Here is a 56,035-nt window from a genome sequence, read left to right as displayed (position 1 = left end):
CACCTTCCTCGGTTCGATGTCCGCTTCCGCGTTGTTGCCCGACTATGCGGAGCTGCATTGCCTGAGCAACTTTTCGTTTCTGCGCGGCGCATCGCATCCGCAGGAACTGGCTGCCGCCGCGCTCGAACATGGCTACACCGCGCTCGCGATCACCGACGAATGCTCGCTCGCGGGCGTCGTGCGCGCGCATGCGGCGATCAAGGACATCGAAACGCAAGCGGAGGCGGCCGCGAAAGCCGCCAGCGAGGCCGGCGAGCCGCCGCCGAAAAGGCAGCACCTGAAGCTGATCATCGGCAGTGAACTGCATCTGACGGATGCCGATGGCAGTCCTTTCTGCACCCTGATTGCACTGGCGACGAATCGGGCCGGTTACGGCAACCTGTCCGAACTGATAGCGCTGGCGCGCTCGCGATCGCCGAAGGGGCGCTATCAACTCGGCCCGGAGGATTTCACGAATCCGGCGGCATCGTCGAGTGCGCTCGACGCCACCGACTTGCGCGGCGACATCGCCCATCTGAAGCATCTGCACGACTGCCTGCTGATCCTGGTGCCGCAGCGTTCGGCGACGCTCGCCGAAACGCTCGATCGCGCGCACTGGCTGGCCGGTTTCGCCGCCGGGCGCGCGTGGCTTGCCCTGGAGCTCTGGCAGGACGGCAGCGATGACGAACGTCTCGCCGCGTCGCGCGTGATTGCCGAAGCGAGCGGCTTGCCGCTCGTCGCGGCCAGCGGCGCGCTGATGCACGCGCGCTCGCGCAAGCCCTTGCAGGACACGCTGACCGCCATCCGCCTCGGCCGTCCGCTCGCGCAATGCGGCTATGCGCTCGAAGCGAACGCGGAACGGCACCTGCGCACGCGGCTGCGCATCGGGGCGCTGTATCCGGCGGCGGCGATCCGGGAAACGCTCAGGCTGGCCGCGCGCTGTACTTTCAGTCTCGACGAACTGCAATACGAATATCCCGAAGAACTCGTGCCGCGCGACGAAACGCCCGCCAGCTATCTGCGCAAGCGCGTGATGGAAGGCGCGCGCGTGCGCTGGCCAGACGGACTGGATGCCGACACCATCGGTCTGATCGACAAGGAACTCGCGCTTGTCGCGGCGCTGAAGTACGAAAAGTATTTCCTGACGGTCTATGACATCGTCTCGTTCGCGCGCAGCCAGAAGATCCTGTGCCAGGGACGCGGCTCGGCGGCGAATTCGATCATCTGTTTTTGCCTGTTCATCACCGAGCTCGATCCGGTCCGCATGGGGCTGCTGATCGAACGCTTCATTTCGCAGGCGCGCAACGAGCCGCCGGACATCGACGTCGATTTCGAGCATCAGCGCCGCGAGGAAGTGATCCAGTACATCTACCGGAAGTACGGGCGGCATCGCGCGTCGCTGGCAGCGTCGGTCATCACGTATCACACGCGCAGCGCGCTCAAGGACGTCGGCCGGGCGCTCGGGCTGGATGCGTCGCTGATCGAGCGGATCGGCAAGTCGCAGCAGTGGTGGGACGGACCGTCGGCGGTGGCGGGCTATCTGCGCGAGGCCGGCTTCAGCGACGACTCCCATGTGACCAAGCATCTGATCCGGCTCACGCGCGAGTTGCGCGGCTTTCCGCGGCATTTGTCGCAGCACGTCGGCGGCTTCGTGATTGCGCGGGAACGCTTGTCGCGGCTCGTGCCGATCGAAAACGCCGCGATGAAGGACCGTTGCGTGATCCAGTGGGACAAGGACGACATCGACCAGCTGAAACTCCTGAAAGTCGACGTGCTCGCGCTCGGCATGCTGTCGGCGATCCGTCGCGCGCTGGAATTCGTCGCATTGCGCCGGGGCATTCCGGATTTTGGCGTCCACCACATTCGCCGCGAGGACAAGGCGGTCTACGAGATGTGCTGCCGGGCGGATACCGTCGGCGTGTTCCAGATCGAATCGCGCGCCCAGCAGAGCATGTTGCCGCGCCTGCGGCCGAACAAATACTACGACCTCGTGATCGAGGTGGCGATCGTGCGGCCCGGACCCATCCAGGGCGGCATGGTGCATCCGTATCTGCGTCGCAAGCAGGGACTCGAAGAAGAGGAATATCCGAAAGAGGAGTTGCGGCCGGTTCTTGGACGCACGCTCGGCGTGCCGATTTTCCAGGAGCAGGTGATGAAGCTCGCGATGGTCGCTGCCGGCTACACCGCCGAACAAGCCGATCAGTTGCGGCGCGCCATGGCAGCCTGGCGGCGCGGCAGTCATCTCGAGAAATATCAGGCTGATCTGATGACGAAGATGCTGGCGCGCGGCTATGAGCACGATTTCGCTGCGCGCGTGTGCAAGCAGATCGAGGGCTTTGGCGAATATGGCTTTCCGGAAAGCCATTCGGCGAGTTTCGCGCTGCTCGTCTACCTGAGCGCATGGATCAAGCGTTACGAGCCCGCGGCGTTCCTGGCGGGTTTGCTGAACAGTCAGCCGCTTGGTTTCTATTCGCCGTCGCAGCTCGTGCAGGATGCGCAGCGTCACGGCGTGAACGTGTTCCCGCCCGATGTCTCGCTGAGTGACTGGGAGTCGGTGCTGGAGGCGCGTTCGGGCAACGGCGAGCGTCTCGTCTTCGATGCCGGCAAGGAGCAGCGCCGCCAGCAGTTCTATGGAGCGGCATCGTCGGATCAGATCTTTCGCAAGACGATGCGGCGCGGAGCGCGCCGGCTGGCCGCGCGCGTCAAGCTGCCGTCACGGCAGTACGGCGCGACGGGGCCGGGCGTGCGGATCGGCTTGCAGCAGATCAAGGGCATGTCGCAGGCGGCGGCCGAACGGATCATGGCCGCGCGGGCGCAGGCGCCGTTCGCCGATGTCGACGACCTCACGCGCCGCGCGGCGCTCTCCCGCCGCGAGCTCGAAGCGCTGGCGGCCGGCAATGCGCTGGCGAGCATCGCGGGGCATCGGCGTCAGGCGTGGTGGGCGGTCACCGCGCAGCAGCGCGCGCCGGAACTGCTGCGCGACGCGCCGATGAGCGAAATGCCGCTCGCGTTGCCGGAAGCGTCGGAGGGGCGCGAGATCGTCGACGATTACGCGAGTCTCGGGCTGACGCTCAATCGTCATCCGCTGGCGCTGCTGCGCGACAGGCTCGCGCGCATGCGCTTCAAGAGCGCAGCCGAGCTGGAGAAGACCGCCAACGGGCGCTTCGTGCGGGCGTGCGGCATCGTGACCGTGCGGCAACGGCCGGGCACGGCGAACGGCACGATCTTCGTGTCGATCGAGGATGAAAGCGGCTCGATCAACGTGATCGTGTGGCCGGGGCTCGTCGAGAAGCAGCGCAAGGTGCTGCTGGGCGCGTCCTTGCTTGGCGTGCACGGCGTCTGGCAAAAGGACGGCGACGTGCGGCACCTGGTGGCGCAGCGGCTCGAAGACCATAGCGCGCTGCTCGGCCGCCTTGCCGCGCCGAGCCGCGATTTTCACTGATCTGGAAGGTCCGGATAGTTGGCAAGCAGGCCGGCGATCGCATGATTGAACGGCGTGCGCCTGCCGATACCCAACTCTTCCAGCCGGGCGGAATCGAGATGGCAGTCGCGCGGACGCGGCGTCGCGTCGGTCGGGGCGTGCTGCGCGATGAGCCGCGCGTCCAGCTTCAAGGTCCGCGCAATGTGTCCGGCGATGTCGAACTTCGTCATGGGCTCGTCGCCGGACCAGTGCGTGATGCCGGAAATCGTCCCGCCGCGCGCATGATGTTCGAGCATGCCGCGGATCACCACGGCGACGTCGGGCGTGAAGGTCGGATAGCGCGTCGCCCAGGCGTCCATCGGCGCGCCGGGGTGCGCGGCATCGGCCGATGCGACGATAGCGGGCGTCAGGCTCGTCACCGCGGATTCGTTCCAGTCGGTGCAGGGCCCGTAAAGCAGCGGCAGGCGCAGCACGCAGGACGCCGGATCGCATTCGAGCAGCGCGCGCTCGCCATCCAGCTTGCTGTGCCCGTAGGCGTTGAGTGGCGCGGGAGCGTCGTCGGGACGATAGGGCGGCGAGGTGCCGTCGAACACGTAATCGGTCGAGATCGACAGTACCCATGCGCCGGTCGCGCGCGCCTCGCGGGCGATCTCGCGCAATGCGTCCACGTTCAGGGCGCGGGCCAGCGCGGGATCGTTTTCGCACACGTCGGGCCGCCGCTCGGCTGCCGCGACGACGATCGCATCCGGCTTCAGGTCTTTCAGGAAAGCGCGGACGGCGTCGTGGTCGAGCAGATCGAGCCGGACATCATGCACACCGGCGCGGCTGCGCGCAGTGGGGACGACGCGCCATGTTCTGGCACTGTCCGCGCGCGCCAGTTCGGCGGCGACCGCTCGTCCGAGCAAGCCTGACGCGCCGATCAGCGCGACGGTGAAAGCCTGGTCGCCGCTCATGCCGAAGCGACGCTGACCACCGTATAGCCGGCCTCATCGATGGCGTCTTTCAGCGCATCGGCCGATTGCTCCGATTCGACCGCGACGCGGCCACGTTCCAGATCCACGCGCACTTGTGCTTGCGGATCGATTTCCTTGATGGAGCGCGTCACAGCGCCCACGCAGTGCTGGCAGCTCATGCCTTGAACTTCGAATTCGGTCATTGCGGTTTTCCTCGTCAAAGAGCTCGATGAAGTACATCGTATACCTTGCCATCGTGGGAAGGTGTAGAGTCAAAGTGACTTTTTTCCAGGAGCACTCGATGAACATCGGCGAAGCGGCCCGCGCCTCAGGCGTGACAGCCAAGATGATCCGCTACTACGAGAGCGTCGGATTGCTCAATCCGGTGGGGCGGACGTCGTCGGGGTATCGCGTCTACGGCGCGCAGGAAGTGCATGCGTTGCGCTTCGTGCGGCAGGCGCGCCGGCTGGGATTTCTGGTCGAGGACATTCGCAGGCTGCTGGCCTTGTGGCACGACCGGACGCGCGCGAGCGCGGAAGTGAAATCGATTGCGATGGAGCATGTCGCGGAACTCGACCGGCGCATTGCCGAGCTGACCGAGATGCGCGAAACGCTGGCTCACCTTGCCAACCACTGTCACGGCGATGAACGGCCGGATTGCCCGATTTTGGACAAGCTGGCGCAGTAATGCACCATAATTGTGCCTTCGTAACGGCCGGTGGATGGCTGAAAGCTGGAATCTTCATAAAAAACAGCAGTTTGAAGGCCATCCAACTCCGCACCATTCCGAAACAGAATGCACAGTATTCAAGCATTTCCTAACACAGCGCCACAAAACTTCCTTATAATCCGGGTATTCCCTAACGGGTAATCCCTGACCCAGCCGCCAGGGATCGTCTAGATACCTTGGAGCACATCATGGTTGCGTACATCATCGAAAAATTGAGCATCTGGTTTGAAGCCGCTGAGCAGCGTCGTCGCGAAGCGTATCTGTCGGAATCGACGGATATCGTCCAGCTCGAACAGCGTATCCGCTCGCTGGAATCCAACGGCTACAACGCGTAAGCGTCAGTCGTGAAAGCAAAAAGCCCCGCATTGCGGGGCTTTTGTTTTTGGCCGGCGCGGACGCAAGTCGCCGGGTGACGCAAGTCCAGGCCGTACACGCGTTACTGCTTGCGCGGATGCTGCTCCAGCCATTGCTTCATGAACGCAATCTCCTTGTCCTGCGCGGCAATGATGTCCTTCGCCAGCTTGCGCAGCTTCGCGTCCTTGCCGTATTTCAGCTCCACCTTCGCCATCTCCACCGCGCCCAAGTGATGCGGAATCATGTGCGCGACGAAATCGCGGTCCGGATCGCCCGTGTACTCGATGCCCGACATCCCCGACATCATCTTCTGGTCCGCGGCCTGATAGGCGGCGGTGGACGAGACGTCGGTCGGTTTCGGCGTGTGCTGCCCCATGTTCATGCCGGGCATGGCGTCGCTCGCGGCCGGCGCATCCTGAGCCATTGCGCCTGCGCTCAGGCAGGCGCTGAGAACGGCAAGCGCGATTTTTGTTGATTTCATCGTTTCTCCTGGAGAAGGGCCATTCGGGTGCTGTTTCGGGCAACGGCGCCTAGCCTAAAGCTTGCCACCGCGGTAATGTAAAGCGATTTCGTCTACATAAAGAGCGAGCGATGCGCCATTCCATGACGACCCCGCGTCCGGCATTCCTTCTGATGCGCACGGTGCGCGCTTGTGTCGCACTGGCCGCCCCCGCCGCGTTCGCTGCGGGCTTGTGCTGGTTCAGCCCGGTGCAAGCAAAGGCCGGAGGCGAACCGCTAGTGCTCGATACGCAAACCGGGATTCACAGCGGCGCGAGCGGCACGGTGCTGCAAAGCGGGGCGCTCGGCGGTCCCGGCATGGTGCCGATGCAGACCTTGCAGGGGCCGCCGCAGGAGGCCCAGCCGCCGATCGTCGTTTCGCCTTATGTCGAGTATCCGGGCGCCGGCCAGAGCAGCGTGCCCACTCAACCAGGACGCGGAGGACGCAGCCGCGCGCCAGTTGCGCCTCATCCATAAGGACTTGCACGCAGACGGCGTCAATCGCCGCGATGTTCAAGCTTGAACGAAGCGCCACTGTCTTCGCCAAGCAGCTCGACCAGGCGAGGCAATGCTTCCTTCAGGTCGCGTGCGAGCGTGTACGGCGGGTTCAACACGAACATGCCGCTGCCGAACAGGCCCAGCCCGTCCGCAGGCGGCTTTCTGACGGTGAGGCTGGCGTGCAGCCAGCCATTCGGCCGAATGGCCTTCAGCTGGTCCGCGAACCGTTGTGATTCCACGCGCGTCACGAGCGGATACCAGACTGCATAGGTTCCCGTTGCGAACCGTTTCAGACCTTCCTGAAGACATTCCAGCGTACGTGCGTAGTCGCGCTTGTCCTCGTACGACGGATCGATCAGCACGAGTGCACGCCGCGGCGGTGGCGGAAGGAGCGCCTTGATGCCGTCGAAGCCGTCGCCGGCATAGATCATTGCGCGCCGGCCTGCGTCGCGGAAATTGTGGCGCAGCACGTCGATCTCCGTGCTGTGCAGCTCGAACAGACGCATGCGGTCCTGCTCGCGCATGGTGCGCCAGGCGAGATAGGGCGAGCCGGGATAGAAACGCATCGCGCCGTCGGGATTCAGCGCCTTGACCTCCGCGACATAGTCGGCCAGCAACGGCGGCAGATCATCCCGCTCCCACAGCTTGCCGATACCCGTCTCGAACTCGGCGTTCTTCGCGGCGAAGCCCTCGGTGAGGGCGTAGACGCCGGCGCCTGCATGCGTGTCGATGTACCAGTACGATTTGTCCTTCTGCCCAAGGTACTGAAGCATCTGGATGACGATGGCGTGTTTCAGGACATCGGCGTGATTGCCCGCGTGGAAGGCGTGACGGTAACTGAGCATGACGAAAGGCCCGCGAAGGCATGAAAGGCAACAATGAAACGGAGCCCGAAAAAGGGCGTTCATTCTAGCCGAGACCACCGGCCGCGCCGGAGCCCGGGTTGCGTCAGTGCGTCACGGCCTTCATGCACAATAACCCGGCGTGCCGCGTCGTGACAGTCGGCCGAAAGGCCAGGGTCACGAACCTGCACGAATAGTCCTAGGCCGATCGGCCAGCTTGATGGCGGCGCCGATGAATGGTGTCATTGCTTCGATGTCGTTCACTCACGCGCGCCGTACAACCAGCGTGCGTCATGACGGTTCCACAACGAGGAGGCGTACGCGGAATGTCGGAAATCGAAAATCAGAATGCAGTGTCACGGGGAAATGTCAGGCAGCAGGCTGCGGAAAGCGCGGCGCCGGCCATCGCCTTGCCGCCCTACGAGACGGTCGCGCTGATGCTGCAGGGCGGAGGCGCGCTCGGCGCCTATCAGGCCGGCGTCTACCAGGGCCTGCACGAAACAGGGATTCATCCGAACTGGATCGCCGGCATTTCAATCGGTGCGCTGAACACGGCGATCATCGCCGGAAACGCGCCGGAACAGCGCGTGACTCGGCTGCTCGAGTTCTGGGAAACCATCTGCCAGCCGGCGTTCGGCTTCCCGCTGCCGGGTCTCGTCGAAAGGGCGCTGTTCGACTCCGCCGACGAAATCCGCAAGGCGTTTACCGCCTGGCAGGCGTTCGGCGCGCTCGTCGAAGGGCAGAAGGGCTTCTTCATTCCACGCTTTCCGCCGCCGTCGCCCATTGCCTCCGGTTCGCCGCAAACCGCCAGCTATTACGACACCACACCGCTCAAGGCCACCCTGGAGCGCCTGTGCGACTTCGACCGCATCAATTCAGGCGAGACGCGCGTGTCGGTCGGCGCGGTGAACGTCGCGACCGGCAACTTCGCCTATTTCGACAACACGCAGATCCGCCTGCGCGCCGAGCATTTCATCGCGTCCGGGGCCTTGCCGCCGGGCTTCGCTGCCGTCGAGATCGACGGGCAGTTTTACTGGGACGGCGGACTCATGTCGAACACGCCGCTCTACGAAGTGGCCATGGCCACGCCGCGCCGTGACACGCTCGCTTTCCAGGTCGATCTATGGAGCGCGCGCGGTCCGGTGCCGGACAGTATCGTCGACGTGATGGGGCGCGTGAAGGACGTGCAGTATTCCAGCCGCACGCGCCTCGTGACCGACCAGATGCAGCGCTCCCAGCGCGCCCGCAACGTGTTGCAGCACGTGCTCGACCTGGTGCCAGAGGAGATTCGCAAGAACGACGAATGGTGCCGGCGCGCGGAGGAACTCGCGTGCTCGAAGCGCTACAACATCATCCACCTCATCTACCGCCAGAAGGAGTACGAGGGCCACTTCAAGGACTATCAGTTCGGCCTGTCGACCATGCGCGAACATTGGGAAAGCGGCCTGTCCGACATCCGCCGCACGCTCGCCCACCGCGACTGGCTCAAGATGCCGAACGGAGAAGCGCGTTTCGCCACTCACGATATCCATCGCGACGAGCCTTGAACGGGTCACGCGCAGCCCGGGAGGCCGTCCTGAGCGGAAAATTCTCCCTCTTTGTATAATCCGGAGCGCTTCGGGCGGCGTCCTGCTGACACCACCGCCATCACGTTTCCTCGACTCCGAATGACTCCGATCTCGGTCTGCTTCGTCTGTCTCGGCAATATCTGCCGCTCGCCCAGTGCGGAAGGGGTGATGCGGCATCTCGTCGAGCGCGCGAACCTGGCCGGCCATATCGTGATCGATTCGGCCGGCACCGGTGACTGGCAGATCGGCGACGCCCCGGATTCGCGCGCCCAGAAGGCCGCGAAGAAGCGCGGCTACGACCTCTCGATGCTGCGCGGGCGGCAGATTGGCGCCGCGGATTTCGCGCGCTTCGACCTGCTCGTCGCCATGGACGACGCCAACGTCGCCGCACTCATGGCCATCTGTCCGCCCGAGCATCGCGACAAGATTCGCCTGCTGATGGACTTCGCCACGCGCAAGGACAGTCGCGTCGTGGTCGATCCTTATTTCGGCGGCGAGGCGGGTTTCGAGACCGTGCTCGATCAATGCGAGGACGCCTGCGAGGGCTTGCTGAGAGCACTGCAGGCCCAACTTTCCGCGTAACTTTCGGCAGCAATCCATCAACCGGAACGGGAATTAAAAAACTACTTATCTCGCCCGGGATACTTGACTAAAACTGTGGGATATTTATACTTGACGAAAATCATCGAGTATTAGCGTTAGCTCCCCATTATGAGACTCACCACGAAAGGCCGTTTCGCCGTTACGGCGATGATCGACCTGGCGTTGCGCCAGGAGCAGGGCCCGGTGACGCTGGCAGGCATCAGTCAGCGCCAGCGCATCTCGCTTTCCTATCTCGAGCAGCTCTTCGGCAAGCTGCGGCGCCATGAGATCGTCGAATCGGTCCGCGGGCCGGGCGGCGGCTACAACCTTGCGCGCCGCGCGGAAAACGTCACGGTGGCGGACATCATCATCGCCGTCGACGAGCCCATCGACGCCACTCAATGCGGCGGCAAGGGCGCGTGCGAAGGCACCAAGCAGCACGATGGCCATTGCATGACGCACGAGCTGTGGGCCACGCTGAATCAGAAGATGGTCGAGTATCTGGATTCCGTTTCGTTGAAGGATCTGGTCGACCAGCAGCGTGCGCGTGAGGGTTCGGCGTCGGTGCTGCGCGATCGCCGCACGGATTCGTCCGGTGTCGAGGCCACGCGGGTGGTGCCCAAGGGTCCGAATTCCATTTTCAATCTGGCCGGATGACCTGCGCCGCCGCGCGGCACGAGCCGTGCGCGTGATGATGCAAGGCGCGTCCCAGCCGGAGCTTTGACCGATTTTCCCGGAGCGACTGATGAACAACGATATTCCCCACCTGCCCATCTACATGGATTACAGCGCGACGACCCCCGTCGACCCGCGCGTGGTGGACAAGATGATCCCGTATCTTCGCGAGCAGTTCGGCAATCCGGCCTCGCGCAGCCACCAGTACGGCTGGGATGCGGAGCGTGCAGTCGAGGAAGCGCGCGAGAATGTCGCGGCGCTCGTCAACTGCGATCCGCGCGAGATCATCTGGACCTCGGGTGCGACGGAATCGGACAACCTCGCCATCAAGGGCGCGGCGCATTTCTACAAGAGCAAGGGCAAGCACCTCATCACCGTGAAGACCGAGCACAAGGCCGTGCTGGACACCACGCGTGAGCTGGAGCGCGAAGGCTACGAAGTCACGTACCTGGACGTGAAGGACGACGGTCTCATCGATCTCGAAAAGTTCAAGGCGGCCATTCGCCCGGACACGATCCTGGTCTCCGTGATGAACGTGAACAACGAGATCGGCGTGATCCAGGATATCGCGGCGATCGGCGAGATCACGCGCGAGAAGGGCATCATTTTTCACGTCGACGCGGCGCAGGCCACCGGCAAGATCGAAATCGACCTGCAGAAGCTGAAGGTCGACCTGATGTCGTTCTCGGCGCACAAGACCTATGGTCCGAAGGGCATCGGCGCCCTGTATGTGCGTCGCAAGCCGCGCGTGCGCATCGAAGCGCAGATGCACGGCGGCGGTCACGAGCGCGGCATGCGCTCGGGCACGCTCGCGACGCATCAGATCGTCGGCATGGGCGAGGCGTTCCGCATCGCGCGTGAAGAGATGGCCACGGAAAACGAGCGCATCCGCATGCTGCGCGACCGTCTGCTGAAGGGCCTGCAGGACATGGAAGAAGTGTATGTGAACGGCGACATGAAACAGCGTGTGCCGCACAACCTCAACATCAGCTTCAACTTCGTCGAAGGCGAGTCGCTGATCATGGCAGTGAAGGACGTCGCGGTGTCGTCGGGTTCAGCGTGCACGTCGGCGTCGCTGGAGCCTTCGTATGTGCTGCGCGCGCTCGGCCGCAACGACGAACTCGCACACAGCTCCATCCGTTTCACGGTGGGCCGTTTCACCACCGAGCAGGACGTCGACTACGTCATCAACCTGCTGAAGAACAAGATTGCCAAACTGCGCGACCTGTCGCCGCTCTGGGAAATGCACAAGGACGGCATCGACATCTCGAGCATCCAGTGGGCCGCTCATTGAGCATGCACTGAGCGCACGCGACACCGAATACAGGAGAGATTGAAAATGGCTTATAGCGACAAGGTCCTTGACCACTACGAAAATCCGCGCAACGTCGGTTCGTTCTCGAAGGACGACGACACGGTCGGCACCGGCATGGTCGGCGCGCCGGCCTGCGGCGACGTGATGAAGCTGCAGATCCGCGTCGGCGCGGACGGCGTGATCGAGGACGCGAAGTTCAAGACCTACGGCTGCGGCTCGGCGATTGCATCGAGCTCGCTCGTCACCGAATGGGTGAAGGGCAAGACGCTCGACGAAGCGATGAGCATCAAGAACACGCAGATCGCCGAAGAATTGGCGCTGCCGCCGGTGAAGATCCACTGCTCGATCCTCGCGGAAGACGCGATCAAGGCGGCCGTGGCGGATTACAAGCAGCGTCACGGCAGCGCGGCTCCGGCAGCGGAAGCTGGCGAGGCGAAGCAGCACGCGGCGTAAGGTTCGATGCGGGCGCCATGCATGAGCATGACGTCCGTTTGAACGACGAAGGTCGGTTAAAGCGACGAGAAGCGAAAGATCATGGCAATCACGTTGACGGACAAGGCGGTACAACACGTGCAGAAGTACCTGACGCGGCGCGGCAAGGGCGTCGGCCTGCGTCTGGGCGTGCGCACCACGGGCTGTTCCGGTCTGGCGTACAAGCTCGAATACGTCGATGAACTCGCGCCGGAAGACACCGTGTTCGAAACGGCGGGCGTCAAGATCGTGATCGACCCGAAGAGCCTGCCGTATCTCGACGGCACCGAACTGGACTTTGCGCGCGAAGGGCTGAACGAAGGCTTCCGCTTCAACAACCCGAACGCGAAGGACGAGTGCGGCTGCGGCGAATCGTTCCGCGTGTGACACGCAGGGCGCCGGCAGCAACGGCAAAAGAGGCGGCGCGGGCCGCCTTTTTCATTCGCGCAATCTGAAACCTCATCATCGTCATGGCTTCGCTCAACGACACCCACTTCGCGCTTTTCGACCTGCCGCAGACCTTCGCCATCGAGCAGCAGACCCTCGACGACGCCTATCGCACCGTCCAGGCGCAGGTGCATCCCGACCGCTTCGCCGCGGCCGGCGACGCCCAGCGACGCCTCGCGATGCAATGGGCCACGCGCGCGAACGAGGCGTACCAGACGCTGCGCGATCCGCTGAAGCGCGCGCGCTACATGCTGTCGCTGCGCGGCATCGACGTCGGCGCGGAGAACAACACGGCCATGGAGCCCGCGTTCCTGATGCAGCAGATGGAATGGCGCGAAAATATCGAGGATGCGGCCGGCGCGAAGAACGTCGGCGCGCTCGAAGCGCTGCTCGACGAACTGCGCGACGAGGAACGCGTGCGCTTCACGAAGCTCGCCGCGCTGCTCGACAGCCAGTCCGACCAGGCCGCGAGCGAGGCTGTGCGGCAACTGATGTTCATCGAGCGCGTGGCGCAGGAAATCGGCACGCAAATCGAACGGCTGGAGCACGCGTAAGAACGCGCTCGCCGTCACCACCCCATAAGACCAACGATGGCTTTACTGCAAATCTCAGAACCCGGCATGGCGCCGGCGCCGCATCAGCGGCGCGTGGCGGTCGGCATCGATCTCGGCACGACGAATTCGCTCGTCGCGGCCGTGCGCAACAGTGTCCCCGAAGCGCTTCCCGACGAGGACGGCCATGTGCTGCTGCCGTCGGTCGTGCGTTATCTGGAGAAGGGCGGACGGCGCATCGGCCGTATCGCGAAGGAAGAAGCCGTTCTCGATCCGCGCAACACGATCGTCTCGGTCAAGCGCTTCATGGGGCGCGGCAAGAGCGAGGTGGAAGGCGCGGAGAACGCGCCGTACGACTTCATCGACGCGCCGGGCATGGTGCAGATCCGCACCATCGACGGCGTGAAGAGCCCGGTGGAAGTGTCGGCGGAAATTCTCGCCACGCTGCGTTACCGCGCGGAAGATTCGCTCGGCGAGGATCTCGTCGGCGCGGTCATCACGGTGCCCGCCTATTTCGACGAAGCGCAGCGCCAGGCCACCAAGGACGCCGCGAAGCTCGCGGGCCTGAACGTGCTGCGGCTGCTCAACGAACCGACGGCGGCGGCGATCGCCTACGGTCTCGACAACGGCGCCGAAGGGCTTTACGCGGTCTATGACCTGGGCGGCGGCACCTTCGATCTGTCCATCCTGAAGCTGACGAAGGGCGTCTTCGAAGTGCTCGCGGCAGGCGGCGATTCCGCGCTCGGCGGCGACGACTTCGATCACGTGCTGTATCGCCACGTGCTGGCGCAGGCGGGCGTGTCGCTGGACGCGCCTGAAGACGTGCGCTTGCTGCTCGACCGCGTGCGCGCGGCGAAGGAAGCGCTGTCGGATGTGGCCGAGACGCGTGTGCAGGCCACGCTTTCGACTGGCGGCAAAATCGATGTCGCCGTGAGCGAGGCGCAGTTCGCCGAGCTGACGCAGGCGCTCGTTGCGCGCACGCTCACGCCGACGAAGAAAGCGCTGCGCGACGCCAAGGTGACGGCGCAGGACATCAAGGGCGTGGTGCTGGTTGGCGGCGCGACGCGCATGCCAGTGATCCGGCGCGCGGTCGAGACCTTCTTCGGCCAGCCGCCGCTCATCAATCTCGATCCAGATCAGGTCGTCGCGCTCGGCGCCGCGATCCAGGCCGATCTGCTCGCCGGCAATCGGCGCGGCGAAGGCGACGACTGGCTGCTGCTCGACGTGATCCCGCTCTCGCTCGGCGTCGAGACGATGGGCGGCCTCACCGAGAAGATCATCCCGCGCAATTCCACCATCCCGACCGCGCGCGCGCAGGACTTCACGACCTTCAAGGACGGCCAGACCGCGATGGCGATTCACATCGTGCAGGGCGAGCGCGAACTGGTGTCCGACTGCCGCTCGCTCGCGCGTTTCGAGCTGCGCGGCATCCCGCCGATGGCCGCCGGCGCGGCGCGCATCCGCGTGACCTATCAGGTCGACGCCGACGGTCTCCTGTCCGTGTTCGCGCGTGAGCAGACCTCGGGCGTGGAGGCATCGGTGATCGTGAAGCCTTCGTATGGCCTCGCCGACGACGACGTCGCGCGCATGCTCGAGGAAAGCTTCAAGACCGCCGACATCGACATGCGCGCGCGTGCGCTGCGCGAGGCGCAGGTGGAAGCGCAGCGCATGATCGAAGCGACGCACGCGGCGCTCGCATCCGACGGCGAACTGCTCGATGAGCAGGAGCGCGCGGAGATCGACACACTTACCGCGGCGCTGGAACAGGTTGCGCAGGGCGAGTCGCCGGAAGTGATCGAGGAGGCGACGAAGACGCTCGCCACGGCCACCGACGAATTCGCCGCGCGCCGCATGAACAAGAGCATTCGTCGCGCGCTCGCGGGCCGCAAGCTTGACGACGTCTGATCATCCCCATTCGAGAACTTACGAAAAATGCCTCAAATCGTTGTACTGCCTCACGTGGAGCTGTGTCCGGACGGCGCGGTGATCGACGCCGATACGGCCAAGAGCATCTGCGACAACCTGCTGGATCACGGCATCGAGATCGAGCATGCGTGCGAGAAGTCGTGCGCGTGCACGACCTGTCACGTCATCATCCGGGAAGGCTTCAACGCGCTCGAACCGTCCGAGGAACTCGAGGACGATCTGCTCGATAAAGCGTGGGGGCTGGAACCTACATCGCGGTTATCATGTCAGGCAATGGTGCCGGCCGACGAGGATCTGGTGGTCGAGATCCCGCGCTACACCATCAATCACGCCAAGGAAAATCACTGACAGGAGGCTCGCCCATGAAGTGGACAGATACTCAGGAGATCGCGATGGCTCTCACCGACGCGCATCAGGATATCGATCCTCAATATGTGCGTTTCACTGACCTGCACCGCTGGATCACCGAGCTCGATGGCTTCGACGACGATCCCGACAAGTCCAACGAGAAGATCCTGGAATCGATCCAGGCAGCGTGGATCGAGGACGCGGATTACTGATCCCTCACGCTGATCCGGCTTGAAATAAAAACGGCGGCTTCGCACAGGAAGCCGCCGTTTTTTTGCGCCCGTTGCGTTTAGATGTTCCGATGTTCAGACGCGCACGCCCTTATCCTGCAACTGGCGTTGCAGCGTCGGCCACATCTTCGCCACCGCTTCTTCACCCGCGAGAATCGACGCGTTGCGCTGGCTGAAGTCGCTGCTGCTCATCGCGTTGAGATTCGGGCGGATCACCGCGTTGGCGTACTTGTCGAGCTCGTAGGCCTTGATGGTCTGGCCCATGATCGTGAAAGTCTGCATGAGCACGTCGAACGAACTCGTCGTGAGACCGCTTTCGGGCCGCGCCGAGATATCGACGGCGATCACGAAGTCCGCGCCCATCTTGTGCGCGAACGCGGCCGGCACCGGGCTCACGAGGCCGCCGTCCACATACTCGCGATCGCCGATCTTCACCGGCTCGAAGATCGACGGCACGCTGCACGACGCACGCACCGCAATGCCCGTGTTGCCGCGCTGGAAGAGGATCGGCTGGCCGTTCCTGAGATCCGTGGCGACGATGCCGAGCGGCCGCGCCATCTTCTCGATCGGCCGGTTGTCGAGGGTCTTGTTGAGGTAGTTCTGCAGCGCGACGCCCTGCAGGATGCCGCGCGTGCGGAAGGGCATGGCCCAGTCGCTGATCGAGGCTTCGTCCATGGTCAGCGCGAGCTTGTTGATGGCGATGCCGTTCATGCCCGATGCATACAGCGCCGCGATCACCGAACCCGCGCTCGTGCCGGCGACGAGATCCACGTGCAGGTTGCGCGCTTCGAGCGCCTTGATCACGCCGATATGCGCGAAGCCGCGCGCCGCGCCGCCGCCCAGCGCCAGGCCGATGCGCACCGGCCGCTGCGGTTCCTGCCGGGGTGGCGGCGCGGATGCGGTCTCGCCCGACACGCCGCTGCTGGTCGTGGTGCAGGCGGCAAGAACGGACGAGGCGGCCGCGAGCGAGAACGCGCGGCGTGAAAGACGGGGTGACGATGAACTCAAGGCGTGCTCCGGATGCAGCGGGTCCCGGACGAATGGCGCGAGGCGTCGGGGAGGTTTCGTGGACAGGTGACGATCAGGCGCGCACATCATAAAGCAAAGGCTCGCGGGCCGACACGATGCGGCCGGCGAGTATAATTTCGGCTCATTTTGGGCGGGCTTCGCGTGCGGGTGTTTCGTGCGCCACGCCGTGCGCTGGCCGTCTCCGACGGCCGTCGCGCACGCGGCCCGCCAGATCGCATTCCGGCCTCGGCCGTGCGCCGCCCGCTCCGGGTTGGCCGCGCGGCGGCGGCGCCCTCATCGAGTACACAGCAATGACCACCCCAGTCCGCACACGCTTCGCTCCGAGCCCGACCGGCTTCATCCATCTCGGCAACATCCGTTCCGCGCTGTATCCGTGGGCGTTCGCGCGCAAGATGAAGGGCACCTTCGTGCTGCGCATCGAGGACACCGATCTCGAGCGTTCCACCGACGCCTCGGTCGACGCAATTCTCGAAGGCATGGACTGGCTCGGACTCGATTTCGACGAAGGCCCGTTCTATCAGATGCAGCGCATGGACCGTTATCGCGAGGTCGTCGCGCAGATGCTCGAGAAGGGGCTGGCGTACCACTGCTACATGTCTACGGAAGAGCTCGACGCCCTGCGCGAGCGCCAGCGCGCCGCCGGCGAAAAGCCGCGTTATGACGGCACCTGGCGTCCCGAGCCGGGCAAGGTGCTGCCGCCGGTGCCCGAAGGCGTGGAGCCGGTGGTGCGCTTCCGCAATCCGCTGACGGGCGCCGTCGCGTGGGACGACGCGGTGAAAGGCCACATCGAGATCTCGAACGAGGAACTCGACGACCTCGTGATCGCGCGTCCCGACGGCACGCCGACCTATAACTTCTGCGTGGTCGTCGACGATCTCGACATGAAGATCACGCACGTCATCCGCGGCGACGATCACGTCAACAACACGCCGCGCCAGATCAACATCCTGCGCGCGCTCGGCGGCGACACGCCGGTGTACGCGCATCTGCCGACCGTGCTGAACGAGCAGGGCGAGAAGATGAGCAAGCGTCACGGCGCGATGAGCGTGACGGGCTATCGCGACAACGGCTATCTGCCGGAAGCGGTGGTGAACTATCTCGCGCGCCTCGGCTGGTCGCATGGCGACGCGGAGATTTTCTCGCGCGAGCAGTTCGTCGAGTGGTTCGATCTCGAGCATCTCGGCAAGTCGCCCGCGCAGTACGACCACGACAAGCTCAACTGGCTCAATGCTCATTACATCAAGGAAGCCGACAACGCGCGCCTGGCGGAGTTGACCCGGCCGTTCCTGCTCGCCGGCGGCATCGATGCCGCCGCGCTCGCTGCCGGCGCGCCGCTCGATCAGGTGATCGGGCTGCTGAAGGACCGTGCATCGACGGTGAAGGAGATCGCCGATAACGCCGCGATGTTCTATCGCGAGCCGGTGATCGAACCGGACGCGTATGCGCAGCACGTGACGGATGCGGTGCGTCCGGCCATTGCCGATCTGCGCACGGCGCTCGCGGAAGTGGAATGGACCAAGGAAGCGATTGCGGCTGCGCTCAAGGCCACGCTCGGCGTACACAAGCTCAAGATGCCGCAGCTCGCAATGCCGGTGCGACTGCTGGTGGCAGGCACGACGCACACGCCGTCCATCGATGCCGTGCTGATGCTGTTCGGTCGCGATGTTGTCGTGAATCGCTTGGGAAAGGCGGCGAGTTGATGTTTCGGCGGGCCCGGCGTGCGTGGGAAAGCGTCGGGCTCCATCGATTGCGTGCAACTGCACGAGATGAGCCAAATAATTTGCGATTTGTTCGTCAGAGGGTATTTACAACTACGAAAACGCCCTATACAATCTCGTTTCTGTTCTGCAAGGGGGTATAGCTCAGCTGGGAGAGCGCTTGCATGGCATGCAAGAGGTCAGCGGTTCGATCCCGCTTACCTCCACCAAGAACAGTCAAGCAAGGTGAAGTAGGGCGAAGTTGTTCTCCAGAAACTTGGAAGTCGCAAAAAATACTTCACAAACAGCACGAAGTTGTATAGAATTTCGGTCTTCGCTGACCGGCAGAAAGTAAGTTGGCGAGACAGTAGTAAGACAGAGTCAACAAGTTTCTGTCCCCTTCGTCTAGAGGCCTAGGACATCACCCTTTCACGGTGAGTACAGGGGTTCGAATCCCCTAGGGGACGCCAGATTATCGGCGGCTGCTAGAGAGCGCTGCAGCGTTCGTCGGTGACACGGCGGATCGATAGCAAGAAAGTGGAGCGGTAGTTCAGTTGGTTAGAATACCGGCCTGTCACGCCGGGGGTCGCGGGTTCGAGCCCCGTCCGCTCCGCCAACACCTGGTTTGAATACTGCGAGCAAAAACACTCCGGCTATTGAGAGCCGGTTTTTTTTCGCCGCAGTTTGCAAGAAGTTGAAGTCCCCTTCGTCTAGAGGCCTAGGACATCACCCTTTCACGGTGAGTACAGGGGTTCGAATCCCCTAGGGGACGCCAGATTGATCGGCGGCTGCCAGAAGCGCTGCAAGGTTCGTCGATGACACGGCGGATCGGTGCGCCGATTACAAGAAAGTGGAGCGGTAGTTCAGTTGGTTAGAATACCGGCCTGTCACGCCGGGGGTCGCGGGTTCGAGTCCCGTCCGCTCCGCCAGCAGTAAAGAGAAATCCAGCCTCCGGGCTGGATTTTTTTTGCCTGCTGGATTCTGTTCATGGCCGCCTTCCGTTTCGTACTCGGCCGAATGGACGATCGCCCGTAGTAATGGCCATTGCCAGCCTGCCCGCGCTGACTTAGTGTTGAGGCACTTGTTCTCGTGCCCGCACCCGCGATGCTGGATCCCACCGAAGACCTCTCGCTGTATCAATTACGCCAGGCGACCATGGCAGACTTCGCATTCGCCGAAGCGCTCATGCACGACAACATGGCCGGCTACTATCGACGCCACAATCTCGTCTGGCGTGGCGATCTCTTTCTTTCCAGCTGGCGCGAATCCGAAAATTTCATCCTGCAGGCAGATGGCACGCCCATCGGCGTCATGCGCGTGACCGAAGAAGGTGACTCGCTGCATATTCGTGACGTGCAGATCGCACAAGGGTATCGCGGGCGCGGCGCGGGTACGTTCCTGCTCAACACGGCGCATCGCTGGGCGCGGGCGCGTGGGCTGGCCGAATGCCAGTTGCGCGTGTTCGTCGACAACCCCGCGGCTCGTCTATACCTGCGCATGGGCTATCGGCTGGCGGGGCCGCGTCTCGCGCAACTCGGCGCGATCCGTCATATGGTGCGACGCGTCTGACCAGACTTCACGCGCCGTCCGGATCGCGCGTGCTGCGATCTTCAGGGCTGTCACCGTTGTCGCGCGCGAAGAACGCACGCGGACTTTCGCCGAATGCGCGACGGAACATCGCCGAGAAGGCACTCTGGCTCTGATAGCCGAGTTCGCGCGCCACCTGCGCGAGCGGACGCCCCTGGCTCAGCAACGGAATGGCGCGTGCAAGCACGGCCTGCTGGCGCCACTGCGAAAAGCTGACGCCGAGCTCCCGCCTGAACAGCCGCGCGATGGTGCGCGGACTTGCGCCCGCCTCGGACGACCAGCGCTCCAGATCGGAATGAGACGGTTCGGCGAGCACGGCGTTGCACAGCGCGCGCAGGCGCTTTTCGTTGGGCATCGGCACCGAGAGGGGCAGGGGTTCCGAGCGGATGATCTCGTCCAGCGCGAGCGTGCCGAGCAGCCGTTCTCGCTCCGGGGAGATGGAAGCGTCATCGAGGGCGGCGATCACCTCGCGAAGCAGCGCCGACACCTCTACCACGCGGCACGCACCGAGGCCTGCCGGCACCACGCTCGCATCGACATACAGGGTGCGCAGATAGGCATCCTCGACGATCACCACTTCGTGCGTGACATTCGGCGGCACCCAGATGGCGCGGGAAGGCGGCACCATCCAGGTCGAATCGACGGTCGCGACGCGCAACACGCCACGCGACGTGTAGGCGACCTGCGCCCACGGATGCGTGTGCAGGGCGATACGTACGCCATAGGGCACGGGTCTGGAGCGTACGCGAATCGGATGGGCGAGCGTGGGCGCATGCTCGGGCGGGATGTCGAGATGCTCGACTTCCTCGTCCGACGATGCCGCTTCGACCAGGTTGATCATGTGTGCCCGATGAATGGAGATACAGGTTGGCCGCGCGCCGACACGCAGCCATCAGCCGACGATGTTAGCCGAAAGCAGCCTTGTTTGGCCCGGCTCGCAGGCGCACGTGGCGGGCGCATAATTCGCCATCGATGAATTCAACGACAGGAGCGGCATTCCCGATGCAATACGTTTTCGTGTACGGCACGCTGCGCGCGGGCGAGGCGAACGATATCAACCAGGCGGCCGAACGGCACGGCATTGCGGCTCCCCAATGTCTGGGCCGGGCGCACGTTCATGGGGAGCTTTTCGATTTTGGCGCCTACCCGGGCCTCGTGATCGATGACGAGGGACAACCGGTTCACGGCGATGTGTATCGCATCGAAGATGCGCTCGTGCCGGTGCTGGATGAGATCGAGGAAGTCTATCCGGGCGTGGAAGGACTGTTCCGGGCGCACCGGCTGAATGTAGAGGTGGAACTGGATGGTCGTCGAGACCGGCTCGACTGCATGATCTATCCCGTCACGGCGCAGGCGGTAGCGGGTCTGTCGCGCATCGAGAGCGGCGACTGGGTCACCCATCGCGCCAGCCGGGTCAAGTAAGCGCTATGCCAAATGCAGGAAGCGCTGCTGCATGAGTCCGCGCCGCCTTTGACGCGACATCGCATCAAAGGCGGCGTGAATGGCCCCGAAGCGAAAAGGGCGGTTCGATCGTTACTGGCTCGAGCCGCTCATCGGCTTGCTGTGTGACTTCTTGTGATGCATCGACTTGTGTGACGACGATTGCGAATGCATGTTTTGCATGTTGTCCTGCTGCGACTGCAGGTTTTGCGCACGCGTTTCGATGTCGGAAATCTTGGCGGGATCGGTGCTCATGGTCACGCCTTGATCGCTCTGCGCATAAGCGCCTGTCGCGATTGCACTGAGGGACAACAGAACAGCCAGGGACACTTTCTTCATTGTTACCTCCTAGTAGGTGTTGAACCCGGGAATCGCCTGTCCGATCCGGTGGAAAAACGCTTTGGGTGTGAGCAATAAACGCTCCCGCGCCGGCAACCGACCTTCTTGAAGCCGAGTGTCCGCGATCCGGACCTTCCTATGATAGGCGCGGAACAGGACAGACGTGTCGGGCAATGTCCGGCGCCAATCCAGCGCCTTGCCAGTTTTGACCGTTGAAAATCATATCGGCGGATTGTTTCAGTTGCTAGTACTGATCAATCGATACGGCCGATCATCCGCGCTTTTCAGACGATTCGTCCGATTTCGCGACGTCGGTTCAATACAGGTGCAGCCACCGATACACCCCGAAGCGCGCCAGCCCGACGAGTTCGTGCAGCGCGATCTCGCTCGTCTCGAAGCTTCCGAGACGCGGCAGGAGCGTGACGTGGCCGTGCCGGGCACTGGACACGTAGGGCTGGGGATCGAAGCCGAATGCCTGAAACGCGCGGAGCGAACGCCGCATGTGATAGGCGGAGGTTACGATGATCAAACGATTGTCATGTGCGCGGCCCACAATGGCAGCGACATTGCGGGCGTTCTGCCAGGTATTGAGACTTTGGTTCTCACGCACCAGATCATCGGGCTGGACGCCTTGGGCGAGCACATAGGGCGCGTAGTTGTCGGCTTCGGCCTGGCCGTGATGTTCGGGATCCCCGCCGCTCACAATCACCTTGCACGATCGCGCCGCTTCCCGGCATTCACGGTACAGCGCGGCTGTCGCCGCAATGCGCTGCATCGAGTCGGGCTTGGGCACGAGCCCCGTGTCGCTGCGATCGGTTCCGCCGCCCATCAGCACGATGATCGTGTCCGGAGCGAAGTCAGGCGCGGCCGTGCGGGTGTAGCCGCGCTGCGCCACCGCGAGCAGCGGCGCGGCGAACCAGCCCGCTCCGATGCCCCATGCCAGCGCCGCCGTGACGATTACGATCTGCACGCGACGGCGTCGCCATAGCGCGAATGATGCAAAAAAAAGCAGGAATAAAGTGAATAGAACCAATTTGATTGGGGTAACGTATTGGTTTTAAGACAAATCGTTTCGTCATCGCGCACAACCGGGCGCATCGGCGGGTTGGCAGCAAAGCGTGTGATCAGCGCGCTCTCATCGGGGGCTTGTAATAGAAAGCAGCACCTAACGCAAGCGGCGGCCAAACATTCGGCTGCGAGTCGACTTGCTCGCAAACGAGATTCGGCGCGCCGCGTTTAGTCGACGTCGCGGACCGTCTTGCGACCGTCACGAGCGTCGTCATGGCTGCATAGGAAGAAAGAACGAGATGACCACGTATTCCAACGAAGCCGTACTCGAAGCACTTCGCCGAGCGCAGTATCGTCAGGTTCCCTGGGCGAAACGCCCCAATGTCTTCGATCTCCTGCGCGCGCTCGGCCTGCTGGAATTGACCCGTCAGCGCACCGTCGCGCCCGCGCCAGGCTTTCATGCCCCGGTCGACATCGCTGTCGTGACCGAGCGGGGAAAAAACGAATTCTCGAGACTTTCGCGCAATGAGCGCTCCACCGACTGGGACCTGCGCCGCACGGAACGCTACACGTTCGGCGGGCAGGAAACGCTGGCGGAGGCGAAGGTCTAGTCAGCAGGACAGCGCTTTCGTCGTCCTGCTTCGGGCGGCAAGCGATCGGCGAAGGCCGAGGGAGAGGCTTCGCCTGTTCACCTGTACGGGCCGGATGAACCCGCTGGAGTGCGGCGCTTCCGCCGGAGCCGCAGCCAAAAAAAACCCGTATCACGAGGATACGGGCATTCCGGATCTCACTGTTGCCACGCTACGTGCACGGCAAAACCTGTGACTGTCGCTGACGAGCGGGATTTCTTCTCGTCGTCTCTCCGCGCGAACGCAGCCGCGTCGCGCTCGCACCTGATGAAATCTGGAGCTCAGTGATGCTGCGGCCGTCCGTCGCGCTCGGCATCGGGGCGTGCGCGCACGTTGCTGGCGATATCGCCGCGCAGGTCGCCACGGGGCGCCGGAGGCGTTACGCCGCGTGTGCGCGGACCGCCCTGCGGTGCTTCCATGGCTGCCTTGGTGCTGACATGAAAATCGGACGCGGCAGGCGGCGGCTGAGCCTGGCTCATCGCCGTCGTGCTCATCAGCGCAACCAGCGCGCCGTGGACGAGCAGAGTCGATGCTTTCATGGCGAAATCCCTCCAAGCCCGCGTGGGGCTGGTTCGATCATTCACCAAGTTAAGCGTCGGACCGCTTCCGCGCTGTAAGGAATAGTAAAGAGTTGTTTCGCTCCACGTGCGCGCCGACGACGTCTGCTAGCGTACAGAGCCGCACGGGTAAACCGATGGAGAGAACAGACAGGGCGCAAGGCAAGCTTGCGCAGCAGGACGATGATGCATCGAGGCCGTCTGACGACGGCCTCGGCAAGGCACGATGGTCAGGCCATCTTTGCCGGCGCGCGCCACGATTCCGGGTTGGTCCAAAACGCGCCGCGCAGGCGGTCGCGGCTCGGCGGCGTAGGCGGCTTGGCGGCGCTCGAACCGATGCGGCCACGCAGCGACACTTCGCGGCCATTGCCCGCAAGGCGCTTGACGATCTCGGCCAGCGTGCCGTCTGCTTGCCACTCGTCGAAGCGTCGACGGCAGGTCGGCGGGGAAGGGTACCGGCCGGGCAGTTTCGACCAGCCTTCGCCTGTCGAAAGCACCCACAACACGGCATTGACCACCGCACGCGCTTCGACGCGCGGACGGCCGCGCCGCTCGCTACGCGCCGGTTCGGCACAGAACAACGCCTCAACCAGCGCCCACTCGTTATCTCTCAAATCGTCGAACAGCACCATATCTCACCTCAGCGAAGCTAACCCCGGTGCGCTGCCCCGCGCCGCGCACTCTGGTCGGAATCCGATGAACGAATACCCAGGAAAGGCCGGAGCGGATGACGGTGAACAATCATTTCGTGCTTCCGTGTAACGACTCCGACCTCTGTGCGCAATGAAATGCGAGAACCGTGCCATGCGTGTCGCGAAATCCGGGAAACCCGCATGGCAGTTGGCTGACGCGATGTCAGCATGGCCCGTATCAGACCCGAAATGAACCAATTAAGAAATCGGGACAATCACCAATCCAGTGCAATAGGCCCATCCGGCGTGCGTTTCCAGAATATGCTGCACCGCAGCGAAACGTACGTTCGCGCAAGCATTCAGCCTGCTCAGACCTATAATTCCGACTTAAACGACAATATTGATGAGCGAACGGAATGAACGCGCCCTTGAACGTGACGCTGCGGCAGCTGCGTGTCTTCATCGAGGTCTCGCGGCTGCGCAGCTTCAGTCGCGCGGGCGATGAAATCGGCCTCACGCAGTCGGCCGTCAGCCGCTGTGTGCGGGAACTGGAAGGCGAGATCGGTTTCAAGCTGATCGACCGCACGACGCGCGAAGTGCAGTTGACCGATGTCGGCCTGAACCTCGTCGGTACAGTGTCGCGGCTGCTCGCGGATCTGGACGAGGCGCTGCGCGAAGTCCGCGACCTGGGGCAACAGCGCCGCGGGCGGGTGATCGTCGCGGCGAGTCCGACGATCGCGTGCCGGCTGATGCCGCGCGTCGTCGCCTCGTGCCTGACGCAGTTCCCGCTGATCTCGCTCGGCCTGCGCGACGACGTCCAGTCCGACGTCCTGCGCAAGGTCAAATCGGGCGAGGTGGATTTCGGCGTCGTGATCGGCCCGTTTGCGTCGGATGACCTGTACGGCGAACCCGTCATGACCGATTCGTTCTGTCTTGTGGCGCGGCGCGATCATCCGCTCGGCCGCCAGGACGCCGTGCCATGGGAAAAGCTCGCCGGCGAGCGCCTCGTGATGCTCGATTACGCCTCCGGCAGCCGGCCGCTCATCGATGCCGTCATGCGCGAGCACGGCGTCGACGCGCAGGTCGTGCAGGAGCTGGGGCATTCGGCGACGGTGTTCGGGCTCGTCGAGGCGGGCGTCGGCGTGAGCGTGCTGCCGTGGCTCGCGCTGCCGTTGCCGGCGGAGTCGTCGCTGGTGGCGTTGCCGCTCGAACCGCGCGCGGAGCGCACAGTGGAACTGGTGCGCAGGCGCGATCGTTCGCTGTCGCCGGCGGCTGAATCGGTCTGGTCGCTGATCGCTTCGCTGCCGCGGCGCGCGGAAGATCTGATTTGAACGGGCTTGAACCGGTGCGCGCCGCTAAACCGGCAGGCGCGCGTTAGACTTGATTTCCTGAATTGACAACGCAACGGGGCGGGTAATGAGTGAATCGGAAGGAGCAGTGATCAGCGAACTGAGTCAACTCGGCGGCGCGCACGGGTTCGGTGCGCCGAATGCCCGAGATGCCGTGCGGGCGCTGCGCCCGTCGCAGATCCGTGAAGTGGCGAACGCGGGATTCGGCGTCGCGAACGTGCTGCCGTTCTGGTTTGGCGAATCCGACCGCGTGACGCCGCCCTTCATTCGCGACGCCGCCAGCCGCGCGCTCGCCGACGGCGACACCTTCTATACGCACAATCTCGGCATCGCGCCGCTGCGCGAGGCGCTCGCTGCTTACGTGAGCGGACTGCACGGCGCAACCTCGGCGGATCACGTCGCCGTGACGAGCGCCGGCGTGAACGCGCTGATGCTCGCGGCCCAGCTGGTGGTCGGCGCGGGCGATCGCGTGGTTGCGGTGACGCCGCTGTGGCCGAATCTCGTCGAGATTCCGAAAATTCTGGGCGCGAGCGTCGAAACGGTGTCGCTGAGCTACGGCGCACATGGCTGGACGCTCGATCTCGACCGCTTGCTGGCTGCGCTCACGCCGGACACGCGCATGCTGATGATCAACTCGCCCAACAACCCCACCGGCTGGACCATGAGCCGCGACGACCAGCGCGCCGTCCTGGCACATTGCCGGCGCCATGGCATCTGGATCGTCGCGGACGAGGTCTACGAGCGTCTCTATTACGGCGATGACGGCGGCGCCGCGCCTTCCTTCCTCGATCTCGCTGCGCGCGACGAGCGCGTGATCGCGGTGAATTCCTTTTCGAAGGCGTGGCTCATGACCGGCTGGCGCCTGGGCTGGCTCGTCGCGCCCACCCAGCTGATGGACGATCTCGGCAAGCTGGTGGAATACAACACGTCGTGCGCGCCGTCGTTCGTGCAGAGAGCGGGCGTGGTCGCCGTCGCGGAGGGCGAGCGCTTCACGCAGTCGCTCGTCGCCGATCTGCGCGCGAGCCGTGATCACCTTGTGAGCGCGTTGCAGGGCATCGAAGGCGTCGACGTGCGCGCGCCCGACGGTGCGATGTACCTGTTCTTCTCGCTCCCGGGCGCGGCGCACAGCCTCGACCTGTGCAAGTCGCTGGTGCGCGACGCCGGACTCGGTCTCGCGCCGGGCAGTGCGTTCGGCGCAGAGGGCGAAGGTTTCGTGCGCTGGTGCTACGCCTGCGATCCGGCGCGCCTCGATGCGGGCGTCGAGCGTCTGCGGCGCTTCCTGGCGGCGCGCGGCGCGGCGTAGGCGCCGTCGAGTGAGTTTCGGCCGCGATGCTGCTTCACCTTTACGCCCCGGTTCTTTTTGCGTAATATGGCGCTCAGTCACGCGCTTTCGTCTTGGAAAGCGCCACCTCGACCGGCTGGACTGGCCCGGCGCTCGCTCACCGAACGCCCAATGCTGCCTCTCCCCGGTGCGTGCTCCCAATCAATATGACCGGTTCCGATCGGGCGAGAAATCGGGCGAGCGCGTCTTGAAATTCCGCGTACAGCTTTATCGTTCGCACCGCTCCGGTGGCGTTCGAATCTGCTCAAGCTCGCTTTGAATCGAATCATTGACCATACAGGGTTGACCCAAGCTGCATGAATACCCAAGAGGCGAAGATCGTCCTCGAGACTGCCCTGATTTGCGCGCAGGAACCGCTGAGGCTGCATGATTTGCGCAAGCTGTTCGCCGACGACATCTCGGCGGACACCGTGCGCACCTTGCTCGAAGCGCTTCAGGCCGACTGGTCGGGCCGTGGCGTGGAACTCGTGGCGCTTGCTTCGGGCTGGCGTTTTCAGAGCAAGCCGGCGATGCGGAGTTATCTCGACCGCCTGCATCCTGAAAAGCCGCCCAAGTATTCCCGCGCGGTTCTCGAAACGCTCGCGATCATTGCCTATCGGCAGCCGGTGACGCGGGGCGATATCGAAGAGATTCGGGGCGTGACGGTGAACACGCAGGTCGTAAAGCAACTGGAAGATCGCAGCTGGATCGAAGTCATTGGTCATCGGGATGTGCCGGGACGTCCGGCGCTGTATGCCACGACCAAGCAGTTTCTCGACGACCTCGGCCTGAGCGCGCTCGACGAACTGCCGGCACTGGATAATCCATCGGCGCAATTCGAAGCGTCGCTGCTCGCGCAGCATTCGATCGAATTCCCCGAAAGCGTGGCCGTGGATGCGCCCGCTGCCGGGGAACATCAACCTGAGGCGCCGGTCAACGCCGATAAGCCGCTCGACGCGGCAAGCGGGTCCGCCGCGCCGGAAGAGGAATCGCAGGGGCCCGGCGCGGTCGTCGATGGACGACAGGGCGAGCAAGACGAAGGACACGCGGCACACGACGAACCCGTCGGGCAGGGTACGGAACCTGCGTCGGCCGCAGCGGAGGACATCGACCCCATTCGGGCGGTCCCCGCCGAGCTTCACCCGCAGCAATTGAATACCGCGCAGGACGCGCACACCGCGCCGGCTCTGACTCCGGCGCCGCGCGACGACGCGCAAGACACGGGTCCAGTGTTCGAAGACGAACTGGACGACGACTCCGAAGAACCGAAGGCGCGCCGCGCCTGACGCAAAGACGCATGGCCCCTGTTCCGGAACCCGGCTCTCCATAAAGAACATTTCGAGACGACCAGCCGGACCGATCAGCGGATTTTTTGTCGCGCCCGCGATGGGCGCGCAATTCGACATTTGAGGTTGTTTTGACACACTCCCACGACAGCGATTCGCCTGAATCCGCACGCCGCGTGCATGACGCGGATGCACCCGAGTCGGCCGATGCCGGCGAACGCACGCGCAGCGACGAGAATGGCGAGGGCGACGATCGTCCGCGCCGCGGTCTGCGCCGCGGGCCGCGCAGCCTGATCGCGCGGCGTCGCGCTGTCGCCAAGACGAAGGGCGGCGAAGCGTCGCCGGACGCGCCGGCCGCCGTGACCGAGACGCCGCCGGACGGCGTCGTGGCAGCCCAGGTGCGTACGCCGCGCAAGGATCCGAACGCCAAGGGCCCGCGCAAGGAAGGCGCAAAGCCGCGCGGTCGCAAGAACCCGCGTGCAGAAGCGGGCGAGGCCAGCGGCGAAGCGCCGGTCGAGGCCGCGAACACCACCGGCCAGGCCGCCGCGCCGGCCCAGCCCGCCCGCGAAGGCGCGCGCCGCAAGCAGGCCCAGCCGCAGCAGAAGCGCGGCAAGCGCAATGACGGCGGCCCCGCGACGGTGGAAAGCGCCGCGGCCGCAGCGGTCGACGATGTCTTCGCCTACGTGACCTCGCCGGCCTTCGACGCCGACAACACCGGCGGCGTCCGCGCACCGATGCTGCGTCGCGGCCGCGCGGTCCAGCAGCAGAAGCGCGTGCTGGAGCCGGACGACGACGCGCCGAAGCTGCACAAGGTGCTCGCCGACGCGGGCATGGGTTCGCGTCGCGACATGGAAGAGCTGATCATCGCGGGGCGCGTGTCGGTGAACGGCGAGCCGGCGCACATCGGCCAGCGCATCATGCCGACCGATCAGGTGCGCATCAACGGCAAGCCGGTCCGCCGCAAGCTCGCCAGCAAGCCGCCGCGCATCCTGCTGTACCACAAGCCGACCGGCGAGATCGTCAGCCATGCGGACCCGGAAGGCCGTCCGTCCGTCTTCGACAAGCTGCCGTCGATGAAGACGGCCAAGTGGCTCGCTGTCGGCCGTCTCGACTTTAATACCGAGGGCCTGCTGCTGCTCACAACCTCCGGCGATCTGGCGAACCGCTTCATGCATCCGCGCTATAGCGTCGAACGCGAATACGCGGTGCGGGTGGTCGGGCAGCTGTCGGAAGGGATGAAGCAGAAGCTCCTCAAGGGCGTCGAACTCGACGATGGCCCCGCCAACTTCCTGCGCATCCAGGACGGCGGCGGCGAGGGCACGAATCACTGGTACCACGTTGCGCTGGCGGAAGGTCGCAATCGCGAAGTGCGCCGCATGTTCGAGGCCGCAGGCCTGATGGTCAGCCGCCTGATCCGTACGCGTCACGGCCCGATCGCACTGCCGCGCGGTCTCAAGCGCGGCCGCTGGGAAGAGCTCGAGGACAATCAGGTGCGCACCCTGATGGCGTCGGTCGGACTGAAGCTGCCGACGGAGGACAAGGGCGGACGCCAGTCCGCGCCGCGCGTGCAGCCCGACCCGATGCAGACGTCGATGGGCTTCATCACGCGCGAACCGGTGCTGAGCTCGCATTCGCGGATGACGCAGCAGACCACGCCGGGTCGTGGCGGCCGCCGCGGACAGCCGGGCGGCATGGCCAGCAGCTTCGGCCTCGGCGGCATGGGCGGACTCGGCGGCAATACGGGCAACGCGGGCAACATGGGCAACGGCGGCGGCGCAGGCCGTCGTGGCGGCCGGGAGCCGAACGGCAATCGCATCGGCCAGGAGCCGAACGGCAATCGCACCAATGGCGGCGGCCGGCCGGGGCAGCGCGGCGCGCGTCCGCAAGGCAATACGCAGGGTGTGGCCGGCGCCGGCAAGCGTCCGGGCAACAACGCACCGCGCGGCAATCGCTCGGGTGGCGGTGGTCAGCCGGCCGGCGGGCAGGGCAAGCCAGGTGGCGCGAATCGCGGTGCGCGCAATCGCTCGCGCGGGCGTTAAGACGCGGAGCGAGGGCGGGAGCGAGCAAGCGCCAGCCCGCCTTCGTTCTCGCGCGCAGCGACGGCAAACGGCCTTGCAGCACCGGGGTCAGACGCGTTGAAAGCGGCATCAACAGGGCTTCAACGGGCCTGAAAGCGTGCTGTACGTTTGCGTTCGTCGCGAAAAACGGCTAAAATTACGAAGTCGCTGGGCACGTAGTTTTTCTGCTGCCCGGGTGCGACCTGGTTGAAAAAGATGGGCATTGGCCCATTTTTTTTTGGCTTTTCGGTTCGGCATCTCGGGAGCAGGGGTGCGCGCCCGCATGTAGGCGCTGCCCGCGGGTGTTTCGGCGTGGAGCGCGCGAACACCTTGGAGTTACTGTGCAACTGACGGAATTGATAGAAACCACGGTCTCGGGCCTCGGCTACGAGCTTGTCGATCTCGAGCGGTCGGGAGGCGGGTTGCTGTGTGTGTATATCGACCAGCCGGCCGGTATCGCCATCGAAGACTGTGAGAAGGTCACGCGCCAGCTCCAATATTTGTTCGAAGTCGAGAACATCGACTACGGCCGGCTCGAAGTCTCGTCGCCGGGCCTCGATCGGCCGCTCAAGAAGCTGGCCGATTTCGAGCGCTTCGCGGGAAGCGAAGTCGCCATCACGTTGAAAAAACCGCTGGACGGGCGCAAGTCGTTCCGTGGCATCTTGCACGCCCCCGAAGGCGAAACGATCGGATTGGAATTTGAAGGGAAGGACGGCGCCGCGATGCTGGATTTCACGCTCGCGGACCTCGATCGCGCACGTCTCGTCCCCAAGGTTGACTTTAGGAGCCGCAAACAATGAGTCGCGAAGTATTGATGCTGGCGGATGCGCTGGCACGCGAAAAGAACGTCAACAAGGACGTCGTGTACGCAGCGCTGGAAGCTGCGCTTGCTTCTGCTACGAAAAAGCTCTTCGAAGAAGACGTGGACATCCGCGTCGCGATCGACCGCGAAAGCGGCGAGCACGAAACCTTCCGCCGCTGGCGCGTGGTGCCGGACGAAGCCGGTCTGCAGGAGCCGGATCAGGAAATCCTGCTGTTCGAAGCGAAGGAACAGCAGGCCGACGCGGAAGTCGACGACTTCATCGAAGAGCCGATTCCCTCCATCGAATTCGGCCGCATCGGCGCGCAGGCCGCCAAGCAGGTCATCCTGCAGAAGGTGCGCGACGCCGAACGCGAGCAGATCCTGAACGACTTCCTCGAGCGCGGCGAAAAGATCATGACCGGCTCGGTGAAGCGCCTGGACAAGGGCAACTTCATCGTCGAATCGGGCCGTGTCGAGGCGCTGCTGCGCCGCGACCAGCTCATCCCGAAGGAAAACCTGCGCGTGGGCGACCGCGTGCGCGCCTATATCGCGAAGGTCGACCGCACCGCGCGCGGCCCGCAGATCGAACTCTCGCGCACCGCGCCCGAGTTCCTGATGAAGCTGTTCGAACTCGAAGTGCCGGAAATCGAACAAGGCCTGCTGGAAATCAAGGCGGCTGCGCGCGATCCCGGCGTGCGTGCGAAAATCGGCGTGATCGCCTACGACAAGCGCATCGATCCCATCGGTACCTGCGTCGGCATCCGCGGTTCGCGCGTGCAGGCCGTGCGCAATGAGCTCGGTGGCGAGAACGTCGACATCGTGCTATGGTCGGAAGATCCCGCGCAGTTCGTGATCGGCGCTCTCGCGCCGGCAGCCGTCCAGTCCATCGTCGTCGATGAAGAAAAGCACTCTATGGACGTCGTCGTGGACGAGAACGAGCTCGCCGTCGCCATCGGCCGCGCAGGCCAGAACGTGAGACTCGCAAGCGAACTCACCGGCTGGCAGATCAACATCATGACGCCGGACGAATCGGCGTTGAAGCAGAACGAAGAGCGTGGCAAGTTGCGCGACCTGTTCATGGCGCGTCTGGATGTGGACGAGGAAGTCGCCGACATCCTGATCGACGAAGGCTTCACGAGCCTTGAAGAAATTGCGTACGTGCCGCTCAACGAAATGCTCGAAATCGAAGCCTTCGACGAAGACACCGTGCACGAGCTGCGCAACCGCTCGCGCGATGCGCTGCTGACCATGGCCATCGCCAATGAAGAGAAGGTGGAAGGCGTCGCGCTCGACCTGAAGAGTCTCGAAGGCATGGACAACGAGCTGCTCGCGAAACTCGCCGAGCATCAGGTTCAGACCCGCGACGACCTCGCGGAACTGGCAGTCGACGAACTGGTTGAAATGACCGGTATGGAAGAGGATGCCGCTAAGGCGTTGATCATGAAAGCACGTGAACACTGGTTCCAGTGAGAAATGACCATGGCGCACTGATATTTGGCGGCCTGTCTGGCCGCGTGACCCCGATCTAACCGCAAGGATCTGTCCTTGCATCAAGAGGAATGAATGGCGAGTAACAACGTAGCCCAATTTGCCGCGGAACTAAAAATGCCTGCAGGCGTACTGCTGGAACAACTGCAGGCGGCTGGCGTACAGAAAGCGAGCGCGAACGACGATCTCTCCGAGACGGACAAGGCGCGCCTGCTCGATCATTTGCGCAAGTCGCACGGTTCCGCCGATGCCGACAAACGCAAGATCACTCTGACCCGCCGGCATACGTCGGAGATCAAGCAATCCGACGCAACGGGTAAGGCTCGCACCATTCAGGTCGAGGTGCGCAAGAAGCGTGTGTTCGTGAAGCGCGATGAGCCCGGCATGGAGCAGGGCGAAGCGGCGTCGAATCACGTCGAGGAACCCGAGGTCGACGAAGCCGAACTGCAGCGGCGCGAGGAAGAAGCGCGCCACGCCGCCGAGCAGCTCGAGCGCGAAGAGCGCGAGCTGAAGGAGCGTCAGGCGAAGCTCGAGCAGGAAGAGTCCGAGCGCCGTGCCCGCGAGGAAGCGGCGGAAGCCGAACGTCGCAAGCAGGAAGAGGAAGCGGCGCGCCGTGCGGCGGCTGCGGCCCAGGCGGCGGAAATCTCCCGTGCAGCGCAGACCGCGCGTCAGGAAGCCCGCGAGGAAGCGCGTGAAGAAGCGCGCGCCCAGGCAACGGCCGAGGCCAAGCAGAACGAAGACGCGCAGCGTGAAGCCGCGGAAAAGGCTGCCGAAGAAAAGGCCGCCAGCGAACGCGCCGCGCAACGCGAAGCCGCCAAGAAGGCGGAAGAAGACGCACGTGCTGCGTCGGAAAAGGCGCGCCTCGAGCAGGAAGCCATCGCGAAGCGTCGTGCGGCGGCCGAAGCCGAAGCGCGCGCCATCCGCGAAATGATGAACACGCCGCGCAAGGCGCAGGTGAAGGCGCCGGAACCGGCGCCCGCCGCGAAGCCGGCCGAAGCGGCGAAGGCCGCCGAGGCCAAGGGCACGCTGCACAAGCCGGCCAAGCCGGAAGGTGCGCAAGCGGCCCGTCCGGCAGTGGCCAAGCGCCCGGCGCCCGGCGCCACGGCGGCGCCCGCATCCACGGCGCCCGCAGGCGCCGGCGACAAGAAGAAGGCCGGAGGCAAGGGCGGCTGGCAGGACGACGCATCGAAGCGCCGCGGCATCAAGACGCGCGGCGACAGCAGCGGCGGTGTCGATCGCGGCTGGCGCGGCGGTCCGAAGGGTCGCGGCAAGCATCAGGACCAGAACACGTCGTTCCAGGCGCCGACCGAGCCCATCGTGCGTGAAGTGCACGTGCCGGAAACCATCTCGGTGGCGGATCTCGCCCACAAGATGTCGGTGAAGGCTTCGGAAGTCATCAAGGTGATGATGAAGCTCGGCCAGATGGTCACGATCAACCAGGTGCTGGACCAGGAAACGGCGATGATCGTCGTCGAGGAACTGGGCCATCGCGCGGTCGCGGCGAAGCTGGACGACCCGGAAGCGCTGCTGATCGAAGGCGAAGCCACGGAAGACACGGCCGAGAAGCTGCCGCGTCCGCCGGTCGTCACGGTCATGGGTCACGTCGATCACGGCAAGACCTCGCTGCTGGACTACATTCGTCGCGCGAAAGTGGCGGCGGGCGAAGCGGGCGGCATCACGCAGCATATCGGCGCCTATCACGTCGACACGCCGCGTGGCGTCATCACCTTCCTCGACACGCCGGGTCACGAGGCCTTCACGGCCATGCGTGCGCGCGGTGCGAAGGCAACCGACATCGTCATCCTGGTGGTTGCCGCCGATGACGGCGTGATGCCGCAGACGAAGGAAGCCATCGCTCACGCGAAGGCGGGCGGCGTGCCGATCGTCGTCGCAATCAACAAGATCGACAAGCCGGATGCCAACCCGGACCGCGTGAAGCAGGAACTCGTCGCGGAAGGCGTGGTGCCGGAAGAGTACGGTGGCGATTCGCCGTTCCTCGAAGTGTCGGCGAAGACCGGCAAGGGCATCGACGATCTGCTGGAAAACGTCTCGCTGCAAGCCGAAGTGATGGAACTCACCGCGCCGGTGGAAGCCGCCGCCAAGGGTCTCGTCATCGAAGCGAAGCTGGACAAGGGCAAGGGCGCGGTCGCGACCATCCTCGTGCAGTCGGGCACGCTGAACCGCGGCGACGTGGTGCTGGCCGGCAGTGCATACGGCCGCGTGCGCGCCATGCTGGACGAAACCGGCAAGCCCACGAAGTCGGCGGGTCCGTCGATCCCGGTGGAAATCCAGGGTCTGTCGGAAGTGCCGGCGGCGGGCGAGGAAGTCATCGTGTTGCCGGACGAGCGCAAGGCGCGCGAAATCGCGCTGTTCCGTCAAGGCAAGTTCCGCGACGTCAAGCTGGCCAAGCAGCAGGCCGCCAAGCTCGAGAACATGCTCGAGCAAATGGGCGAAGGCGAAGTGCAGAACCTGCCGCTCATCGTCAAGGCGGACGTGCAGGGCTCGCAGGAAGCGCTGGTGCAGTCGCTGCTCAAGCTCTCGACCAGCGAAGTGCGCGTGCAGATCGTGCACAGCGCCGTCGGCGCGATCAGCGAGTCGGACGTCAACCTGGCCACGGCTTCGAAGGCGGTCATCATCGGCTTCAACACGCGTGCAGATGCTCAGGCGCGCAAGGTGGCCGAGGCGAACGGCATCGACATCCGCTACTACAACATCATCTATGACGCAGTGGATGAGGTGAAGGCGGCAATGTCCGGCATGCTCGCGCCGGAGAAGCGCGAGACGGTGACGGGCATGGTCGAGGTGCGCCAGGTGATCCGCGTGCCGAAGGTCGGCCTGATCGCGGGTTGTATGGTCACGGACGGCGTGGTCAAGCGTTCCTCGTCGGTGCGCGTGATCCGCAACAACGTCGTGATCCATACCGGCGAGCTGGATTCGCTCAAGCGCTTCAAGGACGACGTCAAGGAAGTGCGTCAGGGCTTCGAGTGCGGTATGTCGATCAAGAACTTCAGCGATATCGTCGAAGGCGATCAGTTCGAAGTCTTCGAAGTGACCGAAGTGGCACGTACGCTGTAATGCGCTGAGCCGCTGGATAGAGGGCGGGGTGGGCCTGAAGGCTCGCTCCGCCTTTTTCATTTGCAGCGGCGCGAAAGAGATACGGAAACAACATCATGGCTAAACGAAAGACCTCCGCGAACCGCAATGTGCAGATTGCGGACCAGATTCAACGCGACCTGTCGGAGCTGATGCGCGAAGTGAAGGATCCGCGCATCGGGCTCGTGACGATCCAGAGCGTCGAGCTCACGCCCGACTACGCGCATGCGAAAGTCTATTTCACGACGCTCACCGGCGATCCGCAACAGACCCAGGAAGGGCTGAATCACGCGGCCGGGCATCTGCATAACCTGCTGTTCAAGCGCCTGCACATCCACACGGTGCCGACGCTGCATTTCCATTACGACAAGACGATCGAGAAGGCGGTGGAGATGTCGCGCCTGATCGACGAAGCGAACGCGACGCGCGCGAAAGACGCCGACGACGGTCAGGAAGGCGCGTAAGCCATGAGCGGTTCGGAGAAACAGTCGCGGCCGAAGCTTCCGCGCCGCGCGCTGGATGGCGTGCTGCTGCTGGACAAGCCGCTCGGGCTCTCGAGCAACGACGCGCTGATCAAGGCGAAGCGCATCTACCTCGCGAAGAAGGCCGGCCATACGGGCACGCTTGATCCGCTCGCAACGGGTTTGCTGCCCTTGTGTTTCGGCGAGGCGACGAAGTTTTCGCAGGATCTGCTGGAAGCCGACAAGACCTACGAGGCGACCATGCGTCTGGGCGTGCGCACGACCACCGGCGACGCCGAAGGCGAGGCGGTGCAGACGCGCGACGTGACTTGCGACGCAGCGGCCGTGGTCGACGCGATGCAACGGTTTCTCGGCGACATCGTGCAGGTTCCGCCGATGTACTCGGCACTGAAGCGCGACGGCAAGCCGCTCTATGAATACGCGCGCGCGGGTCAGACCGTGGAGCGCGAGGGACGTCCGGTGACGATCCACGCGTTGCAGATGCTGGCGTGCGCGTTGCCGCTCGTGACGTTTCGCGTGACGTGCAGCAAGGGAACGTACGTGCGCACGCTTGCCGAGGACATCGGCGAGACGCTGGAGTGCGGCGCGCATCTGACGGCGTTGCGGCGCACGGGCGTCGGCGCGCTGACGCTCGAACATGCGGTCACGCTCGATGCGCTCGCCAGCCTGAGCGAAGCGCAACGCGACGAACGGCTGCAGCCGGTGGACGCGCTGCTGTCCACGTTCCCCGAGATTCGCCTCGACAGCGACGCGGCGAAGCGCTTCCTGCACGGCCAGCGTTTGCGGCTTGCGGACCTTGTCTCCATGCCGTTCGATGACGGACGCGTGCGGGTCTACACGCAGGAAGACGGCCGGCTATTGGGCGTGGCGCGCGCGGGCGAGGGCGTGCTGGCGCCGGAACGGTTGATCGTCACGGCCCAATAAAGACAAAAGCCTGGATTTTCATCCAGGCTTTTTTCATTGCAGCACCCAAAGCATCCGCAACGCGCTCAATGCGCAGCCGATGCCGCCGCCGCCGAATCCCCGCCGCCCGAGCGTTCGGGCCGCGTGATCCAGATCAGCACGATCAGCGCGATGAAGATCCCCGCCGAGATGTAGAACATGTCGTTCACCCCGAGCTGCGCGGCCTGCTGGGTCGCCATGCTGTTGAACAGGCCGTAGGTCTGTTCCTGCGAGAGCCCCATGCCGTGCAGCTGCTGCATGGAATTCGCGAAGTTCGGATTGTAGGCGTTGGCCTGTTCCGTCAGTTGCACGTGATGGACGATGGTCCGGTGCTCCCACGCCGTCGAGAAAATCGACGTGCCGATGCCGCCGCACATGATTCGCACGAAGTTCGACAGACCCGACGCCGCCGGAATGCGATGCCCCGGCAGCCCCGACAATGTGATGGACACGAGCGGAATGAAGAAGCCCGCCATCGCGATGCCCTGGATCAGCGTGGGCAAGGTCAGCGACCAGGTATCGACGCCCGTGGTGTAGCGCGAACGCATCCAGAAACACAGCGCGAACACGATGAACGCGGCCGTCGCGATGCGCCGCGGATCGGTGCGCGGCAGGAACTTGCCGGTGATCGGCGAGAGCAGCACCGCGAACACTCCGACCGGCGCCATCACGAGCCCCGCGTCGGTCGCGGTGTAGCCGATGACCGTCTGCAACCAGAGCGGCAGGAGCACCAGATTGCCGAAGTACAGCCCGTAGCCCACCGACAGCGCGATTGTCCCGCCCGAGAAGTTGCGCAGCGCGAACAGCGACAGGTCGACCACCGGATGCTCGGCCGTCAGCTCCCACACGATGAAGAACGCAAACGCGATCACCGCGACCAGCGCGAGCACGACGATCGTCGTGGAGTTGAACCAGTCGAGGTCCTTGCCCTTGTCGAGCATGACCTGCAGCGAGCCCACCCAGATCACGAGCAGCGCCAGGCCGACCGAATCGATCGGCGCCTTGCGGATCGCCGAGTCGCGGTCGCGGAAGATCGCGAAGGTCGCGCCCGCCGCGATGATCCCCACCGGGATGTTCACGTAGAAGATCCACGGCCAGGAGATGTTGTCGGAGATCCAGCCGCCGAGAATCGGCCCGGCGACCGGCGCGATGAGCGTGGTCATCGACCACATCGACAGCGCGACCGGCGCTTTCTCGCGTGGATAGCTCGCGAGCAGGAGCGTCTGCGACAGCGGGATCATCGGTCCGGCCACGGCGCCCTGCAGCACGCGTGCGGCGAGCAGGAAGGGCAGCGTCGGCGCGAGGCCGCACAGCCAGGACGCGATCACGAACAGGATGATCGAGCCGAGGAACAGCCGCACCTGGCCGATGCGCTGCGTGAGCCAGCCGGTGAGCGGCACCGAGATCGCGTTGGCGACGGCGAACGACGTGATGACCCACGTGCCCTGGTCCGACGACACGCCGAGGTCGCCCGAGATCGACGGAATCGAGACGTTCGCGATCGACGTGTCGAGCACGTTCATGAAGACCGCGAGCGACACGGCGATCGTGCCGATGACGAGCTTCGCGCCCGACAGCGGCGGATGGACGACGTTTTGCGTAGACATGACGCGCGTCCGCTTACATCAGCTTGGTGGCCGAGGCGGACTGGGTCGCCTTGCCGCGCGGCTTGCTCGACGAGGTCGACGCTGCCGCCCCTTGCGAACCCGTGCCGGTGCCCGCGTTCTGCTGGATGATGCGCGCGATTTCCTGGTCCGCTTCCGCGCCGTACTTGTCGAACACGTTGGTCTGATAGACCGTGTTCTGCGCATTGCCGAGCTGGCCGCCCTGGTCGTTCTTGATGGTCACGTCAACGTCCATCGACAGGCCGATGCGCAGCGGATGCTGCTCCAGTTCCTTCGGATCGAGTTCGATCCGCACCGGCAGGCGCTGCACGACCTTGATCCAGTTACCCGTCGCGTTCTGCGCGGGCAGCAGCGAGAACGCCGAACCCGTGCCGGCCGAGAAGCCGACCACCTTGCCATGGAACACGACGCCCGAGCCGTACAGGTCGGCCGTGAGCTCGACCGGCTGGCCGATGCGCATGTGCTTCAACTGCACTTCCTTGAAGTTCGCATCGACCCACACGGCGTTCAGCGGCACGATGGCCATCAGCGGATTGCCCGGCGAGACGCGCTGGCCGACCTGCACCGAACGCTTCGCCACATAGCCCGTCACCGGCGCCGGCAGCGTGTTGCGCGCGAAGTTGATGTACGCGTCGCGCACCTTGGCGGCGGACGCCAGCACGTTCGGATGATCGGCGATGGTCGTGTTCGCGGTCAGCGAGCGGTTCGACGCCAGTTCCTGCTGGGCCGCATCGAGCGATGCCTGCGCGCCGCGCACGGCGTCGCGCGCATGGGAGATCTCTTCCTGCGACACGGCGCCGGTCTGCGCGACCATCATGCGGCGCTTCAGGTCGTCCTGTGCGCGCTGGAGGTCCGAGCGGCGCAGCGCGATCTGCGCTTCGTACTGGTTGTTGTTGACGAAGAAGGTGCGGACCTGGCGCACGGTCTGCGCGAGGTTCGCTTCGGCCTGATCGAGCGCGACCTTCGAATCCGCCGGATCGAGCGTGACCAGCGGATCGCCGACCTTCACGGTCTGCGTGTCGTCGGCGTTCACGGAGATGACCGTGCCCACGACCTGCGGCGTGATCTGCACGACGTTGCCGTTCACGTAGGCGTCGTCGGTGCTCTCGTGGAAGCGCGCGACGAGGAAGTAGTACAGCCCGTACGCGACGGCCGCAAGGATGATGACGAGCACGATCAGCGTCATCAGCCGGCGGCGTTTGCCGTTGCCCGCTTTCTGCGCGGGCGCGGCCGCGGCGTTTTGTTGAGGGTCGCTCATGAAATGACTCCGAGTATTCCTGTTATGTCCTGATGCGTATTCTGTTTGTGCGCGTTATTGCGCCGGCGCCGTGGCCTGATTCGCTGCCTGCTGCTGCCCGCTGCCGTCGATCGCGAGATTGCTGCTGGTGGCGTCGAAGCCGCCGCCGAGCGCCTTGATCAGCGCGATCTGCAAGTCGGTGCGCTTCAGGCGCAGGTTGGTCAACGTCTGCTCGTTGGCGAGCCGGTTCGAATCAGCGTTCAGCACCTGCAACTGCGGCGAGAGTCCCGCCTTGTAGCGGATCACGGCGAGCTGATAGGCGCTCTCCGCGGCTGCGAGCGCGCGCTGGGCATCGGCGGTCTGCTTGTTGAGCGAGCGGATGGCCGAGATGTTGGTGGCGACATCGTTCATCGCGTTGATCAGCGTCTGGTTGTAGTTCGCGACATCGCCTTCGAAGTCGGCGTACCGGCCCTTCAATTGGGCGCGCAGGGCGCCGGCGTCGAAGATCGGCAGATGCACCGCCGGCCCCGCCTGGATCTGGCGGCTGCTCGATTGCAGGAAGCGGCCCCAGCCGAACGCATCGAAGCCGAAGCCGGCCGCAAGATTGATGTCCGGGAAGAACTCGGCTTTCGCTTCCTTGATGTTGTGCGTCGCGGCTTCCACCTGCCAGCGCGCGGCGACGATATCCGGGCGGCGCGCGACGAGATCGGCGGGCACGTTGTCGGGCAGGGTCACGTCCACTTTCTGATCGAGCGCGGGTTTCGCGATCTGCAGGCCGCGGTCCGGACCCTTGCCGAGCAGCGCGGCGATCTGATAGCGCACCGTCTCGATCTGGCCGTCCAGTTCCGAGAGATTCGTCTGGCTGGTCGCGACATTGCCTTCCGCGGTGCGCCGTTCGACGTTCGTATCGATGCCGGCCGCAACGCGTCCGTCGGTAATGCGACCGACATCCTGGCGGTTGGCGATCTCGCGCGCGGCGACATCGCGCAGCGCGTAGAGCAGCGCGAGCTGGTTATAGGTCCGCGCCACCGATGCCGCGAGCGTCACGCGCGCCTGCTGCATGTCGGCTTCGGCGGCCTTCTGCTGCGAGACCGCCTGATTCAGCCGTGCGCGGTTCTTGCCCCACAGGTCGAGGTCCCACGACGCGCTCGCCAGCACGTTGTTTTCGCTGAACCAGGTGCCGCCGTAGGGCGGCGGGAAGAGTGCATTGCCCGAATAGAGTTCGCGGGTCCACGAATAGGAGCCGTTGACCTTCGGATACAGCGCCGAGCGCGAGGTTTCGATGTACGAAGACGCTTTGGCAATACGCGACTGCGCCTGCGCGATGGTCGGGCTGTCGGCGAGCGCTTCGTCGATCAGCTGCGGCAGTTGCGGATCGCCGAACTGTCGGGCCCAGTCGAGCGTCGGCCACTGGCCGCCCTGGCCGGGCACGCTTTCGGTGGCCGCGAAATTGTCGGGCGTGGCGATGGTCTTGTCGCTGGAAATGCCGGCGTAGTTCGCGCAACCCGCCACCATGAAGGCGGCCGCCGCAGCCACGGCGGCGCTTCTGGCGCGGCTGAGCGGCCGGGCTCCGGAGCGAAGCGCGGACAAGGAGAGGTGTTTCATTTCCCGTCTCTCGAGATGAACATCAATAATGGACATTGCAATCATTTTGCAAGCTGGCGATCGGCAATTTGCTTGTCATCGCAAGGAACTGGAAGCGCGGTCGGTGGCGCAGGCCAGGCCGGCCACCGACGGGTCGCACGAGTTCGCGAGGATGCGCCGGAGCATGCTTTTCAGGAAGCCCGCTTCCTCGGGTGTGAAGCCGGTAAGCAGGTGATCGAGCACGCGTGTAAAGATGGCCGGCACCCGCTCGGCGGTGGCGTGGCCTTCGTCGGTCAGCGCGAGCCGCACGACGCGCCGGTCCTCCTCGCTGCGTACCCGCGACAGCAGTCCGCGCTTCTCCAGCCGGTCGATCAGACGCGTGACCGCGCTGGCGTCGATGCCGTACTCGCGGGCGATATCGGCGGCCGTCACGCACTTGCCGACCGCCAGCATGAAGAGAATGCTGGCCTGCGTGCCGGTGATGTTGAGTTCGGAAGTGGTGTGCTGCGTGACCATGTTCCACATGGTCGAGCGCACGCGGCCGATCAGATACCCGACGCTCTCGTTGAGCACGTATTCGCTGATCGCGGTGGATTTCGGGGCGTCGCTCATGAGAAAACTTGGTGCGCTTGCAATAGTTGACTAGGCAGGATTATAAGTAAGCGTCTCCCGGGCTGCAAGAATGTTTTCGGAAAAGGCTTAACAGTCGTGGGGACTTCAGGTGGCGGGGCAGCCATGCGGGCGCGGCAGGCAAACGGGCCCGGGTTGCGTCCCGGGTTGCGTCCCGGGTTGCGTCCTATTGCGAGGAAACGACATTTGTGCGTGCTATAATTTACGGTTCTCACCGCGCCGAGCCCGCGAAGTCATGCTTGCATGACGGTTCTTGAGGGGCTGCCGGGCACAGAAGTCTCGCCTATCCCTTGAACGGGATTCGGGATTCGCTCGACGGCGCACAACCAAGATACCTCTATATGACTCGCGCCCTCCGCAATATCGCCATCATTGCCCACGTCGACCACGGCAAGACCACGCTCGTCGACCAGTTGCTCCGCCAGTCGGGCACATTCCGGGAAAACCAGCAGGTCGCCGAGCGGGTCATGGACTCGAACGACATCGAAAAGGAACGCGGCATCACGATTCTGGCCAAGAATTGCGCCGTCGAATACGAAGGCACGCACATCAATATCGTCGACACGCCGGGACACGCGGACTTCGGCGGTGAAGTGGAGCGCGTGCTGTCGATGGTCGATTCCGTGCTGCTGCTGGTCGACGCCGTCGAAGGCCCGATGCCCCAGACGCGTTTCGTCACGAAGAAGGCGCTCGCGCTCGGCCTGAAGCCGATCGTCGTGATCAACAAGGTGGACCGTCCGGGCGCGCGTATCGACTGGGTGATCAACCAGACCTTCGACCTGTTCGACAAGCTCGGCGCCACCGAAGAACAGCTCGACTTCCCGGTCGTCTACGCGTCGGGCCTGAACGGCTACGCCGGCCTGGATCCGGAAGTGCGCGAAGGCACGATGCGCCCGCTGTTCGAAGCCATTCTTCAGCACGTTCCCGTCCGTCCGGCCGATCCGGACGGCCCGCTGCAACTCCAGATCACCTCGCTTGACTACAACTCGTATGTGGGCCGCATCGGCGTGGGCCGCGTGGCGCGCGGCCGCATCCGCCCCGGCATGCAGGTGGCGGTGCGTTCGGGTCCGGACGGCGCGATCCTCAACCGCAAGATCAACCAGGTGCTGTCGTTCCACGGCCTCGAGCGCGTGCAGGTCGAGGAAGCGCAGGCCGGCGACATCGTGCTGATCAACGGCATCGAGGAAATCGGCATTGGCGTGACCATCTGCTCGCCGGAACAGCCCGACGCGCTGCCGATGATCACCGTCGACGAACCCACGCTGACGATGAACTTCCTCGTGAACTCGTCGCCGCTCGCGGGCAAGGAAGGCAAGTTCGTGACGAGCCGCCAGATTCGCGACCGTCTGACGAAGGAACTGAATCACAACGTCGCGCTGCGCGTGAAGGACACCGGCGACGAAACCACGTTCGAAGTGTCGGGCCGCGGCGAACTGCACCTGACAATTCTGGTCGAGAACATGCGCCGTGAAGGCTATGAGCTCGCGGTGTCGCGTCCGCGCGTGGTGCTGCAGGAGATCGACGGCGTGAAGTGCGAGCCGTATGAAAACCTGACGGTGGATATCGAAGACCAGCATCAGGGCGGCGTGATGGAAGAGCTGGGCCGTCGCAAGGGCGAAATGCTCGACATGACGTCGGACGGCCGCGGCCGCACGCGTCTCGAGTACAAGATTTCGGCGCGCGGCCTGATCGGTTTCCAGAGCGAGTTCCTGACGCTCACGCGCGGCACGGGCCTGATGAGCCACACGTTCGATTCGTATGCGCCCGTGAAGGAAGGCTCGGTGGGCGAGCGCCGCAACGGCGTGCTGATCTCGCAGGACGACGGCGCGGCTGTCGCCTATGCACTGTGGAAGCTGCAGGATCGCGGCCGCATGTTCGTGTCGCCGGGCGATGCGCTGTATGAAGGCATGATCATCGGCATCCACAGCCGCGACAACGACCTCGTCGTGAACCCGATCAAGGGCAAGCAGCTGACCAACGTGCGCGCCTCGGGCACCGACGAAGCCGTGCGCCTCGTGCCGCCCATCTCGATGTCGCTGGAGTACGCGGTCGAATTCATCGACGATGACGAGCTGGTCGAAGTCACGCCGCAGAACATCCGTCTGCGCAAGCGTCACTTGAAGGAACACGAGCGTCGCCGCGCCAGCCGCGAAGCCAACGCTGAGTAACAGGACGCGCGTCGCGGTTTGCGGCGTGTGGCGAGTCATGAAAAACCCGGCGGTGCGTCGTGCACCGCCGGGTTTTTTTGTCTCAGGCGCGAAGCCTGGGCAATCGCTTCTTGCCTGAGCTATCGCACGGCGGGTTATTTCACCAGATCAGCAAGACCGGCAAGGGGCTGGAGAACAGTTTGCAGGACGTGTTGTCCGAAGTTCGCCACATCATGGAGCGCTGCCGTCAGCGGTCCCTGGGTTTGCTGCTCGGCGGGAGCCTGAGCCTGCGTGTCCTGCGGCTGGACGATCTGCGGTTGAACGATCTGCGGTTGAACGATCTGCGGCTGCACGATCTGCGGTGCGACCTGCTGCGCGCCCTGTGCCGCGAGAATCTGCCCCGCCCGGTCCACCGCTGCGTCCCGCATCTGGGCCACCACATTCGGGTCGTTCATCATCGACGAGAACTCGTCCGTGTTTGAGTCCGAGCCGTAGAAAGCGGTCGGCGTCAATGGATAAGGAGTCGGCGGCGCGCTGACCGACGAGGAGGACGAGGTCGAGTAGTTGCTGCCGGTGTCGGAAGACGACTGCGTGGTACTCGATCGGGTAGTGACGACCCGCGGCGCGAGAGGCGCGCCCGACATGCCCTGATAAGACTGGGACGAAGCGTTTGAAAAATTGAAGCTGGATAGCATATTCACTCCTGAAGCACATTGCGTGCGTTGGGTTGCGATCCGAAAGCGCCACGGTTCGGAATGTCCGATCCTTGCCGCGTTCCGACCCGTCGCGACGTAGTTCGCTCGGGTAATGCAGTGTGCAAAGCGTGAGGTCGGTCGCGGTGTCAATCGGATACCGCGCCGCGCGCTTCAGCGTGCGTCGAAACCCGCGGCGCGCGACGGCAAAGTGCCGCTTGCAATCCCGGTCGTCGGCATGGGACAAGCGTTTGCGGGCTTCCTGAACTTCAGAGCAATGGTGTTCTGTGCTATGCTTCTCAGATTAGCTAGTGCTATTAGGTCCTTCCAAGCAGACTTGATTCGCGCAATCCGCTAAACGGTCAGGCCGTGGCGCGGAAGGTTTTGTAACCCGCACTTCCTCGAGAAACTCGAAGAAAGGTGAGCGTAAAATGATGAAGCAATTCCAGTCGAACTCTTATCTGTTCGGCGGTAATGCTCCGTACGTCGAAGAGTTGTACGAGCAATATCTCGATAATCCTGCGTCAGTGCCCGAGACCTGGCGCGCCTATTTCGACGCGTTGCAGAACGTGCCCGCCTCCGACGGCACGGCGCACAACGACGTGGCTCACGGCCCCATCGTCGAATCCTTCGCCCAGCGCGCGAAGGCCAATGCCTTCCTGCCGCGCGAAAGCGCCAGCACCGGCGACCTCACCACTGCGCGCAAGCAGGTCTACGTCCAGTCGCTGATCGGCGCCTATCGCTTCCTCGGTTCGCAGTGGGCCAATCTCGACCCGCTCAAGCGCCGCGAGCGTCCCGCCATTCCCGAACTCGAACCCGGTTTCTACGACTTCACCGAAGCCGACATGGACCAGGTGTTCAACGCGACCAACCTGTACTTCGGTTTCGAGCAGGCTTCGCTGCGCGACATCGTCAAGGCGTTGCGCGACACGTACTGCGGCACGATCGGCGCCGAGTACATGTACATCAGCGACCCGGAACAGAAGCGCTGGTGGAAGGAAAAGCTGGAGTCCATCCGCTCCACGCCCAACTTCTCGAACGACAAGAAGAAGCACATCCTGAACCGCCTGACGGCCGCCGAAGGCCTCGAGCGCTTCCTGCACACCAAGTACGTTGGCCAGAAGCGCTTCTCGCTGGAAGGCGGCGAGAGCTTCATCGCGTCGATGGACGAAGTCGTGCGTCACGGCGGCAAGAGCGGCGTGCAGGAAATCGTCATCGCCATGGCTCACCGCGGCCGTCTGAACGTGCTGGTCAACACGCTCGGCAAGATGCCGGCGGACCTGTTCGCCGAATTCGAAGGCAAGCACGTCGATGACTTGCCGGCCGGCGACGTGAAGTACCACAAGGGCTTCTCGTCGGACGTCTCCACCGAAGGCGGCCCGGTCCACCTGTCGCTCGCATTCAACCCGTCGCACCTGGAAATCGTGAACCCGGTGGTCGAAGGTTCGGCGAAGGCCCGTATGGACCGCCGCGGCGACGACGAAGGCCTGCAGGTGCTGCCGGTGCAAGTGCACGGCGACGCCGCATTCGCCGGCCAGGGCGTCGTGATGGAAACGCTGAACCTCGCGCAGACGCGCGGCTATGGCACGCACGGCACGCTGCATATCGTCATCAACAACCAGATCGGCTTCACGACGTCGGACCCGCGCGATGCGCGCTCCACGCTGTATTGCTCGGACGTGGTCAAGATGATCGAAGCGCCGGTGCTGCACGTGAACGGCGACGACCCGGAAGCGGTCGTGCTGGCTACGCAGCTGGCCATCGACTTCCGCATGAAGTTCCACAAGGACGTGGTCGTCGACATCATCTGCTTCCGCAAGCTGGGTCACAACGAGCAGGACACGCCGGCGGTCACGCAGCCGCTGATGTACAAGACCATCGCGAAGCATCCGGGCACGCGCGCGGTCTACGCCGAGAAGCTGGTGCAGCAAGGCGTCATCACGGCAGCGGACGCGGACAACTTCGTCAAGGAATACCGCCAGGCGATGGACGAAGGCCATCACACGGTGGATCCGGTGCTCTCGAACTACAAGAGCAAGTACGCGGTGGACTGGGTGCCGTTCCTGAACCGCAAGTGGACCGACGCGGCCGACACCGCCGTGCCGCTCGCTGAACTCAAGCGTCTGGCCGAGCGCATCACGACGATTCCGGAAAACTTCAAGGTTCACCCGCTGGTCGAGCGTGTCATCAACGACCGCCGTGCCATGGGGCTCGGCGAAGCCAAGCTCGACTGGGGCATGGGCGAGCATCTCGCGTTCGCGTCGCTGGTGGCATCGGGTTACGCCGTGCGTCTGACCGGCCAGGACTCGGGCCGCGGCACCTTCACGCACCGTCACGCGGTGCTGCACGACCAGAACCGCGAGCGCTGGAACGACGGCACGTACATTCCGCTGCAGAACATCGCGGAAGGCCAGGCCAAGTTCACGGTGATCGACTCCGTGCTGTCCGAAGAAGCCGTGCTCGGCTTCGAGTATGGCTATTCGACCGCCGAGCCGAACACGTTCGTCGCGTGGGAAGCGCAGTTCGGCGACTTCGTGAACGGCGCGCAGGTCGTGATCGACCAGTTCATCTCGTCGGGCGAAGTGAAGTGGGGCCGTGTCTCGGGCCTCACGATGCTGCTGCCGCACGGCTATGAAGGCCAGGGTCCGGAGCACTCGTCGGCGCGTATCGAGCGCTTCCTGCAACTGTGCGCGGACCACAACATGCAAGTGGTCCAGCCCACGACGCCGGCACAGATCTTCCACTTGCTGCGCCGTCAGATGATCCGCCTGTTCCGCAAGCCGCTGATCATCGCCACGCCGAAGTCGCTGCTGCGTCACAAGGAAGCGGTGTCGGACCTGTCGGAACTGGCGAAGGGTTCGTTCCAGCCGGTCATCGGCGAAGTGGACGAGAGCATCGAGCCGAAGAAGGTCAAGCGCGTGGTCTGCTGCTCGGGCCGCGTGTATTACGACATCGTCGCGCATCGCCGTGAAGCGAAGGCGAACGACGTCGCGATCGTCCGGATCGAACAGCTGTATCCGTTCGCGCACAAGCAGTTCGACGCGGAACTCAAGAAGTACGAGAACGCGACGGAAGTCGTGTGGGTGCAGGACGAGCCGCAGAACCAGGGCGCCTGGTTCTACATCGAGCACCATCTGCGCGAAGGCATGCGCGAAGGCATGAAGCTCGCCTACAGCGGCCGTCCGGCTTCGGCCTCGCCCGCGGTCGGCTACTACGCGAAGCACTACGAGCAGCAGAAGGCGCTCGTGGAAGGCGCGTTCGGCCGCCTGAAGGGCGCGCAGGTCATCGCGAAGTAAGCATCGCTTGAAGGAACCGGCTGAGCGCACGCTCGCCGGTTCTTCGCTCGAACACACACGAACACGCATCAGGACAATACAGAAATGGCTATCGTAGAAGTCAAGGTTCCCCAGCTTTCCGAGTCGGTCTCGGAAGCCACCATGCTGCAGTGGAAGAAGAAGCCGGGCGAGGCTGTCGCCCAGGACGAAATCCTCATCGAAATCGAGACCGACAAGGTCGTGCTCGAAGTGCCCGCGCCGTCGGCCGGCGTGCTCGCGCAAGTGATCAAGCATGACGGCGACATCGTCACCGCCGACGAAATCATCGCGAAGATCGACACCGAAGCGAAGGCCGGCGAAGCACCCGCCGCCGCCGCTGCCGGCGACGCCGAAGTGAAGCCCGCGCCGCAAGCCGAACCGGCTGCCGCCACGGCATCGGCTCCGGCTGCTGCCGCCGGCGCATCGACGGGCGGCGCCGCATCGCCGGCTGCGACCAAGATCCTGGCCGAGAAGGGCGTGTCGGCGGATCAGGTGTCGGGCTCGGGCCGCGACGGCCGCATCACGAAGGGCGACGCACTCGCCGCACAAGCGGGCGCACCCGCTGCGAAGGCTGCCGCTCCGGCTCCCGCTGCGGCGCCTGCAAAGGCCGCGAAGCCGGCTCTGCCGCAAGTCAGCGCACCCGGTTCGGCCGACCAGTGGCTCAAGGACCGTCCGGAACAACGCGTGCCGATGTCGCGTCTGCGCGCGCGTATCGCCGAGCGTCTGCTCGAGTCGCAGCAGACCAACGCCATCCTGACGACGTTCAACGAAGTCAACATGGCGCCGGTCATGGAGCTGCGCAACAAGTACAAGGACCGCTTCGAAAAGGAACACGGCGTGAAGCTCGGCTTCATGTCGTTCTTCGTGAAGGCTGCCGTGCACGCGCTGAAGAAGTTCCCGCTCGTGAACGCGTCGATCGACGGTAACGACATCGTCTATCACGGCTACTTCGACATCGGTATCGCGGTCGGTTCGCCGCGCGGCCTGGTGGTGCCCATCCTGCGCAATGCCGACCAGATGAGCCTCGCCGACATCGAGAAGAAGATCGCCGAATTCGGCCAGAAGGCCAAGGACGGCAAGCTGTCCATCGAGGAAATGACGGGCGGCACGTTCTCCATCTCGAACGGCGGCGTGTTCGGCTCCATGCTCTCGACACCGATCATCAACCCGCCGCAGTCGGCCATTCTCGGCGTGCACGCGACGAAGGAACGCGCGGTCGTGGAGAACGGCCAGATCGTCATCCGTCCGATGAACTATCTCGCCATGTCGTACGACCACCGCATCATCGACGGCCGCGAAGCCGTGCTGTCGCTGGTCGCGATGAAGGACGCGCTGGAAGATCCGGCCCGTCTGCTGCTGGACCTGTAAGAACCCAGTGCCTTCGGGCGCGCGCGATAGGCTCGCGCGCGCCTTTGGAAAGGCGTCTCCGCAAGAGCGGAGTCACGATCAAGGAAAGTCATGTCCAAGGAATTTGATGTCGTCGTGATCGGCGCGGGCCCGGGCGGCTATATCGCGGCGATTCGCGCAGCGCAACTCGGCAAGACGGTTGCGTGTATCGAGAAGTGGAAGAACCCGGCGGGCGCATTGAAGCTCGGTGGCACCTGCCTCAACGTGGGCTGCATTCCGTCGAAGGCGCTGCTGGCGTCGTCGGAGGAGTTCGAAAACACGTCGAAGCATCTGGCCGATCACGGCATCACCGTGTCGGACGTGAAGCTCGATGTTTCGAAGATGCTCGCCCGCAAGGACGGCATCGTCGAGAAGATGACCAAGGGCATCGAATTCCTGTTCCGCAAGAACAAGATCACCTGGCTCAAGGGCCATGGCAAGTTCACCGGCAAGAACGACGCCGGCGTGCAGATCGAAGTGTCGGGCGAAGGCGAGACGGAAGTCGTCACGGCAAAGAACGTGATCATCGCGACGGGTTCGAAGGCGCGTCATCTGCCGAACATTCCGGTCGACAACAAGATCGTCGCCGACAACGAAGGCGCGCTGTCGTTCGACGCCGTGCCGAAGAAGCTCGCCGTGATCGGCGCGGGCGTGATCGGTCTGGAACTCGGTTCGGTGTGGCGCCGCCTGGGCGCGGACGTGACGGTGCTCGAAGCACTGCCGCAGTTCCTTGGCGCAGCAGACGAAGCGCTGGCGAAGGAAGCCGCCAAGCAGTTCAAGAAGCAGGGTCTCGACATTCACCTCGGCGTGAAGATCGGCGAAGTGAAGACGTCGGACGCGGGCGTGTCGATCGCCTACACGGACAACGCGGGCAATGCGAAAGAGCTGGAAGCGGATCGCCTGATCGTGTCGATCGGTCGCGTGCCGAATACCGACAACCTCGGTCTGGAAGCCATCGGCCTGAAGGCCAACGAGCGCGGCTTCATCGACGTGGACGATCACTGCGCGACCAGCGTGCCGGGCGTCTACGCGATCGGCGACGTGGTGCGCGGCCCGATGCTCGCGCACAAGGCGGAAGACGAAGGCGTGGCGGTGGCGGAGATCATCGACGGTCAGAAGCCGCATATCGACTACAACTGCGTGCCGTGGGTCATCTACACGGAACCGGAAATTGCGTGGGTCGGCAAGACGGAACAGCAGCTCAAGGCCGAAGGCCGCGAGATCAAGACCGGCCAGTTCCCGATGATGGCCAACGGCCGCGCGCTGGGTATTGGCCGTGCGGAAGGCTTCGTCAAGATGATCGCGGACGCGAAGACCGACGAGATCCTCGGCGTGCACGTGATTGCGGCGGACGCGTCGGACCTGATCGCGGAAGCGGTCGTGGCGATGGAGTTCAAGGCAGCCTCGGAAGACATCGGCCGGATCTGCCATCCGCATCCGTCGCTGTCGGAAGTGATGCGTGAAGCGGCGCTCGCCGTCGACAAGCGCGCGCTGAACATGTAAGCAGCTCGGCTTCGGGCAATACGCAAGGCATCGCAACGAAGGCGAGCGGATCAAACCGCTCGCCTTCGTCATTTTCAACGTCATCGACGCACAGACGCGGCATCATGAACGTCACCGAATACTACGAAAACGAACTGCGCACGCGGGGTTATCAATCGGACGAGGCCCAGCTCGCGGCGGTCGCGCGCCTGCAACGCTGCTATGACGAATGGGTCGCCTACAAGGCGCGCCGCTCGAACGCGCTGAAGAAGTTCCTGGTGCGCCCGGAGTTGCCGCGCGGCGCGTATCTGTGGGGTGGCGTCGGGCGCGGCAAGAGCTTCCTGATGGACAGCTTCTATGCGGTCGTGCCGGTGCAGCGCAAGACGCGCCTGCATTTTCACGAGTTCATGCGCGAGGTGCATCGCCAGCTGGAAGAGCTGAAAGGCCAGGCCGATCCGCTCGACGAAGTCGCGAAACGCATTGCGAAGCGCTATCGGCTGATCTGCTTCGACGAGTTCCACGTGTCCGACATCGCCGACGCGATGATCCTTTATCGCCTGCTGGACCGCCTCTTCAAGGCGGGCGTGCAGTTCGTGATGACGTCCAACTACGAGCCGGACACGCTGTACCCGGAAGGGCTGCATCGCGACCGCCTGCTGCCGGCCATCGAGTTGCTCAAGGAGCATCTCGACGTGCTCAACGTCGATGCTGGCACCGACTACCGCAAGCGCACGCTGTCGCAGGTGAAGGCGTATCACACGCCGCTCGGCGCGGCGGCGAGCGAGGCGCTGCGCGCCGACTTCGCGAAGCTCGCGGCGGTGCCCGACGAAAGTCCGATCCTGCACATCGAGAAGCGCGAGATCAAGGCGCTGCGTCGCGCGGATGGTGTCGTCTGGTTCGACTTCGCGACGCTGTGCGGCGGTCCGCGCTCGCAGAACGACTACCTCGAACTGGCGAACCGGTTCCACGCGGTGATCCTGTCCGACGTTCCGCAAATGAGTCCGCGCATGGCCTCGGAAGCGCGCCGCTTCACCTGGCTCATCGACGTGTTCTATGACCACAAGGTCAAGCTGCTGATGTCCGCCGCGGTGCCTGCGGAGGAGCTTTACGTCGAAGGACCTATGGCGAACGAATTCACGCGCACTGTTTCGCGGATCGTCGAAATGCAGTCGAAGGAATACCTCGAAGCGCCACGCCGGGTCGCGGATATTACATTCAATTAATAAGAGAACAGGCGAAGGACGACCGTCCAAACGGCGTAAGGCTAGAGGGCATTTTCAAGATTCGGATCACTCTGATGTGCGGGCTGGCAGGGACTCGGTATTGTCGATCCCGGTTATCAGTCAGCGATTGGAGAGATGAACGTGAAGCCCTACCGCGATATGTCCGACGATGAATGGCAGATGGTGGCGCCGCTGCTCCCCGAACTACGGCCGCGCTCGGAGTTGCGTGGCCGGCCGCTCGCCAATACGCGCGCGGTGCTCAATGGCGTGTTGTGGGTGATGTACAGCGGCGCGTCGTGGTCCACGTTGCCGCGCAAGTACCCGTCGTATCAGACGTGTCATCGGCGTTTCAAGGCCTGGTATGAATCAGGTGTGCTGTTGCGCGTGATGACGCAGTTGTTCGGGCCATCGGGTGAGTCGCTGTACACGCTGATGATGTCGCGCATGCGCGTGCCCGCGGAATTCGAACACACGGCTTCGTGTGTGCTCGAAGAGGTGCAGGCCGAAGTGGCGGAACGGCAGGCGGCTTGAGCCCGCCGCCCGTCGGCTTTACTGCTGCCGCAGCCAGGTCTGTGAACGACCCAGCAGCGACACGCCGATGAACCCGCGCACCACCAGTTTCTGGCCGTTGTCGTCGAGCTTCATCTTGCACTTGTACAGCTTGCCGTTCTCGGGATCGAGGATATGGCCGCCGTCCCACGTGTCGCCGTCCTGACGCATGCCCGTGATGATCGTCATGCCCTTGATCAGCTGATCGCGGCGCTCGTCGGTGCAGGCGGTGCAGCGCTTGTCCGGTTGATCGAATTCGCCGATGCCGCGCACTACCTTGCCGGACAGCTGGCCGTTGCCTTCGTCGACAATCTGGATGATCGCCTTCGGCTTGCCGCTTTGATCGTCGATGGTTTGCCAGGTGCCGACCGGCGTGGCGTTCTGCGCAAACGCGCTGGCGGCCAGCATCGCGCACAGCATGCCGAGCAGGGGACGCACGCCGCGCGGACTGATGAAACGGCTCATGTTGCCTCCTTGTTCTGATTTTGATTGTGGCCGGCCGGGCACGCGCATGCCGCCGCCGGACCGGCTCAGCATACGGGAAAGCGACTCGCGGATTCGAGAGGGAAGCTTCTAGTCGCCCTCGCGCGGGTGCGCCTTAGCCCTTGCACGCCAGTCCCGCCTGAAGCGTGGCGAAGGTGCGCTCGTCAGTGCGATCGAAGTGCAGCGGCGTCACCGCGACACGCCCGGAACCCACTACCGCGGTCTCGCTGTCGGGCGAATTCGGACGCGGGCCGCGCTGGAAGCGCAGCCAGTGATAGTCGATGCCACGCGGATCCACCTCGGCGACCACGTCGATGCCCTCGACCAGACCCACGCCCTGGCGCGTGACCGTGAGCGGTCCGGCGGCGGAGGCATCGCAGTCGGGGAAGTTGACGTTCAGGCAGGTGGGCGCGTCGTGCGAGATCGCCAGCAACTGCCGGATCACGCCGGGCGCGAGCATGCGCGCCGTGTCCCAGCGGACGTTGTCGCGATCGCGAAAGGTCTGGCTGAGCGCAATGGAAGGCAAGCCGAGCAGCAAGCCCGTCATCGCGGCGCCCACGGTGCCCGAGAACATCGTCTCCACACCGAGGTTCGCGCCGCGATTGATGCCGGACAGCACGAGCGTGGGCGGCGCGTCCTTCATGAGGTGGCGCGCGGCCATCACGACACAGTCGCCGGGCGTGCCCTGCACGCCGAAGCGCCGCTCGCTCCGGCGCGACACGCGCAGCGGCGAATGCAGGCTGATGGAATGCGAGGTGCCGCTCTGGTCGTGCTCCGGCGCGACCACCCAGACCTCGTGCCCGAGTTCGGACGCCACGGCCTCGAGGACGGCCAGTCCGGGGGCGTCGATGCCGTCGTCGTTGGTGATGAGCACGCGTTGCAAGATGGGCGAAGAGGCGGACATCGCGAATCACTCCTGGTCGATGGTGAAAGAGATCGACCGATTATTGCAGAGTTCGCATGACGGGGCCTTCGCGTCCCTGATACAACGGGCTTACTTGACGCCCAGGCCGCGCAGGACAGCGTTGCCGTTTTCGGTCAGGCGCACCTTGGGACCGCTCGCGTCCGGCGACACGATCTCGACATAGCCGTATTCCTGCAGCGAGGCGACATCGGGCGTGGCCGCCATGACATCGATGGGCGCGTGCAGCAGCAGGAGCAGCGTGGCGATTTCGTGATGGCTGAGGAGCCGCTTGATGGCTCGCACGGGAGCCGAAGCCGGACGGACGAAGTTCATTGTATTTCCTCAAGTGTGCATGACGATGTGCGGCGCCTTGGCCCTGGCGATACCGGGGTGTAGCGCGTGCTTTGATGTCGATGGAATGCGCGCAGGTTATCGGCCGACACTTAGGCGAGACTTAAAAATCGCGCTCCATGACCGCCGCAGTTGTTACAGTGAATGTCACGTCTCGCGCGAACATTGCGCCGCCTCGCAAGCGTCGCGCTCAGAAGCGATAGTCGGGGTTTTTCGGGTCGAACGTGAGGTCGTCGAACGTCATGGGCTCGACGCGCTCGAACACCACGCTTTCAAAAATTTCGCCGTCGTTGTCGAAGGATTCGAGCGAGCGGAAGAACGGGCGCTCGAGATCGAGGCCGAGCACTTCCTTTTTCGCATAGAACGCCGGCTGACCGGTCGGCGTTTCGTAGGTGAGCGCCACCACGCGCACGCCGCGCACGGTCTTCACTTCGATATCCGCCGGCTGCGTGATGCCCGCTTCCGCAAAGCGCTGCCCCTCGTCGATGAAACGCCGGGTGATCGCCTCGACGCCCAGTTCGCGGATCGAATGGTTCGACTGCGAACGCGCGAGCGCGCCGTTCACCGAAGTCCAGATCGGCAGCACGCCCAGGAAGCCGCCCAGATGGCCGTAGAGCTGGTCGGGACGTTTCGAGTCGTCATAGATGATTTCCTGGCCCGCGTGCGCGCCGTCGGGCAGCCAGCGCGCATAGATGCGCAACGGTTCGCGCGTCACCCGCACGAGCATGTGATCGGCGCGCTTCGGCCACACGCCCTTGATGCGCTCGCGCCGCACCATCGTGAACTCGTAGGACGCGAAGGCGCTCAAGCCTTGCTCCAGATAGCGCGGCAGCGCGCCCGGATCGAGCGCGCGGAACAACGCGACGAGCTGGGCATCGTCGAGCCTCGCGAGTGCGCCGGTCGATGCCGCCTGCGCGAGCCACTGTGCTTGCGCGGCTGCGTCGAGATTCGCGGGCAGCGCGGCGGACGCAACTGGCGGCGCCTCAGGCAGTTGGGCATAGGCAAGCGAGGGCACGGTTGCGCCCGCGAAAATCGCACACGCCTGAAGCGCGGCGCAGGCGTTTCGCAAGGTCGAAGCGCCACGGCGTCGCGTGTGCGGCATCAGGTTCTCTCCGATGATCAGTCCGGCGGGTTCGTCGGTGCGTTGCTTTCGCGCAATTCGCGCCGCAACACCTTGCCGATGGTCGTCTGCGGCAGCGCGTCGCGGAACTCGACGAAGGCGGGCACCTTGTAGCCGGTCAGGTGTAAACGGGCGAACTTCACCAGTTCTTCCATCGTCAGCGATGCATCGCGCTTCACGAC

General features: G+C 64.2%; 53 protein-coding genes and 5 tRNA genes (1 of these 58 running past the window's edge). 38 read left to right on the top strand and 20 right to left on the bottom strand.

Annotation, left to right across the window (positions count from 1 at the left end):
• The first annotated feature begins 16 nt into the window (after window positions 1–16).
• Window positions 17–3,421: an error-prone DNA polymerase gene (locus QCE69_RS08545; RefSeq protein WP_309931603.1), complete on the top strand. Its 3,405-nt coding sequence runs from the start codon at window positions 17–19 to the stop codon at window positions 3,419–3,421.
• On the opposite strand, the gene QCE69_RS08540 is transcribed toward QCE69_RS08545, so the two are convergent.
• Together QCE69_RS08540 and QCE69_RS08535 are read right to left on the bottom strand one after the other, a co-directional pair.
• Window positions 3,415–4,353 carry an SDR family oxidoreductase gene (locus QCE69_RS08540; protein ID WP_309930303.1) on the bottom strand — a complete coding sequence of 313 codons (939 nt, stop codon included), beginning with the start codon at window positions 4,351–4,353 and terminating at the stop codon, window positions 3,415–3,417. The two genes, QCE69_RS08545 and QCE69_RS08540, sit on opposite strands and share 7 nt — an antisense overlap.
• Complete coding sequence (locus tag QCE69_RS08535) at window positions 4,350–4,556, bottom strand: cation transporter (RefSeq protein ID WP_309916821.1); 207 nt, start codon at window positions 4,554–4,556, stop codon at window positions 4,350–4,352. Before QCE69_RS08535 ends, QCE69_RS08540 begins: the two co-directional genes overlap by 4 nt.
• Before the next feature lie 98 nt (window positions 4,557–4,654).
• Here QCE69_RS08535 and cueR point away from each other — a divergent pair, with 98 nt between their 5' ends.
• Together cueR and QCE69_RS08525 are read left to right on the top strand one after the other, a co-directional pair.
• Window positions 4,655–5,041, top strand: a complete 387-nt coding sequence (gene cueR / locus QCE69_RS08530; protein ID WP_309916818.1) for a Cu(I)-responsive transcriptional regulator — start codon at window positions 4,655–4,657, stop codon at window positions 5,039–5,041.
• Between the two features lie 230 nt (window positions 5,042–5,271).
• A complete protein-coding gene (locus QCE69_RS08525) occupies window positions 5,272–5,418 on the top strand; it encodes a DUF3563 family protein (protein ID WP_309808650.1) in 147 nt (48 codons plus the stop codon).
• A 101-nt stretch (window positions 5,419–5,519) separates the two neighbouring features.
• On the opposite strand, the gene QCE69_RS08520 is transcribed toward QCE69_RS08525, so the two are convergent.
• On the bottom strand, window positions 5,520–5,918 hold the full coding sequence (locus QCE69_RS08520; RefSeq protein WP_309930301.1) for a DUF305 domain-containing protein: 399 nt from the start codon (window positions 5,916–5,918) through the stop codon (window positions 5,520–5,522).
• 110 nt (window positions 5,919–6,028) lie between these two features.
• On the opposite strand from QCE69_RS08520, the gene QCE69_RS08515 reads away from it, so the two are divergent.
• The gene (locus tag QCE69_RS08515) at window positions 6,029–6,412 is read left to right on the top strand and encodes a hypothetical protein (RefSeq protein WP_309930298.1); all 384 of its coding nucleotides are present in this window, start codon (window positions 6,029–6,031) and stop codon (window positions 6,410–6,412) included.
• 20 nt (window positions 6,413–6,432) lie between these two features.
• On the opposite strand, the gene QCE69_RS08510 is transcribed toward QCE69_RS08515, so the two are convergent.
• Window positions 6,433–7,278, bottom strand: a complete 846-nt coding sequence (locus QCE69_RS08510; RefSeq protein WP_309916812.1) for a 23S rRNA (adenine(2030)-N(6))-methyltransferase RlmJ — start codon at window positions 7,276–7,278, stop codon at window positions 6,433–6,435.
• Between the two features lie 323 nt (window positions 7,279–7,601).
• Here QCE69_RS08510 and QCE69_RS08505 point away from each other — a divergent pair, with 323 nt between their 5' ends.
• From QCE69_RS08505 to iscX, 10 genes are all read left to right on the top strand, one after another.
• A complete protein-coding gene (locus tag QCE69_RS08505) occupies window positions 7,602–8,822 on the top strand; it encodes a patatin-like phospholipase family protein (protein ID WP_309930296.1) in 1,221 nt (406 codons plus the stop codon).
• Window positions 8,823–8,942: 120 nt separating this feature from the next.
• Window positions 8,943–9,425, top strand: a complete 483-nt coding sequence (locus QCE69_RS08500; protein WP_309930294.1) for a low molecular weight protein-tyrosine-phosphatase — start codon at window positions 8,943–8,945, stop codon at window positions 9,423–9,425.
• A gap of 129 nt (window positions 9,426–9,554) precedes the next feature.
• Complete coding sequence (iscR, locus tag QCE69_RS08495; RefSeq protein WP_309916804.1) at window positions 9,555–10,082, top strand: Fe-S cluster assembly transcriptional regulator IscR; 528 nt, start codon at window positions 9,555–9,557, stop codon at window positions 10,080–10,082.
• 88 nt (window positions 10,083–10,170) lie between these two features.
• On the top strand, window positions 10,171–11,394 hold the full coding sequence (locus QCE69_RS08490) for an IscS subfamily cysteine desulfurase (RefSeq protein WP_309930292.1): 1,224 nt from the start codon (window positions 10,171–10,173) through the stop codon (window positions 11,392–11,394).
• Window positions 11,395–11,439: 45 nt separating this feature from the next.
• Window positions 11,440–11,868, top strand: a complete 429-nt coding sequence (iscU, locus tag QCE69_RS08485; RefSeq protein WP_309901630.1) for a Fe-S cluster assembly scaffold IscU — start codon at window positions 11,440–11,442, stop codon at window positions 11,866–11,868.
• A gap of 81 nt (window positions 11,869–11,949) precedes the next feature.
• Window positions 11,950–12,273: an iron-sulfur cluster assembly protein IscA gene (gene iscA / locus QCE69_RS08480; RefSeq protein ID WP_309808632.1), complete on the top strand. Its 324-nt coding sequence runs from the start codon at window positions 11,950–11,952 to the stop codon at window positions 12,271–12,273.
• 83 nt (window positions 12,274–12,356) lie between these two features.
• The gene (hscB, locus tag QCE69_RS08475) at window positions 12,357–12,887 is read left to right on the top strand and encodes a Fe-S protein assembly co-chaperone HscB (protein ID WP_309916799.1); all 531 of its coding nucleotides are present in this window, start codon (window positions 12,357–12,359) and stop codon (window positions 12,885–12,887) included.
• A 36-nt stretch (window positions 12,888–12,923) separates the two neighbouring features.
• Window positions 12,924–14,789 (top strand): Fe-S protein assembly chaperone HscA, encoded by a 1,866-nt coding sequence (hscA, locus tag QCE69_RS08470; protein WP_309916795.1) that lies wholly within the window; start codon window positions 12,924–12,926, stop codon window positions 14,787–14,789.
• A gap of 27 nt (window positions 14,790–14,816) precedes the next feature.
• On the top strand, window positions 14,817–15,158 hold the full coding sequence (gene fdx / locus QCE69_RS08465) for an ISC system 2Fe-2S type ferredoxin (protein ID WP_061138726.1): 342 nt from the start codon (window positions 14,817–14,819) through the stop codon (window positions 15,156–15,158).
• Between the two features lie 14 nt (window positions 15,159–15,172).
• Window positions 15,173–15,370, top strand: a complete 198-nt coding sequence (gene iscX / locus QCE69_RS08460; protein ID WP_309808622.1) for a Fe-S cluster assembly protein IscX — start codon at window positions 15,173–15,175, stop codon at window positions 15,368–15,370.
• Between the two features lie 93 nt (window positions 15,371–15,463).
• On the opposite strand, the gene QCE69_RS08455 is transcribed toward iscX, so the two are convergent.
• Window positions 15,464–16,396: a patatin-like phospholipase family protein gene (locus QCE69_RS08455; protein WP_309930291.1), complete on the bottom strand. Its 933-nt coding sequence runs from the start codon at window positions 16,394–16,396 to the stop codon at window positions 15,464–15,466.
• Between the two features lie 311 nt (window positions 16,397–16,707).
• Between QCE69_RS08455 and gltX the strand changes: the two genes are divergently transcribed.
• The 7 genes from gltX (at window position 16,708) to QCE69_RS08420 (ending at window position 19,683) form a co-directional block, all read left to right on the top strand.
• On the top strand, window positions 16,708–18,117 hold the full coding sequence (gltX, locus tag QCE69_RS08450; protein WP_309930289.1) for a glutamate--tRNA ligase: 1,410 nt from the start codon (window positions 16,708–16,710) through the stop codon (window positions 18,115–18,117).
• 151 nt (window positions 18,118–18,268) lie between these two features.
• Window positions 18,269–18,344, top strand: a tRNA-Ala gene (locus QCE69_RS08445).
• Between the two features lie 164 nt (window positions 18,345–18,508).
• Window positions 18,509–18,584: transfer RNA gene (locus QCE69_RS08440), tRNA-Glu, on the top strand.
• Window positions 18,585–18,653: 69 nt separating this feature from the next.
• Window positions 18,654–18,730 (top strand) — tRNA-Asp (locus tag QCE69_RS08435).
• Window positions 18,731–18,813: 83 nt separating this feature from the next.
• Window positions 18,814–18,889 (top strand) — tRNA-Glu (locus QCE69_RS08430).
• A gap of 77 nt (window positions 18,890–18,966) precedes the next feature.
• Window positions 18,967–19,043 (top strand) — tRNA-Asp (locus QCE69_RS08425).
• A gap of 175 nt (window positions 19,044–19,218) precedes the next feature.
• A complete protein-coding gene (locus QCE69_RS08420) occupies window positions 19,219–19,683 on the top strand; it encodes a GNAT family N-acetyltransferase (protein WP_309808616.1) in 465 nt (154 codons plus the stop codon).
• A gap of 7 nt (window positions 19,684–19,690) precedes the next feature.
• Here the strand turns inward: QCE69_RS08420 and QCE69_RS08415 are convergent, their stop codons facing one another.
• A complete protein-coding gene (locus QCE69_RS08415) occupies window positions 19,691–20,542 on the bottom strand; it encodes a helix-turn-helix transcriptional regulator (RefSeq protein ID WP_309916787.1) in 852 nt (283 codons plus the stop codon).
• Between the two features lie 161 nt (window positions 20,543–20,703).
• Here QCE69_RS08415 and QCE69_RS08410 point away from each other — a divergent pair, with 161 nt between their 5' ends.
• On the top strand, window positions 20,704–21,123 hold the full coding sequence (locus QCE69_RS08410) for a gamma-glutamylcyclotransferase family protein (RefSeq protein ID WP_309916784.1): 420 nt from the start codon (window positions 20,704–20,706) through the stop codon (window positions 21,121–21,123).
• 111 nt (window positions 21,124–21,234) lie between these two features.
• On the opposite strand, the gene QCE69_RS08405 is transcribed toward QCE69_RS08410, so the two are convergent.
• Both QCE69_RS08405 and QCE69_RS08400 read right to left on the bottom strand, forming a co-directional pair.
• Window positions 21,235–21,480 carry a hypothetical protein gene (locus QCE69_RS08405; protein ID WP_309916781.1) on the bottom strand — a complete coding sequence of 82 codons (246 nt, stop codon included), beginning with the start codon at window positions 21,478–21,480 and terminating at the stop codon, window positions 21,235–21,237.
• A 316-nt stretch (window positions 21,481–21,796) separates the two neighbouring features.
• The gene (locus QCE69_RS08400; RefSeq protein WP_309930287.1) at window positions 21,797–22,450 is read right to left on the bottom strand and encodes a YdcF family protein; all 654 of its coding nucleotides are present in this window, start codon (window positions 22,448–22,450) and stop codon (window positions 21,797–21,799) included.
• Between the two features lie 337 nt (window positions 22,451–22,787).
• Here QCE69_RS08400 and QCE69_RS08395 point away from each other — a divergent pair, with 337 nt between their 5' ends.
• Window positions 22,788–23,099: a hypothetical protein gene (locus QCE69_RS08395; RefSeq protein WP_309916776.1), complete on the top strand. Its 312-nt coding sequence runs from the start codon at window positions 22,788–22,790 to the stop codon at window positions 23,097–23,099.
• 299 nt (window positions 23,100–23,398) lie between these two features.
• Here QCE69_RS08395 and QCE69_RS08390 read toward each other — a convergent pair whose 3' ends face one another.
• Both QCE69_RS08390 and QCE69_RS08385 read right to left on the bottom strand, forming a co-directional pair.
• Window positions 23,399–23,656, bottom strand: coding sequence for a hypothetical protein (locus QCE69_RS08390; protein ID WP_309916774.1), 258 nt, complete (start codon window positions 23,654–23,656; stop codon window positions 23,399–23,401).
• 248 nt (window positions 23,657–23,904) lie between these two features.
• Window positions 23,905–24,306 (bottom strand): transposase, encoded by a 402-nt coding sequence (locus tag QCE69_RS08385; protein ID WP_309808600.1) that lies wholly within the window; start codon window positions 24,304–24,306, stop codon window positions 23,905–23,907.
• Between the two features lie 428 nt (window positions 24,307–24,734).
• On the opposite strand from QCE69_RS08385, the gene QCE69_RS08380 reads away from it, so the two are divergent.
• From QCE69_RS08380 to truB, 9 genes are all read left to right on the top strand, one after another.
• Window positions 24,735–25,637, top strand: coding sequence for a LysR substrate-binding domain-containing protein (locus QCE69_RS08380; RefSeq protein ID WP_309919749.1), 903 nt, complete (start codon window positions 24,735–24,737; stop codon window positions 25,635–25,637).
• 85 nt (window positions 25,638–25,722) lie between these two features.
• Window positions 25,723–26,958, top strand: a complete 1,236-nt coding sequence (locus tag QCE69_RS08375) for a pyridoxal phosphate-dependent aminotransferase (RefSeq protein WP_309930285.1) — start codon at window positions 25,723–25,725, stop codon at window positions 26,956–26,958.
• A 335-nt stretch (window positions 26,959–27,293) separates the two neighbouring features.
• Window positions 27,294–28,262, top strand: a complete 969-nt coding sequence (scpB, locus tag QCE69_RS08370) for an SMC-Scp complex subunit ScpB (protein ID WP_309930283.1) — start codon at window positions 27,294–27,296, stop codon at window positions 28,260–28,262.
• A 131-nt stretch (window positions 28,263–28,393) separates the two neighbouring features.
• The gene (gene rluB, locus QCE69_RS08365; protein WP_309930282.1) at window positions 28,394–30,301 is read left to right on the top strand and encodes a 23S rRNA pseudouridine(2605) synthase RluB; all 1,908 of its coding nucleotides are present in this window, start codon (window positions 28,394–28,396) and stop codon (window positions 30,299–30,301) included.
• Window positions 30,302–30,660: 359 nt separating this feature from the next.
• A complete protein-coding gene (gene rimP, locus QCE69_RS08360; RefSeq protein WP_309808592.1) occupies window positions 30,661–31,119 on the top strand; it encodes a ribosome maturation factor RimP in 459 nt (152 codons plus the stop codon).
• Window positions 31,116–32,591: a transcription termination factor NusA gene (gene nusA, locus QCE69_RS08355; protein WP_309930280.1), complete on the top strand. Its 1,476-nt coding sequence runs from the start codon at window positions 31,116–31,118 to the stop codon at window positions 32,589–32,591. The genes rimP and nusA overlap by 4 nt, the downstream gene beginning before the upstream one ends.
• 93 nt (window positions 32,592–32,684) lie before the next feature.
• Window positions 32,685–35,684, top strand: a complete 3,000-nt coding sequence (infB, locus tag QCE69_RS08350; RefSeq protein WP_309930279.1) for a translation initiation factor IF-2 — start codon at window positions 32,685–32,687, stop codon at window positions 35,682–35,684.
• A gap of 95 nt (window positions 35,685–35,779) precedes the next feature.
• Window positions 35,780–36,166: a 30S ribosome-binding factor RbfA gene (gene rbfA / locus QCE69_RS08345; RefSeq protein WP_309808585.1), complete on the top strand. Its 387-nt coding sequence runs from the start codon at window positions 35,780–35,782 to the stop codon at window positions 36,164–36,166.
• Between the two features lie 3 nt (window positions 36,167–36,169).
• A complete protein-coding gene (gene truB, locus QCE69_RS08340) occupies window positions 36,170–37,108 on the top strand; it encodes a tRNA pseudouridine(55) synthase TruB (RefSeq protein ID WP_309930278.1) in 939 nt (312 codons plus the stop codon).
• 65 nt (window positions 37,109–37,173) lie between these two features.
• Here the strand turns inward: truB and QCE69_RS08335 are convergent, their stop codons facing one another.
• From QCE69_RS08335 to QCE69_RS08320, 4 genes are all read right to left on the bottom strand, one after another.
• Window positions 37,174–38,733: a DHA2 family efflux MFS transporter permease subunit gene (locus tag QCE69_RS08335; protein ID WP_309916754.1), complete on the bottom strand. Its 1,560-nt coding sequence runs from the start codon at window positions 38,731–38,733 to the stop codon at window positions 37,174–37,176.
• 13 nt (window positions 38,734–38,746) lie between these two features.
• Window positions 38,747–40,009 carry an EmrA/EmrK family multidrug efflux transporter periplasmic adaptor subunit gene (locus QCE69_RS08330; protein WP_309916751.1) on the bottom strand — a complete coding sequence of 421 codons (1,263 nt, stop codon included), beginning with the start codon at window positions 40,007–40,009 and terminating at the stop codon, window positions 38,747–38,749.
• A gap of 54 nt (window positions 40,010–40,063) precedes the next feature.
• The gene (locus tag QCE69_RS08325) at window positions 40,064–41,593 is read right to left on the bottom strand and encodes an efflux transporter outer membrane subunit (protein WP_309930276.1); all 1,530 of its coding nucleotides are present in this window, start codon (window positions 41,591–41,593) and stop codon (window positions 40,064–40,066) included.
• Window positions 41,594–41,668: 75 nt separating this feature from the next.
• Complete coding sequence (locus QCE69_RS08320) at window positions 41,669–42,184, bottom strand: MarR family transcriptional regulator (RefSeq protein ID WP_309930274.1); 516 nt, start codon at window positions 42,182–42,184, stop codon at window positions 41,669–41,671.
• A 359-nt stretch (window positions 42,185–42,543) separates the two neighbouring features.
• On the opposite strand from QCE69_RS08320, the gene typA reads away from it, so the two are divergent.
• Window positions 42,544–44,370 carry a translational GTPase TypA gene (typA, locus tag QCE69_RS08315; protein ID WP_309808573.1) on the top strand — a complete coding sequence of 609 codons (1,827 nt, stop codon included), beginning with the start codon at window positions 42,544–42,546 and terminating at the stop codon, window positions 44,368–44,370.
• A gap of 134 nt (window positions 44,371–44,504) precedes the next feature.
• Here the strand turns inward: typA and QCE69_RS08310 are convergent, their stop codons facing one another.
• Complete coding sequence (locus QCE69_RS08310; RefSeq protein WP_309930273.1) at window positions 44,505–45,044, bottom strand: hypothetical protein; 540 nt, start codon at window positions 45,042–45,044, stop codon at window positions 44,505–44,507.
• Window positions 45,045–45,472: 428 nt separating this feature from the next.
• Between QCE69_RS08310 and QCE69_RS08305 the strand changes: the two genes are divergently transcribed.
• From QCE69_RS08305 to QCE69_RS08285, 5 genes are all read left to right on the top strand, one after another.
• Window positions 45,473–48,337: a 2-oxoglutarate dehydrogenase E1 component gene (locus QCE69_RS08305; RefSeq protein WP_309916743.1), complete on the top strand. Its 2,865-nt coding sequence runs from the start codon at window positions 45,473–45,475 to the stop codon at window positions 48,335–48,337.
• Between the two features lie 84 nt (window positions 48,338–48,421).
• A complete protein-coding gene (odhB, locus tag QCE69_RS08300; RefSeq protein ID WP_309916739.1) occupies window positions 48,422–49,723 on the top strand; it encodes a 2-oxoglutarate dehydrogenase complex dihydrolipoyllysine-residue succinyltransferase in 1,302 nt (433 codons plus the stop codon).
• Between the two features lie 90 nt (window positions 49,724–49,813).
• A complete protein-coding gene (gene lpdA, locus QCE69_RS08295) occupies window positions 49,814–51,244 on the top strand; it encodes a dihydrolipoyl dehydrogenase (RefSeq protein WP_309916736.1) in 1,431 nt (476 codons plus the stop codon).
• Window positions 51,245–51,348: 104 nt separating this feature from the next.
• Window positions 51,349–52,446: a cell division protein ZapE gene (zapE, locus tag QCE69_RS08290; protein ID WP_309916733.1), complete on the top strand. Its 1,098-nt coding sequence runs from the start codon at window positions 51,349–51,351 to the stop codon at window positions 52,444–52,446.
• A 141-nt stretch (window positions 52,447–52,587) separates the two neighbouring features.
• Window positions 52,588–52,977: a transposase gene (locus QCE69_RS08285; protein ID WP_309916730.1), complete on the top strand. Its 390-nt coding sequence runs from the start codon at window positions 52,588–52,590 to the stop codon at window positions 52,975–52,977.
• An 18-nt stretch (window positions 52,978–52,995) separates the two neighbouring features.
• Here QCE69_RS08285 and QCE69_RS08280 read toward each other — a convergent pair whose 3' ends face one another.
• The 5 genes from QCE69_RS08280 to QCE69_RS08260 form a co-directional block, all read right to left on the bottom strand.
• A complete protein-coding gene (locus QCE69_RS08280) occupies window positions 52,996–53,415 on the bottom strand; it encodes a DUF2147 domain-containing protein (protein WP_309919746.1) in 420 nt (139 codons plus the stop codon).
• Between the two features lie 178 nt (window positions 53,416–53,593).
• Window positions 53,594–54,382, bottom strand: coding sequence for a 5'/3'-nucleotidase SurE (gene surE / locus QCE69_RS08275; protein ID WP_309916727.1), 789 nt, complete (start codon window positions 54,380–54,382; stop codon window positions 53,594–53,596).
• 90 nt (window positions 54,383–54,472) lie between these two features.
• Window positions 54,473–54,715 (bottom strand): hypothetical protein, encoded by a 243-nt coding sequence (locus QCE69_RS08270; RefSeq protein ID WP_309916724.1) that lies wholly within the window; start codon window positions 54,713–54,715, stop codon window positions 54,473–54,475.
• Between the two features lie 208 nt (window positions 54,716–54,923).
• Window positions 54,924–55,835, bottom strand: coding sequence for a DUF1571 domain-containing protein (locus QCE69_RS08265; RefSeq protein ID WP_309916721.1), 912 nt, complete (start codon window positions 55,833–55,835; stop codon window positions 54,924–54,926).
• Between the two features lie 17 nt (window positions 55,836–55,852).
• Window positions 55,853–56,035, bottom strand: partial view of an AMP-binding protein gene (locus QCE69_RS08260; RefSeq protein WP_309930271.1) — the end only. 1,566 nt of this gene lie beyond the right edge of the window; only the last 183 of its 1,749 coding nucleotides appear in the window; its start codon lies off the right edge, out of view; it ends in the stop codon at window positions 55,853–55,855.

The sequence above is a fragment of the Caballeronia sp. LZ032 genome (genome assembly GCF_031451315.1).
Classification (GTDB): domain Bacteria; phylum Pseudomonadota; class Gammaproteobacteria; order Burkholderiales; family Burkholderiaceae; genus Caballeronia.
This window is presented reverse-complemented; position numbering and strand designations above follow the sequence as displayed.

Excerpts from the sequence above, each read along its gene's own strand:
- QCE69_RS08545 (WP_309931603.1), top strand. The coding sequence starts at position 17 with ATGTCCGCTTCCGCGTTGTTGCCCGACTATGCGGAGCTGCATTGCCTG.
- QCE69_RS08540 (WP_309930303.1), bottom strand. The coding sequence starts at position 4,353 with ATGAGCGGCGACCAGGCTTTCACCGTCGCGCTGATCGGCGCGTCAGGC.
- QCE69_RS08535 (WP_309916821.1), bottom strand. The coding sequence starts at position 4,556 with ATGACCGAATTCGAAGTTCAAGGCATGAGCTGCCAGCACTGCGTGGGC.
- cueR (WP_309916818.1), top strand. The coding sequence starts at position 4,655 with ATGAACATCGGCGAAGCGGCCCGCGCCTCAGGCGTGACAGCCAAGATG.
- QCE69_RS08525 (WP_309808650.1), top strand. The coding sequence starts at position 5,272 with ATGGTTGCGTACATCATCGAAAAATTGAGCATCTGGTTTGAAGCCGCT.
- QCE69_RS08520 (WP_309930301.1), bottom strand. The coding sequence starts at position 5,918 with ATGAAATCAACAAAAATCGCGCTTGCCGTTCTCAGCGCCTGCCTGAGC.
- QCE69_RS08515 (WP_309930298.1), top strand. The coding sequence starts at position 6,029 with ATGCGCCATTCCATGACGACCCCGCGTCCGGCATTCCTTCTGATGCGC.
- QCE69_RS08510 (WP_309916812.1), bottom strand. The coding sequence starts at position 7,278 with ATGCTCAGTTACCGTCACGCCTTCCACGCGGGCAATCACGCCGATGTC.
- QCE69_RS08505 (WP_309930296.1), top strand. The coding sequence starts at position 7,602 with ATGTCGGAAATCGAAAATCAGAATGCAGTGTCACGGGGAAATGTCAGG.
- QCE69_RS08500 (WP_309930294.1), top strand. The coding sequence starts at position 8,943 with ATGACTCCGATCTCGGTCTGCTTCGTCTGTCTCGGCAATATCTGCCGC.
- iscR (WP_309916804.1), top strand. The coding sequence starts at position 9,555 with ATGAGACTCACCACGAAAGGCCGTTTCGCCGTTACGGCGATGATCGAC.
- QCE69_RS08490 (WP_309930292.1), top strand. The coding sequence starts at position 10,171 with ATGAACAACGATATTCCCCACCTGCCCATCTACATGGATTACAGCGCG.
- iscU (WP_309901630.1), top strand. The coding sequence starts at position 11,440 with ATGGCTTATAGCGACAAGGTCCTTGACCACTACGAAAATCCGCGCAAC.
- iscA (WP_309808632.1), top strand. The coding sequence starts at position 11,950 with ATGGCAATCACGTTGACGGACAAGGCGGTACAACACGTGCAGAAGTAC.
- hscB (WP_309916799.1), top strand. The coding sequence starts at position 12,357 with ATGGCTTCGCTCAACGACACCCACTTCGCGCTTTTCGACCTGCCGCAG.
- hscA (WP_309916795.1), top strand. The coding sequence starts at position 12,924 with ATGGCTTTACTGCAAATCTCAGAACCCGGCATGGCGCCGGCGCCGCAT.
- fdx (WP_061138726.1), top strand. The coding sequence starts at position 14,817 with ATGCCTCAAATCGTTGTACTGCCTCACGTGGAGCTGTGTCCGGACGGC.
- iscX (WP_309808622.1), top strand. The coding sequence starts at position 15,173 with ATGAAGTGGACAGATACTCAGGAGATCGCGATGGCTCTCACCGACGCG.
- gltX (WP_309930289.1), top strand. The coding sequence starts at position 16,708 with ATGACCACCCCAGTCCGCACACGCTTCGCTCCGAGCCCGACCGGCTTC.
- QCE69_RS08420 (WP_309808616.1), top strand. The coding sequence starts at position 19,219 with ATGCTGGATCCCACCGAAGACCTCTCGCTGTATCAATTACGCCAGGCG.
- QCE69_RS08415 (WP_309916787.1), bottom strand. The coding sequence starts at position 20,542 with ATGATCAACCTGGTCGAAGCGGCATCGTCGGACGAGGAAGTCGAGCAT.
- QCE69_RS08410 (WP_309916784.1), top strand. The coding sequence starts at position 20,704 with ATGCAATACGTTTTCGTGTACGGCACGCTGCGCGCGGGCGAGGCGAAC.
- QCE69_RS08405 (WP_309916781.1), bottom strand. The coding sequence starts at position 21,480 with ATGAAGAAAGTGTCCCTGGCTGTTCTGTTGTCCCTCAGTGCAATCGCG.
- QCE69_RS08395 (WP_309916776.1), top strand. The coding sequence starts at position 22,788 with ATGACCACGTATTCCAACGAAGCCGTACTCGAAGCACTTCGCCGAGCG.
- QCE69_RS08390 (WP_309916774.1), bottom strand. The coding sequence starts at position 23,656 with ATGAAAGCATCGACTCTGCTCGTCCACGGCGCGCTGGTTGCGCTGATG.
- QCE69_RS08385 (WP_309808600.1), bottom strand. The coding sequence starts at position 24,306 with ATGGTGCTGTTCGACGATTTGAGAGATAACGAGTGGGCGCTGGTTGAG.
- QCE69_RS08375 (WP_309930285.1), top strand. The coding sequence starts at position 25,723 with ATGAGTGAATCGGAAGGAGCAGTGATCAGCGAACTGAGTCAACTCGGC.
- scpB (WP_309930283.1), top strand. The coding sequence starts at position 27,294 with ATGAATACCCAAGAGGCGAAGATCGTCCTCGAGACTGCCCTGATTTGC.
- nusA (WP_309930280.1), top strand. The coding sequence starts at position 31,116 with ATGAGTCGCGAAGTATTGATGCTGGCGGATGCGCTGGCACGCGAAAAG.
- infB (WP_309930279.1), top strand. The coding sequence starts at position 32,685 with ATGGCGAGTAACAACGTAGCCCAATTTGCCGCGGAACTAAAAATGCCT.
- rbfA (WP_309808585.1), top strand. The coding sequence starts at position 35,780 with ATGGCTAAACGAAAGACCTCCGCGAACCGCAATGTGCAGATTGCGGAC.
- truB (WP_309930278.1), top strand. The coding sequence starts at position 36,170 with ATGAGCGGTTCGGAGAAACAGTCGCGGCCGAAGCTTCCGCGCCGCGCG.
- QCE69_RS08335 (WP_309916754.1), bottom strand. The coding sequence starts at position 38,733 with ATGTCTACGCAAAACGTCGTCCATCCGCCGCTGTCGGGCGCGAAGCTC.
- QCE69_RS08330 (WP_309916751.1), bottom strand. The coding sequence starts at position 40,009 with ATGAGCGACCCTCAACAAAACGCCGCGGCCGCGCCCGCGCAGAAAGCG.
- QCE69_RS08325 (WP_309930276.1), bottom strand. The coding sequence starts at position 41,593 with ATGAAACACCTCTCCTTGTCCGCGCTTCGCTCCGGAGCCCGGCCGCTC.
- QCE69_RS08320 (WP_309930274.1), bottom strand. The coding sequence starts at position 42,184 with ATGAGCGACGCCCCGAAATCCACCGCGATCAGCGAATACGTGCTCAAC.
- typA (WP_309808573.1), top strand. The coding sequence starts at position 42,544 with ATGACTCGCGCCCTCCGCAATATCGCCATCATTGCCCACGTCGACCAC.
- QCE69_RS08310 (WP_309930273.1), bottom strand. The coding sequence starts at position 45,044 with ATGCTATCCAGCTTCAATTTTTCAAACGCTTCGTCCCAGTCTTATCAG.
- QCE69_RS08305 (WP_309916743.1), top strand. The coding sequence starts at position 45,473 with ATGATGAAGCAATTCCAGTCGAACTCTTATCTGTTCGGCGGTAATGCT.
- odhB (WP_309916739.1), top strand. The coding sequence starts at position 48,422 with ATGGCTATCGTAGAAGTCAAGGTTCCCCAGCTTTCCGAGTCGGTCTCG.
- lpdA (WP_309916736.1), top strand. The coding sequence starts at position 49,814 with ATGTCCAAGGAATTTGATGTCGTCGTGATCGGCGCGGGCCCGGGCGGC.
- zapE (WP_309916733.1), top strand. The coding sequence starts at position 51,349 with ATGAACGTCACCGAATACTACGAAAACGAACTGCGCACGCGGGGTTAT.
- QCE69_RS08280 (WP_309919746.1), bottom strand. The coding sequence starts at position 53,415 with ATGCTGTGCGCGATGCTGGCCGCCAGCGCGTTTGCGCAGAACGCCACG.
- surE (WP_309916727.1), bottom strand. The coding sequence starts at position 54,382 with ATGTCCGCCTCTTCGCCCATCTTGCAACGCGTGCTCATCACCAACGAC.
- QCE69_RS08270 (WP_309916724.1), bottom strand. The coding sequence starts at position 54,715 with ATGAACTTCGTCCGTCCGGCTTCGGCTCCCGTGCGAGCCATCAAGCGG.
- QCE69_RS08265 (WP_309916721.1), bottom strand. The coding sequence starts at position 55,835 with ATGCCGCACACGCGACGCCGTGGCGCTTCGACCTTGCGAAACGCCTGC.